At 70.6% G+C, this 48,774-nt stretch carries 43 protein-coding genes and 1 tRNA gene; 22 read left to right on the plus strand and 22 right to left on the minus strand.

Annotated features, from left to right (window positions below; genetic code table 11):
* Positions 1–702 precede the first annotated feature (702 nt).
* Positions 703–4,269 (minus strand): DNA polymerase III subunit alpha, encoded by a 3,567-nt coding sequence (gene dnaE, locus ABFX51_RS23870; protein ID WP_346054987.1) that lies wholly within the window; start codon positions 4,267–4,269, stop codon positions 703–705.
* Between the two features lie 116 nt (positions 4,270–4,385).
* On the opposite strand from dnaE, the gene ABFX51_RS23875 reads away from it, so the two are divergent.
* Positions 4,386–5,567, plus strand: coding sequence for an aminotransferase class V-fold PLP-dependent enzyme (locus ABFX51_RS23875; RefSeq protein WP_346054988.1), 1,182 nt, complete (start codon positions 4,386–4,388; stop codon positions 5,565–5,567).
* Here the strand turns inward: ABFX51_RS23875 and ABFX51_RS23880 are convergent.
* Positions 5,560–7,845, minus strand: coding sequence for a beta-xylosidase/alpha-l-arabinosidase (locus ABFX51_RS23880; RefSeq protein WP_346054989.1), 2,286 nt, complete (start codon positions 7,843–7,845; stop codon positions 5,560–5,562). The two genes, ABFX51_RS23875 and ABFX51_RS23880, sit on opposite strands and share 8 nt — an antisense overlap.
* Positions 7,842–8,855 carry a LacI family DNA-binding transcriptional regulator gene (locus ABFX51_RS23885; RefSeq protein WP_428832498.1) on the minus strand — a complete coding sequence of 338 codons (1,014 nt, stop codon included), beginning with the start codon at positions 8,853–8,855 and terminating at the stop codon, positions 7,842–7,844. The genes ABFX51_RS23880 and ABFX51_RS23885 overlap by 4 nt, the downstream gene beginning before the upstream one ends.
* A 187-nt stretch (positions 8,856–9,042) precedes the next feature.
* Here ABFX51_RS23885 and ABFX51_RS23890 point away from each other — a divergent pair, with 187 nt between their 5' ends.
* From ABFX51_RS23890 to ABFX51_RS23900, 3 genes are read left to right on the plus strand one after another with little or no spacing between them, the layout of a single operon-like run.
* Positions 9,043–10,338, plus strand: coding sequence for an extracellular solute-binding protein (locus ABFX51_RS23890; protein ID WP_346054991.1), 1,296 nt, complete (start codon positions 9,043–9,045; stop codon positions 10,336–10,338).
* Positions 10,338–11,282: a carbohydrate ABC transporter permease gene (locus ABFX51_RS23895; RefSeq protein WP_346054992.1), complete on the plus strand. Its 945-nt coding sequence runs from the start codon at positions 10,338–10,340 to the stop codon at positions 11,280–11,282. The genes ABFX51_RS23890 and ABFX51_RS23895 overlap by 1 nt, the downstream gene beginning before the upstream one ends.
* The gene (locus tag ABFX51_RS23900) at positions 11,282–12,103 is read left to right on the plus strand and encodes a carbohydrate ABC transporter permease (RefSeq protein WP_346054993.1); all 822 of its coding nucleotides are present in this window, start codon (positions 11,282–11,284) and stop codon (positions 12,101–12,103) included. The genes ABFX51_RS23895 and ABFX51_RS23900 overlap by 1 nt, the downstream gene beginning before the upstream one ends.
* Here the strand turns inward: ABFX51_RS23900 and ABFX51_RS23905 are convergent, their stop codons facing one another.
* The 3 genes from ABFX51_RS23905 to ABFX51_RS23915 form a co-directional block, all read right to left on the minus strand.
* Positions 12,104–12,871, minus strand: a complete 768-nt coding sequence (locus tag ABFX51_RS23905) for an IclR family transcriptional regulator (protein WP_346055017.1) — start codon at positions 12,869–12,871, stop codon at positions 12,104–12,106. It abuts the gene before it with no gap.
* Positions 12,872–13,063: 192 nt separating this feature from the next.
* The gene (locus ABFX51_RS23910) at positions 13,064–13,897 is read right to left on the minus strand and encodes an aldo/keto reductase (RefSeq protein WP_346054994.1); all 834 of its coding nucleotides are present in this window, start codon (positions 13,895–13,897) and stop codon (positions 13,064–13,066) included.
* A 40-nt stretch (positions 13,898–13,937) separates the two neighbouring features.
* Positions 13,938–14,564 carry a TIGR03085 family metal-binding protein gene (locus ABFX51_RS23915; protein WP_346054995.1) on the minus strand — a complete coding sequence of 209 codons (627 nt, stop codon included), beginning with the start codon at positions 14,562–14,564 and terminating at the stop codon, positions 13,938–13,940.
* Positions 14,565–14,629: 65 nt separating this feature from the next.
* On the opposite strand from ABFX51_RS23915, the gene ABFX51_RS23920 reads away from it, so the two are divergent.
* From ABFX51_RS23920 to ABFX51_RS23935, 4 genes are all read left to right on the plus strand, one after another.
* Positions 14,630–15,097 carry a DnaJ family domain-containing protein gene (locus ABFX51_RS23920; RefSeq protein ID WP_346054996.1) on the plus strand — a complete coding sequence of 156 codons (468 nt, stop codon included), beginning with the start codon at positions 14,630–14,632 and terminating at the stop codon, positions 15,095–15,097.
* A gap of 154 nt (positions 15,098–15,251) precedes the next feature.
* Positions 15,252–15,632: a hypothetical protein gene (locus ABFX51_RS23925; protein WP_346054997.1), complete on the plus strand. Its 381-nt coding sequence runs from the start codon at positions 15,252–15,254 to the stop codon at positions 15,630–15,632.
* A 13-nt stretch (positions 15,633–15,645) separates the two neighbouring features.
* A complete protein-coding gene (locus ABFX51_RS23930; RefSeq protein ID WP_346054998.1) occupies positions 15,646–16,812 on the plus strand; it encodes a sensor histidine kinase in 1,167 nt (388 codons plus the stop codon).
* On the plus strand, positions 16,809–17,426 hold the full coding sequence (locus ABFX51_RS23935; protein WP_346054999.1) for a response regulator: 618 nt from the start codon (positions 16,809–16,811) through the stop codon (positions 17,424–17,426). The genes ABFX51_RS23930 and ABFX51_RS23935 overlap by 4 nt, the downstream gene beginning before the upstream one ends.
* A gap of 16 nt (positions 17,427–17,442) precedes the next feature.
* Here ABFX51_RS23935 and ABFX51_RS23940 read toward each other — a convergent pair whose 3' ends face one another.
* The 5 genes from ABFX51_RS23940 to ABFX51_RS23960 all read right to left on the minus strand — a co-directional run bounded on the left by ABFX51_RS23940 (position 17,443) and on the right by ABFX51_RS23960 (position 21,033).
* Positions 17,443–17,889: a hypothetical protein gene (locus tag ABFX51_RS23940; protein ID WP_346055000.1), complete on the minus strand. Its 447-nt coding sequence runs from the start codon at positions 17,887–17,889 to the stop codon at positions 17,443–17,445.
* A complete protein-coding gene (locus ABFX51_RS23945; protein ID WP_346055001.1) occupies positions 17,883–19,442 on the minus strand; it encodes a hypothetical protein in 1,560 nt (519 codons plus the stop codon). The genes ABFX51_RS23940 and ABFX51_RS23945 overlap by 7 nt, the downstream gene beginning before the upstream one ends.
* Positions 19,443–19,979: 537 nt before the next feature.
* Positions 19,980–20,051: transfer RNA gene (locus ABFX51_RS23950), tRNA-Val, on the minus strand.
* A gap of 39 nt (positions 20,052–20,090) precedes the next feature.
* Positions 20,091–20,552 carry a peroxiredoxin gene (locus tag ABFX51_RS23955; protein WP_346055002.1) on the minus strand — a complete coding sequence of 154 codons (462 nt, stop codon included), beginning with the start codon at positions 20,550–20,552 and terminating at the stop codon, positions 20,091–20,093.
* A gap of 52 nt (positions 20,553–20,604) precedes the next feature.
* A complete protein-coding gene (locus tag ABFX51_RS23960) occupies positions 20,605–21,033 on the minus strand; it encodes a DUF3052 domain-containing protein (protein WP_091504422.1) in 429 nt (142 codons plus the stop codon).
* A gap of 381 nt (positions 21,034–21,414) precedes the next feature.
* Between ABFX51_RS23960 and aceE the strand changes: the two genes are divergently transcribed.
* Positions 21,415–24,219 (plus strand): pyruvate dehydrogenase (acetyl-transferring), homodimeric type, encoded by a 2,805-nt coding sequence (gene aceE / locus ABFX51_RS23965; protein ID WP_346055003.1) that lies wholly within the window; start codon positions 21,415–21,417, stop codon positions 24,217–24,219.
* Positions 24,220–24,280: 61 nt separating this feature from the next.
* Positions 24,281–25,492, plus strand: a complete 1,212-nt coding sequence (locus ABFX51_RS23970) for an alpha-hydroxy acid oxidase (RefSeq protein ID WP_346055004.1) — start codon at positions 24,281–24,283, stop codon at positions 25,490–25,492.
* Between the two features lie 38 nt (positions 25,493–25,530).
* Here ABFX51_RS23970 and ABFX51_RS23975 read toward each other — a convergent pair whose 3' ends face one another.
* Positions 25,531–25,956, minus strand: a complete 426-nt coding sequence (locus ABFX51_RS23975; RefSeq protein ID WP_346055005.1) for an Hsp20/alpha crystallin family protein — start codon at positions 25,954–25,956, stop codon at positions 25,531–25,533.
* Positions 25,957–26,177: 221 nt separating this feature from the next.
* Between ABFX51_RS23975 and ABFX51_RS23980 the strand changes: the two genes are divergently transcribed.
* The gene (locus ABFX51_RS23980; protein WP_346055006.1) at positions 26,178–27,791 is read left to right on the plus strand and encodes an L-lactate permease; all 1,614 of its coding nucleotides are present in this window, start codon (positions 26,178–26,180) and stop codon (positions 27,789–27,791) included.
* 37 nt (positions 27,792–27,828) lie between these two features.
* Positions 27,829–28,104, plus strand: coding sequence for a DUF1905 domain-containing protein (locus ABFX51_RS23985; RefSeq protein WP_091504427.1), 276 nt, complete (start codon positions 27,829–27,831; stop codon positions 28,102–28,104).
* On the opposite strand, the gene ABFX51_RS23990 is transcribed toward ABFX51_RS23985, so the two are convergent.
* Positions 28,085–28,717 carry a nicotinamide mononucleotide transporter family protein gene (locus tag ABFX51_RS23990; RefSeq protein WP_091504428.1) on the minus strand — a complete coding sequence of 211 codons (633 nt, stop codon included), beginning with the start codon at positions 28,715–28,717 and terminating at the stop codon, positions 28,085–28,087. The genes ABFX51_RS23985 and ABFX51_RS23990 overlap by 20 nt on opposite strands.
* Positions 28,718–29,051: 334 nt before the next feature.
* Positions 29,052–30,134, minus strand: coding sequence for an NAD-dependent epimerase/dehydratase family protein (locus ABFX51_RS23995; protein WP_346055007.1), 1,083 nt, complete (start codon positions 30,132–30,134; stop codon positions 29,052–29,054).
* Positions 30,135–30,247: 113 nt separating this feature from the next.
* Between ABFX51_RS23995 and ABFX51_RS24000 the strand changes: the two genes are divergently transcribed.
* From ABFX51_RS24000 to ABFX51_RS24020, 5 genes are all read left to right on the plus strand, one after another.
* Entirely contained in the window at positions 30,248–31,423 is a 1,176-nt protein-coding gene (locus ABFX51_RS24000) for a PucR family transcriptional regulator (protein WP_091504430.1), read from the plus strand.
* Positions 31,424–31,571: 148 nt separating this feature from the next.
* On the plus strand, positions 31,572–32,486 hold the full coding sequence (locus ABFX51_RS24005) for an ACP S-malonyltransferase (RefSeq protein ID WP_346055018.1): 915 nt from the start codon (positions 31,572–31,574) through the stop codon (positions 32,484–32,486).
* Complete coding sequence (locus ABFX51_RS24010; RefSeq protein WP_346055008.1) at positions 32,483–33,457, plus strand: beta-ketoacyl-ACP synthase III; 975 nt, start codon at positions 32,483–32,485, stop codon at positions 33,455–33,457. Before ABFX51_RS24005 ends, ABFX51_RS24010 begins: the two co-directional genes overlap by 4 nt.
* 74 nt (positions 33,458–33,531) lie before the next feature.
* On the plus strand, positions 33,532–33,777 hold the full coding sequence (locus ABFX51_RS24015) for an acyl carrier protein (protein ID WP_091504433.1): 246 nt from the start codon (positions 33,532–33,534) through the stop codon (positions 33,775–33,777).
* A 37-nt stretch (positions 33,778–33,814) separates the two neighbouring features.
* Positions 33,815–35,062: a beta-ketoacyl-[acyl-carrier-protein] synthase family protein gene (locus ABFX51_RS24020; protein WP_091504434.1), complete on the plus strand. Its 1,248-nt coding sequence runs from the start codon at positions 33,815–33,817 to the stop codon at positions 35,060–35,062.
* 47 nt (positions 35,063–35,109) lie between these two features.
* On the opposite strand, the gene ABFX51_RS24025 is transcribed toward ABFX51_RS24020, so the two are convergent.
* The 3 genes from ABFX51_RS24025 to ABFX51_RS24035 form a co-directional block, all read right to left on the minus strand.
* Positions 35,110–35,706, minus strand: a complete 597-nt coding sequence (locus ABFX51_RS24025) for a hypothetical protein (protein WP_346055009.1) — start codon at positions 35,704–35,706, stop codon at positions 35,110–35,112.
* Between the two features lie 246 nt (positions 35,707–35,952).
* Complete coding sequence (locus ABFX51_RS24030; RefSeq protein WP_346055010.1) at positions 35,953–36,456, minus strand: DUF3145 domain-containing protein; 504 nt, start codon at positions 36,454–36,456, stop codon at positions 35,953–35,955.
* Positions 36,457–36,650: 194 nt separating this feature from the next.
* On the minus strand, positions 36,651–38,099 hold the full coding sequence (locus ABFX51_RS24035) for a S8 family serine peptidase (protein ID WP_346055011.1): 1,449 nt from the start codon (positions 38,097–38,099) through the stop codon (positions 36,651–36,653).
* A gap of 178 nt (positions 38,100–38,277) precedes the next feature.
* Between ABFX51_RS24035 and ABFX51_RS24040 the strand changes: the two genes are divergently transcribed.
* Positions 38,278–40,359: a hypothetical protein gene (locus tag ABFX51_RS24040; protein ID WP_346055012.1), complete on the plus strand. Its 2,082-nt coding sequence runs from the start codon at positions 38,278–38,280 to the stop codon at positions 40,357–40,359.
* 153 nt (positions 40,360–40,512) lie between these two features.
* Here the strand turns inward: ABFX51_RS24040 and ABFX51_RS24045 are convergent, their stop codons facing one another.
* On the minus strand, positions 40,513–41,904 hold the full coding sequence (locus tag ABFX51_RS24045; protein WP_346055013.1) for a dihydrolipoyl dehydrogenase family protein: 1,392 nt from the start codon (positions 41,902–41,904) through the stop codon (positions 40,513–40,515).
* An 83-nt stretch (positions 41,905–41,987) separates the two neighbouring features.
* Between ABFX51_RS24045 and ABFX51_RS24050 the strand changes: the two genes are divergently transcribed.
* Positions 41,988–42,722: a histone-like nucleoid-structuring protein Lsr2 gene (locus ABFX51_RS24050; protein ID WP_177228542.1), complete on the plus strand. Its 735-nt coding sequence runs from the start codon at positions 41,988–41,990 to the stop codon at positions 42,720–42,722.
* A 3-nt stretch (positions 42,723–42,725) separates the two neighbouring features.
* Here the strand turns inward: ABFX51_RS24050 and ABFX51_RS24055 are convergent, their stop codons facing one another.
* From ABFX51_RS24055 to ABFX51_RS24070, 4 genes are all read right to left on the minus strand, one after another.
* A complete protein-coding gene (locus tag ABFX51_RS24055; RefSeq protein ID WP_091504439.1) occupies positions 42,726–44,108 on the minus strand; it encodes an NAD(P)(+) transhydrogenase (Re/Si-specific) subunit beta in 1,383 nt (460 codons plus the stop codon).
* Positions 44,101–44,397, minus strand: coding sequence for an NAD(P) transhydrogenase subunit alpha part 2 (locus ABFX51_RS24060; RefSeq protein WP_091504440.1), 297 nt, complete (start codon positions 44,395–44,397; stop codon positions 44,101–44,103). Before ABFX51_RS24060 ends, ABFX51_RS24055 begins: the two co-directional genes overlap by 8 nt.
* A complete protein-coding gene (locus tag ABFX51_RS24065) occupies positions 44,397–45,500 on the minus strand; it encodes an NAD(P) transhydrogenase subunit alpha (RefSeq protein WP_091504441.1) in 1,104 nt (367 codons plus the stop codon). The genes ABFX51_RS24060 and ABFX51_RS24065 overlap by 1 nt, the downstream gene beginning before the upstream one ends.
* A gap of 72 nt (positions 45,501–45,572) precedes the next feature.
* Positions 45,573–46,247: a TetR family transcriptional regulator gene (locus ABFX51_RS24070; RefSeq protein ID WP_091504819.1), complete on the minus strand. Its 675-nt coding sequence runs from the start codon at positions 46,245–46,247 to the stop codon at positions 45,573–45,575.
* Positions 46,248–46,284: 37 nt separating this feature from the next.
* Here ABFX51_RS24070 and ABFX51_RS24075 point away from each other — a divergent pair, with 37 nt between their 5' ends.
* The 3 genes from ABFX51_RS24075 to ABFX51_RS24085 are packed head-to-tail and all read left to right on the plus strand — an operon-like array spanning position 46,285 to position 48,619.
* Positions 46,285–47,277, plus strand: a complete 993-nt coding sequence (locus ABFX51_RS24075; RefSeq protein WP_346055014.1) for a ferredoxin reductase — start codon at positions 46,285–46,287, stop codon at positions 47,275–47,277.
* Between the two features lie 11 nt (positions 47,278–47,288).
* The gene (locus ABFX51_RS24080; protein ID WP_346055015.1) at positions 47,289–48,395 is read left to right on the plus strand and encodes a fatty acid desaturase family protein; all 1,107 of its coding nucleotides are present in this window, start codon (positions 47,289–47,291) and stop codon (positions 48,393–48,395) included.
* Between the two features lie 8 nt (positions 48,396–48,403).
* Complete coding sequence (locus ABFX51_RS24085; protein WP_346055016.1) at positions 48,404–48,619, plus strand: hypothetical protein; 216 nt, start codon at positions 48,404–48,406, stop codon at positions 48,617–48,619.
* Positions 48,620–48,774 lie beyond the last annotated feature (155 nt).

Consider the following 48,774-nt stretch of genomic DNA (forward strand, 5'->3'; position numbering starts at 1 on the left):
GATCAACAAGCACAACTTTCATCCAAGAAAACTGAGCCAGATTCTTGACGCGGGACAGTTGGGGCGCTGGGGGTGGGTGGCCGCTTCGGCTGGGGGCAGGAATCGGCATCGGTTGGCGGGCGGGCGCGGCGCGGCTTGGTCCCCGCGGGCGAGCGGGTGGGGGCGTGGCCCGGACCCCCCGGCAGGCGAGCGGACGAGGCGCTGCCCGGCCCTGGCTGGCAGCCGGGCGGGACGGGGCGCGGCCCTGACTGCGAGCGGGCGGGGCGGCCCGGCCCTGGCTGGCGGCGGGGCAGGGCGGGGCGCGCCACGGCACGGGCCCCGGCTGCCCCGGCTCGATCGCGGCTGGATCGCGGGGCTTGTTCTTGGTTTCGCTGGGCTTGCCTGGTCGCTGGTTCCGCCTTCTGTTCCTCGCCTTTTCCTTGGCTCGTGTGCCCGGGTACCGGGGTTCACCGGGCGCTGCGCGCCCTGCTTGAGCGGCCCCACCCCCGCCCCGATCCTTGAGTGTTCACGGCCGATCGAGGCGCGTAAAGAGCGCCTGCGGCGTCCCTTCGGGATGGGCTTCGCCCACTCTTGACCCGCCGGAGCGGCCGTAAGTGCGGCTGGGGATCGGGGCGGGGGTGGGTGTGGGCGGTGGGGCCGCTCGCTTCGCATCGCCCGGTGCGGTGTGTGGGTGGTGCTGCCTGGCGGCCCCAGCGCCAGCCGTTAGGTGCCTGCGGTGATGCCTGGGATGCCCTTCAACTCACCCATCAGCATGGAGCTGACCTTGACCGGGTAGTCGTACAGTGCGAAGACCGTCTCACGTTGGCGGCCGATCAGCTTGAGGCGCACGGGGGTTTCGCCTCGGTGGGCGAGCAGCGTGGACTTCAGCTCCCCCACCACGCTCTTGTCCAGCTTCTCCGCCGAGCAGTGCAGCATCAGCGGCGGCTCGTCCTCACCGTTGCCGACCTCCGACAGGTCCAGCGGCACGAGCCCGCCCCCGAAGACCGACATCTTGTCCTCGCGCCAGTTGACCCTGCCCTTCACCAGCACGGCGTTGTCCTCCACCAGATCCGCGGCGAACATGGCGTACGACTTGGGGAAGAACAGCACCTCCAGCGACGCGTCCATGTCCTCGACGGTGCAGATGGCCCAGGGCTCGCCCTTCTTGTTGACCCGCCGCTCCAGCGACGTGATCAACCCGGACACGACCAGCTCGCCTTCCTTCGGCGGGTTGTCCAGGATCGCGGCGATCGGGCGCGGCGCGTGCTTCCGCAGGATCCGCTCGGCGCCGTCCAGCGGGTGCGCCGACACGTACAGACCCAGCATCTCCCGCTCGTAGGCCAGCAGCTGCTTGCGCGGCCACTCCTCCTCGCTGAACTTCAGATGCGCCAGCGGCGACGACGACGGCGCCGCCTCACCCGCATCGTCCGCCGAGCCGAACAGGTCGAACTGGCCCATCGCCTCCTGGCGCTTCAACGGCACGACCGCGTCGACCGCGTCCTCGTGGACCTGGATCATCGACAGGCGCGTGTTGCCCAGCGAGTCGAACGCACCGGCCTTGATCAGCGATTCCAGCACGCGCTTGTTGCAGGCCACCAGCTCCGACTTGTCGAGGAAGTCGGTGAACGAGGAGTACTTCCCCTTCTCCTCACGCGTCTTGATGATCGAATCGACCACGTTCGCGCCGACGTTGCGGACCGCGCCCATCCCGAAGCGGATCGCGTCCCCGACCGCGGCGAAGCGCGGGCCGGATTCGTTGACGTCCGGCGGCAGCACCTTGATCCCGAGCCTGCGGCACTCGGACAGGTACACCGCGGACTTGTCCTTGTTGTCCCCGACCGACGTGAGCAGCGCGGCCATGTACTCCGCGGGGTAGTTCGCCTTGAGGTACGCCGTCCAGTACGACACCAGGCCGTACGCGGCCGCGTGGCTCTTGTTGAACGCGTACCCGGCGAACGGGAGGATCGTGTCCCACAGGGCCTTGATGGCCTCGTCGGAGAACCCGTTCTCCTTCATCCCGCTGTGGAAGCCCTCGAACTCCTTGTCGAGGACCTCCTTCTTCTTCTTCCCCATGGCGCGGCGCAGCACGTCCGCGCGCCCCATGGAGTACCCGGCCACCTTCTGGCCGATGTGCATGATCTGTTCCTGGTAGACGATCAGGCCGTACGTGTCGGCCAGGATCTCCTTCAGGGGCTCTTCGAGCTCGGGGTGGATCGGCTTGACCTGCTGGCGCCCGTTCTTGCGGTCCGCGTAGTCGTTGTGGGCGTTCATGCCCATCGGGCCGGGGCGGTACAGCGCGCCGACCGCGACGATGTCGTCGAACACCGTCGGCTGCATGCGGCGCAGCAGGTCCCGCATGGGGCCACCGTCCAGCTGGAACACGCCGAGCGTGTCACCGCGGGAAAGCAGCTTGTACGTCTCCGGGTCGTCGACGCCGAGCGTGTCGAGGTCGATGTCGATACCGCGGTTGGCCTTGATGTTGTCGATCGCGTCACCGATGACGGTGAGGTTCCGCAGGCCCAGGAAGTCCATCTTCAACAGGCCGATGGCCTCACAGGACGGGTAGTCCCAGCCCGTGATGATCGACCCGTCGTCCCGCTGCCACAGCGGGATCGCGTCCATCAGCGGCTCGCTGGACATGATGACCGCGCAGGCGTGCACGCCGGCGTTGCGGATCAGGCCCTCCAGGCCGCGGGCGGTCGTGAAGATCGTCGAGACCTCTTCGTCGGTCTCGATCAGCGTGCGAACCTCGGCGGCCTCGCCGTAGCGCTCGTGCTGCGGGTCGACGATGCCGGACAGCGGGATGTCCTTCGCCATGATCGGCGGCGGCAGCGCCTTGGAGATCTTGTCGGCGATCGCGTAGCCCGGCTGGCCGAAGTGCACGCGCGCCGAGTCCTTGATCGCGGCCTTCGTCTTGATGGTGCCGAAGGTGATGACCTGGGCGACCTTGTCCGCGCCGTACTTCTCGGTGGCGTAGCGGATCATCTCGCCGCGGCGGCGGTCGTCGAAGTCGATGTCGATGTCGGGCATCGAGACGCGCTCGGGGTTGAGGAACCGCTCGAACAGCAGCTTCTGCGGGATCGGGTCCAGGTTCGTGATACCGAGGACGTACGCGACCAGCGAACCCGCGGCGGAACCACGGCCGGGACCCACGCGGATGCCCACCTTGCGCGCGTGGTTGATGAGGTCAGCGACGACGAGGAAGTAGGCCGGGAAGCCCTTCCCGATGATGACGTCGAGCTCCATCTCGATGCGCTCGCGGTAGCCCTCCGGCGCGCCGTCGGGGAACCGCCACTTCAGGCCGCGCTCGACCTCCTCGCGCAGCCACGAGGCCTCGTTGTGCCCCTCGGGGACCGGGAACACCGGCATCCGGTCCTTGTGGGTGTAGACGTCCTCGTAGGACTCGACGCGCTCGGCGATCAGCAGCGTGGTGTCGGCGGCGCCGGGGACCTCGGAGTCCCAGTACTCGCGCATCTCCTGCGCCGACTTGAGGTAGTAGCCGTCCCCGTCGAACTTGAACCGGTTCGGGTCGTTGAGCGTCTTGCCCGACTGCACGCACAGCAGCGCCGAGTGCGAGTCGGCCTGGTCCTTGGTGACGTAGTGCGAGTCGTTGGTGGCCAGCGGTTTGAGGTCGAGCAGCTTGCCGATCTCCAGCAGGCCCTCGCGCACCGAGCGCTCGATGGGCAGGCCGTGGTCCATCAGCTCGAGGAAGAAGTTGTCCGCCCCGAAGATGTCCTTGTAGTCCGACGCCGCCTGGATGGCCTCCTGCTTCTGGCCCAGCCGCAGCCGCGTCTGCACCTCGCCGGACGGGCAGCCGGTGGTGGCGATGATGCCGCTCGCGTTCTCCGCGATCAGCTCGCGGTCCATGCGGGGCTTGCGGTAGTAGCCCTGGATCGACGCCAGCGACGACAGCTTGAACAGGTTGCGCAGGCCGGTCGCGTTCTGCGCCAGCATCGTCATGTGGGTGTACGCACCGCCACCGGAGACGTCACCGCCCTCGCCGAACTCGTCCGAGCCGCGCTGCGACGCCTGCCCCCAGAACACCGGCTTCTTCGTGAAGCGCGACTCGGGCGCGATGTAGGCCTCGATGCCGATGATCGGCTTGAGGCCCGCCTTCTTCGCCTCCTGGTAGAACTGGTCGGCCCCGTACATGTTGCCGTGGTCGGTCATGCCGACCGCGGGCATCTCCAGGCGTTTGGCCTCCGCGAACAGCGGAGCGATCTTCGCCGCACCGTCGAGCATCGAGTACTCGGTGTGCACGTGCAGGTGAACGAAGGAATCGTTCGACACCGGCGAAAACCTCCCCATAGCGGTACTGCGGGTCCCTGAGACGGCCAGCCTAGCTCCCGGCACCGACAGTTTCGCGAAGGCGTGCCGGACGCGGGGGCGGAGGTAGGGTCGCGATCATGCGCAACGAGGACGTGCTGCGGTACCGGGCGGAAACCCCTGGCTGCGCCGACGTCGTGCACTTCAACAACGCCGGTTCGGCGCTGCCGCCGGAGCCGGTCGTGGATGCGGTGGTCACGTACCTCCGCGACGAGGCGCGGCGTGGCGGGTACGAGCTCGCGGACGCGGAGGCCGACCGGGTCGAGGCCGTGTACGGCTCCGTCGCGCGGCTGCTGAACGCCCAGGCCGACGACATCGCGCTGACCGACAACGCGACGCGCTCGTGGCAGGCCGTCTTCTACGCGATGCGCTTCGAGCCGGGCGACCGCATCCTCACCTGCCGCTCCGAGTACGCGAGCAACGCCATCGCGTACCTCCAGGTCGCGCGGCACACCGGTGCGGTCGTCGAGGTCGTGGACGACGACGAGACTGGTCAGGTGGACGTCGCGGACCTGCGGCGCCGCCTCGACGAGCGGGTGAAGCTGATCTCGATCACCCACGTGCCCACGCAGGGCGGTCTGGTCAACCCCGCCGAAGAGATCGGGGAGGTCGCGGCGGAGGCGGACGTGCCGTTCCTGCTGGACGCGTGCCAGTCGGCCGGGCAGCTCGACCTCGACGTCCGGCGCCTGCGCTGCGACGCGCTCAGCGCGACCGGCCGCAAGTACCTGCGTGGCCCGCGCGGCACGGGTTTCCTCTACGTCTCCCCGCGCCTGCGCGACCGGCTGGAGCCCGCGATGCTCGACCTGCACTCCGCGACGTGGACCGCGCCGGGCGAGTACGAGGTCGAGAAGACGGCACGCAAGTTCGAGGTGTGGGAACGCAACTTCGGCCTCGTGCTGGGGCTCGGCGCGGCCGTGGACTACGCGCTCGAGGTGGGCCTGCCCGCGATCGAGGGGCGCGTCACCGCACTCGCCGCCACCCTGCGTGAGCAGCTGCGGGCCCTCGACGGCGTCACGGTGCACGACCAGGGCAAGCGGCAGTGCGGCATCGTCACGTTCAGCACCGACCGCCTCCCCGCGGCCGACGTCAAGGACCGCCTCGCGCTGGCGGGGATCAACACCTCGGTCAGCCGCCGGACGTCCGCGCAGTACGACTTCACCGGCCGGGACCTGCCGGACCTCGTCCGCGCGTCGGTGCACTACTACAACACCGAGGACGAGGTCCGGCAGCTGACCGGGGAGCTGGCGCGGTTGCTCAGCTGACGACGACGGGCGTCGTCAGCACGCGGTCCGGCCCCACTTCGCGGGCCGGACCGGTGATCTCGAACGAGCCGGTGCAGGGCAGGTCGGCCGCCGAACGCCCGACGAACACCTCGAACGCGCCCGGTTCCACGATCCGGCGCAGGTCGAGCCCGGTGAAGCTGGTGCGGTCGGCGTGCACCTCGAACGTCACGCGCCTGCTCTGCCCCGGCTCCAGCGGCACGCGGGCGAACCCGGTGAGCGCGAGCACCGGCCGGGTCACCTGCGCCTGCACGTCCCGCAGGTACAGCTGCACGGTCTCCTCGCCGGCGCGCTCGCCGGTGTTGCGCACGTCCACCGAGATCGACACCGTTCCGTCAGCCGGGATCTCCTGCGCGCTCACCGAAAGCCCGGAGTACTCGAACGCGGTGTAGGAGATGCCGTGGCCGAAGGGGAACAGCGGCGTGGGGTCGAGGTTGCTGATGCCCTCGCTGTTCCCGCCGAGCGGCGGGTGCAGGTAGGTGTTCGGCGAACCGCCCGCGACCCGCGGCACCTGCACGGGCAGCCGTCCCGAGGGGTTGACGCGCCCGGTCAGCACACCCGCGAGCGCCGGGCCGCCCTCCTCACCGGGCATGAACGCCTGCACGAGCGCGGCGGCGGAGGCGTGCCGCCCCAGCGCGTACGGCCGCCCGGACACGACCACCACGACGACCGGCTTCCCGGTCGCGAGCAACGCGCTCACCAGCTCGTCCTGCACACCGGGCAGGCTCAGGTCCTCGGCGTCGCAGCCCTCACCCGACGTGCCCTCGCCGAACAGGCCCGCCCGGTCGCCGACGACCGCGACGCACAGCTCGGCCTCCTCGGCGGCCGCGACCGCCGCCGCGATACCGGACCGGTCCTCGTCGCGGATCGGGCAGCCCTCGTGCAGCGAGATCTCCGCGTCCGGCAGCTCGCGCCGCAGGGAGTCCACAAAGGACGGAACGTCGACGCCGATGCCGAACTCGGGGAACCGCGGCAGCACGTGGTTGGGGTAGGAGTAGCAGCCGAGGAACGCCAGCGGGTCGTCGGCGCACGGGCCGACCACAGCGATCCGCCGGGCGTCCAGCGGCAGCACACCGTCGTTGGCCAGCAGCACGATCGACTTCTCGGCGATCTCCCTCGCCAGTTCCCGGTTGCGGGGCGAGTCGAGGTCGACCGCGGCCGCCTGCGGCTGCCAGTCCGCGTCGAGCAGACCCAGCTCGGCCTTCTGTCGCAGCAGCCGCTGCACCGAGCGGTCGACGAGCTCCTCGGACACCTCGCCCGAACGCACCAGCTCGATGAGTTCCTTGCCGTAGCACAGGGTGTCGGGCAGCTCGACGTCGATGCCGGCCGCGAGCGCGAGCGCTCCGGCGTGCCCGACGGTGTCGGCGACGCGGTGCATGCTCTTCAGGAACGCGATGGCCCAGTAGTCGGACACCACGACGCCCTCGAAACCCCACTCCTCGCGCAGGATCCCGGTCAGCAGCGGGGTGTGCGCGGCGACGGGCACGCCGTCGAGGTCCACGTAGGCGTTCATCACCGAGCGCGCCCCGCCTTCGCGGATGGCCATCTCGAACGGCGGCAGGATGACGTCACGCAGTTCGCGCGGGCCGATGGACACCGGCGCGTGGTTGCGCGCCGCGCGGGACGCGGAGTACCCGGCGAAGTGCTTGAGCGTGGCGACGATCCCCGTCTTCTCCAGCCCCCGCACGTACGCGGCGCCGAGCGTCCCGACGAGGTACGGGTCCTCGCCCATGGTCTCCTCGACGCGGCCCCACCGGTAGTCGCGCACGACGTCGAGCACCGGCGAAAGCCCCTGGTGCACGCCGCCCGCGCGCATGTCCTCGGCGATGGCGGTCGCCATGCGCTCGACCAGCCCGGGGTCGAACGTCGCGGCCCACGCGAGCGCGGCCGGGTAGACCGTCGCGCCGAGCGTGGTGAACCCCGTCAGGCACTCCTCGTGCACGATCGCGGGGATGCCGAGCCGCGTCTCCTCGACGATTTCCCTTTGCAGCGCGACAACCCGGGCGGCGCCCTCCTCGGCGGTGACCGGCGCGGTGCCGAACACCCGCGTCAGGTGCCCGATCCCGTCGGCGCGGACCTGCTCGAACGGCACCCCGCCGCGGGCGAACACGTCCTGCATCGGCGCGACGTTCCCGTTGAGCTGTTCGTTGCCGGGCCAGGCGCTGCCCAGCTGCGCCACCTTCTCCTCGAGCGTCATCTCGGCCCGGAGCGCCTCGGCGCGCTCGTCGGGGGAAAGCGACTTGTCCTGCCAGCGGGTCATCGTGCTCCTCGGTCGGCGATGGGGGCCGTCGAGCCGCGGACGACGAGGTTCGTCGCCAGCTCGACGTGGTGGGAGTCCAGGGTTTCGCCCGCGATCAGCCGCAGCAGGGTGCGCAACGCGACGCGGCCCATGTCGTGCAGCGGCTGGCGGACGGTGGTCAGCCCGGGCGTGGCCAGTTCGGCCAGCACGGTGTCGTCGAAGCCGACGACGCTGAGGTCCTCGGGGACCCGCATGCCCCGGCGGCGGGCGGCTTCCAGCACACCCAGCGCCGTGGCGTCGTTCGCGGCGAAGACCGCCGTCGGCGGCCGCGGCAGCGACAGCAGGCGGGTGCCCATCTCGAGGCCGGATTCGAACTGGAAGTCACCGTGCAGCACCAGTTCCGGGTCGGCGGGCACGCCCGCGTTCTCCAGCGCCGCGCGGTACCCGTGCAGCCGGGCCTGGCTGCACGACGCGGGCAGCGGGCCGCCGGCGAAGGCGATCCGGCGGTGGCCGAGGCTGAGCAGGTGCTCGGCGGCGGCGAGGCCACCCGACCAGTTCGTCGCGCCCACGCTGGTGACCTCGACGCGCGGCAGGTTCAGCGGGTCGATCACGACGAGCGGCAGCCCGGCGCGGGCGAACCCCTCGACCTGCGCGAGGCTCAGCTCCGAGGTGACGACGATCAGCCCCTGCCTGCCACTGCTCTTGAGCCGCTGCGCCCAGCTGTGCTCCGGTGCGAGCGGACCCGCCGGTTCCGCGGCGGGCACCTTGCCCACGACCACGTCGACACCGATCTCCGCGCCCGCTTCCGTGATGCCGCGCAGGATCTCCAGCGAGTACGGGCTGCGCAGGTCGTCGAACACGAGGTCCACCACGCGCGTCGGCACGGGCAGCCGTCTGCCGGTCTGCGGCACGTAGCCGAACTCGCGCAGCGCCTCCTCGACCCTGGCGCGCGTCGCGTCGGAGACGTCACCCCGCCCGTTGAGCACTTTCGAGGCCGTCGGCAGCGAGACACCCGCGGCCTCGGCCACCATGGCCAGGGTCGCCCGCTTGCCCGAACCAGCCGGCACCGCAACCTCCTATCGAAAAATTTCGGCTCACTGTAGCCCCAGTTTGACCGATCCACCAGGCCTTGACTAGGGCTGTACGCGGGCCTATCTTCCCTGCCACACCATAGTGTTTCCGAAAGTTTTCGGAACCTTCGATGGGGAAGGCACGACGATGACACTGGGCAAGCGCCGCACGGCGCTGATGGCGGCCGGCCTGGCCGCACTCCTCTCCTTCACGGCCGCGTGCGGCAGCAGCGGCCCGTCGGGCGCGGGCAGCGGAGGCGTCACGGCCTGGGGGCTGACCGGCGGCGACGAGCAGACCATGCGCAAGTCGTTCGAACAGGCGAAGATCGACGGCCAGTTCTTCGGCAACGACGCCTACAAGCAGAAGATCCGCTCCGCCGTGGGCGCCAACCAGGCCCCGACCCTGCTGTTCAGCTGGGGCAACGGCGGCATGCTCAAGTCCTGGGTGGACGCCGGCAAGGTCATGGACCTCACCCCCGAGGTGCAGAAGGACCCGACGCTGGCCAGCCGCTACCTGCCCTCGGTCGCCGAGACCGGCAAGATCGACGGCAAGACCTACGCGGTGCCCAACAACGGCATGCAGCCGGTCGTGATCTTCTACAACAAGGACCTCTTCAACCGGATCGGCGCGCAGCCGCCGAAGACCTGGGACGAGCTGATGGCGCTCGTGCCGCGGTTCAACCAGGCCGGCATCGCGCCGTTCTCCATCGGCGGGCAGAGCAAGTGGCCGCTGCTGATGTGGGAGGAGTACCTCGTCGACCGCATCGGCGGGCCCGAGGTGTTCAACGCGGTCGCGGCGAACAAGCCGAACGCGTGGTCCGACCCCGCGATCATCGAGGCCAACAGGAAGATCCAGGAACTCGTCAGCGCCAACGGGTTCATCAACGGCTTCAACTCCATCGCCACCGACTCCAACGCCGACACCGCGCTGCTCTACACCGGCCGCGCCGCGATGTACCTGATGGGTTCGTGGGCGTTCCCGACGATCAAGAAGGCCGACCCCGGCTTCATCACCGACGGCAAGCTCGGCTGGACCACCTTCCCCACCGTCGCCGGCGGCAAGGGCAACCCCGACGACATCGTCGGCAACCCGGCCAACTACTGGTCGATCTCGGCGAACGCCACGGACCAGCAGAAGCAGGCCGCGGTCGACTACCTGCGCACCGGCGTGATGAACGACAGCTACGTCGACAGCCTGCTGGCCAGCGGTTCGGTGCCGCCGGTCAACGGCATCGAGAGCAAGCTGGCCAAGACCGAGGACCCCGAGTACCTCTCCTACGTGTACGGGCTGGCGAGCAAGGCGCCGAACTTCCAGCTGTCCTGGGACCAGGCGCTCTCGCCCGGCCAGGCCGACGCCCTGCTCAACAACCTCGGCCAGCTGTTCCTCAAGCAGATCACGCCGGAACAGTTCTCCGCGAACATGAACGCCACGATCGGCAAGTGATGGACACTCCCACGATCGCCCCCGGTGCCACCGGGGTCGGGAAGACGGGCGTGACGGCTCCCGGTGCGCGGCGGTCCCCGCGCACCGGGCCGCCGGCCCTGATGGCCGTGCCGGCACTGGCGTTCTTCGCCGTGTTCGCGCTGCTGCCGCTGGGCGGGGTGGTGGTGCTCAGCCTGATGCACTGGGACGGTATCGGCGCGTTGTCGTGGGAGGGCGTCGGCAACTGGGCGGCCGCGCTGTCGGACCCGGCCACCTACCACGCGATCTGGCTGAGCGTGCAGGTGATGGTGGTCAGCTGGCTGTTCCAGACGCCGATCTCGCTGCTGCTGGGTGTGCTGGTGGCGGGGCGCGGGCGGTACCGCGCGGTGCTGGGCGTGCTGTACTTCCTGCCGCTGCTGCTGTCCGCGGCCGCGATCGCGATCGCGTTCAAGGCGCTGCTGGACCCGAACTTCGGACTGAGCAGGGCGTTCGGCGTGCAAGCGCTTTCCCAGGACTGGCTCGGCAGCCCGCACCTCGCGCTGTACGTGGTGATCTTCGTGATCGCCTGGCAGTTCGTCCCGTTCCACACGCTGCTGTACCAGGCGGGGGTGCGGCAGATCCCGCGGCAGCTGTACGAGGCCGCGGAGATCGACGGCGCGGGCCGCGTGCGGCAGTTCTTCTCGATCACGCTGCCGCAGCTGCGGTACACGATCATCACCTCGTCGACGCTGATGCTGGTGGGCTCGCTGACCTACTTCGACCTCGTGTTCGTGCTCACCGGCGGCGGTCCCGGCAACGCCACCCGCTTCCTGCCGCTGGACATGTACCTCAACGGTTTCTCGAACAACGACATGGGCCGCGCGAGCACGCTGGCCGTGCTGCTGGTGGTCGCGGGACTCGCCCTTTCGCTGGGGTTGTCCAGGCTCGCCGGGTTCCAGCGCGGCTCGCAGCTGGAGGGAGCCTGATGGCCCGCACCCGTCCCAACGTGCCCGGCGGCGTCGCCGGGTTCCTCTGGCTCGTCGTCGTGCTCGTGCCGGTGTACTACGTGGTCGTGACGAGCCTGCGCAACCAGCGCGGGTTCTTCGAGGCCAACCCGCTTTCGTTCCCCACGAGCCCGACGCTGGACAACTACGCGCTGGTGCTGCAGAACGACTTCCTGCGCTACTTCCTCAACAGCGCGATCGTCACGCTGGGCACCGTCGCGATCACGGTCGCGGTTTCGCTGATGGCGGCGTACTACGTCGTGCGCAGCCGGACGCGCTTCTCCGGCCTGACCTACCGGGCGTTCCTGCTGGGGCTGGCGATCCCGCTGCAGGCCACCATCATCCCGGTCTACTGGCTGATCACGCGGGCGCACCTGTACGACACGCTGCTGGCGGTGATCCTGCCGTCGGTCGCGTTCGCGATCCCGCTGTCGGTGGTGATACTGGCGAACTTCCTGCGTGACGTGCCGAACGAGCTGTTCGAGTCGATGCGCGTGGACGGCGCCGGGCACTGGCGGATGCTGGTGAGCCTGGTGCTGCCGCTGGTCCGGCCCGCGGTCGTCACGGTCGCGGTGTACGACGGGCTGAACGTGTGGAACGGCTTCCTGTTCCCGCTGATCCTCACGCAGAGCTCGGACCAGCGGGTGCTGCCGATGGCGTTGTGGGCCTTCCAGGGGCAGTTCGAGGTCAACATCCCCGCGGTGCTCGCGGCGGTGGTGCTCTCGACGTTGCCCGTGCTGGCGCTGTACATCCTGGGCAGGCGGCAGCTCGTCACCGGCCTGACCGCCGGTTTCGGGAAGTGATCAGCGGCCCACGACCGCTCCCGGGTTCCGGTGCGCCGAGGGAGCACCGAGAGCCCGGGAGATCGCCCGCGCGGTGGCGCTCATGACGGGCACCAGCGCGCGGGGTTCGTATTCGTCGACGTGCACGACCAGGCCCAGTGCGGCGACCACCTCGTCCGCCGCGCCGCGGATCGGCGTCGCGATCGCCACGCCTTCCAGGGTCAGCTGCTCCTCGGCGACGGCGATGCCGGTGTGCCGGACCTCCGCGAGGATCCGGCGCAGGGCTGTCGGGTCCGTGACGGTCTTCGCGGTGTACCGCTTGAGCGGGCCCACCAGGACGTCCTCCTGCACCTCGCGCGGCGCGTGGGCGAGCAGGACGAGGCCGGTGCCGGTGACGTGCAACGGCCAGCGTTGCCCGAGACGGCTGAGCACGGTGACCGCGCCGCGGGCGCGCAGCGTCTCGACGTACACCACCTCGGCCCCGTCGCGGACGGCGAGGTGCACGTGGGCGCGCGTGGAGTGGAACAGGTCCTCGAGGTAGGGCTGCGCGAGTTCCCGCAGCTCCAGGCCACGCGGGGCGAGCGCGGCGAGCTCCAGCAGGTGCAGCCCGATGCGGTAGCGGCCGTCGGCGTCGCGTTCCAGCGCACCCCAGTTCACCAGCTCCCCGGCGAGGCGGTGCGCCGTCGTGAGGGACAGCCCCGCGCGGCGGCTGATCTCGCTCAGCGTGAGCACGCTGCGACCGGGGGCGAACGCGTCGAGGACGGCGAGCAGTCGGCCGGCGGCGGTCATCGGGGTGGGGGCGTGCGAAACGGCCCTCTCCATGGCGGCTCCTCTGGTCTGCGCTGACCGGAACACCGCCAGGCTACGCGATTTGCGGGGGAAGCAGAACCTGTCCATTGTGGACTGCGACCGCCTGGTTTTTGATCACGGTTTTCAGGCGGACCGGGGAAATGATTCACGCTGGAGGCGCGGGCTGGCTGATCAGCTGCCGAAGGTGTCGGGATCAGGGCCGGTGCGGCGGTTCCGGTCCAGCCCGCCGATCGCGGTCATGTCCTCTTCGGACAGTTCGAAGTCGAAGACGTCGATGTTCTCCCGGATCCGCTCCGGCGAGGAGGACTTGGGGAACACGATGTTGCCCAGCTGGATGTGCCACCGCAGCACCACCTGCGCGGCCGACTTCCCGAGCCGCCCCGCGATGCGGGTCAGCACCTCGTCGTCCAGCACCTCGCTCTGCGCGATGGGGCTCCACGCCTCGGTCGCGATGCCGTGCGCGCGGTGGTACTCACGCAGTTCGGCCTGCTGCAGGTACGGGTGCAGCTCGATCTGGTTCACCGCCGGGGTGGTGCCGCTGTTCTCGGCGAGCGCGTCGAGGTGCGCCGGCTGGAAGTTCGACACGCCGATCGCCCGCGCCTTGCCGGCCTTGAGGATCTCCTCGAACGCCTGCCACGTCTCGACGTAGCGGTTGCGCGCCGGGAGCGGCCAGTGGATCAGGTAGAGGTCCACGTAGTCGGTGCCGAGGCGGCGGAGGCTGCCTTCGAGCGCGGTGATGGCGTTGTCGTGGCCGTGGGCGTCGTTGGCGAGTTTCGTGGTCACGAACACGTCCTCACGCGAGAGCCCGGACTGCCGGATGCCCTCGCCGACGCCCTCTTCGTTGCGGTACATCTGCGCCGTGTCGATGTGCCGGTACCCCGCCTCCAGCGCCACGCGGACCGCGTCGGCGGTGTCGGCCGGCGGGATCTGGAACACGCCGAACCCGAACTGCGGGATGACCACGCCGTTGCCGAGTTCGATGCCGGGTACGTCGGAAGTCGCCATGGCCCCGAGCTACCCGACGCCGCGCCGGGGCAAACGCCGGTCAGATCCCCCGGCCGAGTGCCTTCACGCGCTCGACGGCCGCGGCGTCGCCCTCGAACTCGACCCGCACCTCGTCCCGCCCGAACACGAACAGCAACAGCTCCACGGGCGCGCCGACGAGGGTCACGGTGTCGGGCCCGGACTTGACCTCCGCCTGCCGCCCGTCCGGGGTGCGCAGCACGATGCCGACGGGTGACTTGCGCAGCCCGAACTTCCCCATCCCGCGTGCCGCCCGCCACGCCGCCGCGTCCCGATCCGGGTCCGCCGGGCGGGGTTCCCACCCCGGTTGCGCGCGCCGGACGTCCTCGTGGTGGACGAGGAACTCGCTGCCGTTGGCCGCCTCGTCGATGCCGGGCAGGCGTGTGGGCCAGAACTTCGCGGGCCCGGACCGCACACGCGAGACGAGTTCGGCCCACGGCAGGTTCGCGTACCGGTCCTGCACCTTCTTCGTGTACCCGGCCAGCGCGGGCACGACGATCCCGGGAGCCGCGTCCGGCCGCCGCTCTCGAACCACGAGGTGCGCGGCGAGGTCCCGCGTCCGCCAGCCCTCGCACAGGGTCGGCGCGTCCGGCCCCACCTGGTCGAAAAGTGCGCTCAGCTCGCGGCGTTCGTCAGCGGCAACACCCATGCGACCGACACTACCCGGAAGTCGGCGTACCACCGGTGGTCGGCCTCGTTCGGCACACTGGAGCCATGACCGAACGCAAACCGCGCGGCATGGGTGCGGAGACGTGGGTCGAGCGGCAGATCCGGCAGGCGCAGGAACGGGGCGCCTTCGACAACCTGCCCGGCGCCGGGAAACCGTTGCCGAACCTGCACAAACCACGCGACGAGATGTGGTGGATCAAGCAGAAGCTGGACGAGGAGGGCCTGTCGGCGGACGTCCTGCTGCCGGAGCCGCTACGCCTGCGCAAGGAGGTCGAAGGGCTGCGCGAGGCGGTCCGGCCGCTGCCGGCGGAACGCCAGGTGCGGGACGCCGTGTCCCGGCTGAACCGCCGCATCGCCGAGTGGTTGCGCGCCCCGTCCGGCCCGCCGGTGCACGTGAGCCCCGTGGACGCCGACGAGGTGGTCCGGCAGTGGCGCGAGGACCGGCAACGGCGGGAGGACCGGCTCGCGGCGCCTGAGCCCGAGGTGAAGCGCCGCCGCTGGTGGCGGCGGTAGTTCACCCCGCTCAACCACGGCACACCGCACGAGCCACGGAACCACCCGCCGACCGCATCCACCGATCGGTCGATGCCGCGGTGGCCCGATCCGGCGGCCGATCCCGCCTTCGCGCACGATCCGACACCGCAGCGCCGGCCCGAATACTCGCCGTGTGACACGAACTCCCCTCGGCCGGCGAGCGTTCCGCACCCTGAAGTGGCTCGCCGGCGCCTACCTGTCGCTCGGTGTGCTCGCGCTCGCCGCCATCGTCCTCCTGCGCGGTGATCCGGCGCAGGTCAACGACGCGGTCTGGACCCGCGCCCTCATCGTGCTGATCACCGCCGTCGTCCTGGTCCTCCTGACCAACCGGGCGGCGCGTGGGTCGGCCGGGGCGCTGCGGCGGCTGCGGATCATCGCCGTCGTCGTGCCGGTGGCCATCGCGGTGCTCGTCGCGCTACCCGGGTTGTTCCCGCTGTGGATGCGGCTCGAACAGGGCCTGTGCGGGCTGGTGATGGTGGGTTACGCGATCGTGGTCCACGGCGGGCGGCGGTGAGATCATCGGTCCGGTGAGCATCGCCGACCCGTGGCAGGCCCGGCTCGACCGCATGCGGCGCATCGTGCCGCTGCCGCTGCTCGCCGTGTCCACCGCCGCGTCGTTCGCGGTGCCGGGCCCGTCCCGGTTCGCGCTGGAAGCGGTGTTCGTCGGCGCCGCCGCCGTGTGGTCGACGGTCGTCAGTGCCCGGCTGGCCGTGACGGCGCCGCGGTGGCAGCGGCTGGTCGCGTACGTCGTCCACACGGCGCTGGCGGCCGTGCTCGTGGGGATCAACCTCTGCTTCGGGATCTTCGCGTACTCGGGGTTCCTGTTCGCCTACCCGCTGGGCCGCCGTTGGCGCGTCGCGGGTTTCGCGGCCACCGCGCTGATCGTGTCCGCGTCGTTGTCCGGGGGCTACCCCACCGCGTTCGACGGGCACGGCCTCACCTACTTCGTCGTCGCCGCGGTGATGCTGGTGCTCGTGCTGAACTCGGCGAGCATCACCAACCACGCCGTGGCGCAGAACGAGGAACGCGGCCGGATCATCGCGGAGAACGCGCGCCTGCACGAGCAGTTGCTGACCCAGGCGCGGCACGCGGGGGTCGTCGAGGAACGGCAGCGCCTGGCCGGGGAAATCCACGACACGCTCGCGCAGGGGCTGACCGGGATCATCGCCCAGCTCGCGGCGGCCGAGCACGTCCGCCACGATCCGGCGCGGTTGTCCCGGCACCTGGAGCTGGCCCAGTCGCTTGCGCGCGCGAACCTCGCCGAAGCACGCCGGTCGGTGCGGGCGCTGCGCCCGGGGCAGCTCGAGCAGGCGAACCTCCCGGAAGCGCTGGCGGAACTGGTGCGCGAGTGGTCGGGACGTTCGGGGATCGCCGCGGAATTCCGCGAAACCGGTGGACCGTGCCGGGTGGCGGGTGAGGTGGAAACAGTTCTTTTCCGGGTGGCGCAGGAAGCGTTGTCGAACGTGGAAAAGCACTCCGGTGCGGGCAAGGCGAACGTCACGCTGACCTGTCTGGACGACGCGGTGCTGCTCGATGTGCACGACGACGGCACGGGTTTCGACCCGGGCGCGGAGTACGAGGGGTACGGCCTGCCGGGCATGCGGCGACGGCTGGCCGGGGTGGGAGGAACGTTGACGGTCGAATCCGCGGCGGGCTATGGCACGACGCTCAACGCCTCGGTGCCGTTGCGGTGAGCGCGATCCGGCTGCTGATCGTGGACGACCACCCGATCGTCCGCGATGGCCTGCGGAGCCTGTTCTCGGGTGATCCGGATTTCGTGGTGGTCGGTGAGGCGGGCGACGGCGCGGAGGCGGTCCGGCTCGCGCGGCGCACCGAGGTGGACGTGATCCTGATGGACCTGCGGATGCCGGGAATGGGCGGCGTTGAGGCGATCACGGCCTTGCGCGACCACCCAGCGCGCGTACTGGTGCTGACGACGTACGACACGGACCGCGACGTGCTGCCGGCCCTCGACGCGGGCGCCACGGGCTACCTGCTGAAGGACGCCCCGAGGGACGAACTGGTGCGCGCGGTGCGGGCGGCGCACGCCGGGCGTTCCGTCCTGGCGCCGTCGGTGGCGAGTGCGTTGATCGGCAGGGTGAGCGGTGGTCAGGAGATGCTGAGCCCGCGCGAACTGGAGGTGCTGCGCCTGGTCGCGGACGGCGCCACGAACCAGCTCGCGGCCCGCCGCCTCCTCATCAGCGAGACGACGATCAAGACGCACCTGCTGCACATCTACACGAAACTCGGGGTCCGGGACCGGGCGTCCGCCGTCGCGGTGGCGTACAAACGGGGACTGCTGGAGTGATGATTTCGCAAGCGTTTCACGCGGTCAACTGCGCTATCCGGTCAGTGGTCCAAGTCCGGATCTGGTTCACGACGTCGAGTTCCGGTCGTCCTTGCCGCGCAAGGTCGTGGGAGGTTCTGAATTCGTCCCACAACGCTCTGGCAGTCGCCGGCACAGCGCCGGGGTAAAGCACTTTTTCACAGGAAACCCTGACGCGGTCGATCGCACTCTGCCCGTCGTCCCAATCCGCCAGGCGCGCCGCCCGATCGTCGGGTTCGACGGAATAGCCGGTGGAAATCCGGTCGGTTTCGGCGCGGAGTTCCACAACCGCTTCGAGGCACACCCGCTTGCGTTCTCGTTCCTGGGCATCGCTGTCGATCCTGAGCGGAACCCAGACGCTGGCGACACCCACCACCACGGCCACGAGCAGATTGCTGACGCCCACGACGAAATCGCGTTTACCCGGCGCATTCCGGCTCAACATCGCCGTTCCACCTGGATGGTGGACGTACTGCGTTTGGTGCCGTTCTTCGTGACGACCGCGACCGTGCCGGCGAGCGAACCGGTTTCGCAAGGCAGTCGTGCGGCTTCAGCGTCGACAGTGGCGGTGAACATCAGGGACATCACAGCGTCGGGAGCGTAGGAGCCGACGTTGATCCCGTTCGCCGAGAGGTCGTCGCTCTCGATGGGGCGCCATTGGCCGTCGCTCGCGGAGTTGGCGATCTTCGTACTGCCCGGGACGTAGGCCAACCCTGCCGGTAGTTCACTCCTCACGGCCACGTCGTTCTGCTCAGTGGTACCGGTGTTCTGGTAACGGATCTTGAAATCGACCGCCTCGCCCTGGGCAGCGGTGGCGGAGGCAGACCAAGCCCCGCTGCCGGAAGGTGCAACCCATTGGTCGACGGTGAAGTTCGGTTGATCGGCGAAGAACCGGAAGGTCACGTAGCCCGCACAGCCGTCACCCCCGGGTAGCAGACCGTCAGGTTGCCCGCAGCCGATGGGGGTGCCCTGCATCGAGAAGAGTTCGTCGACGGGCAACGCGGTTCCGGTGGTCGCGTCGTCCCGGTACAGCCAGGCCGAGCCCGGCACGATACGGACCGCGACCCCGTCATCCGGTGAAGTCGCGAGGACGACCCCCTTCCACACCCGCGGTGGACTGGCGTTGGCCGAGGTGATGGTCGCGTTCAACCTCTCCCGCCCCATGACGGCGGAAGGCAGGGTCACCGCCATCCGGGTGTTCCGGCTCGCCGCCTCGGCCGACCGCGCGTCGTTGCGGAAGTAGATCCAGGCTTCGTACTCGGTCCTGGGCTGGATCTGGACGAGGCCGTACTCGGCCGCGGCGGGTTTTCCGGTGGGGCGCACCATCACAAAGCTGCGCTCGTCGCCGTGGCGCGGGTTGTCGACCACCGAGTTGAGGACCGCACCGGCCGGCCGCTCGGCTTCGGTGTACGTCGGCCTGTCAGGCCCCCACCCCGCCTCGGCGGAATTGAGGTCGACCCCGTGGCCCGCCTCCGTCCCGCAGGCGGAAACCATGGTCACCACGGCGGCAAGCAGGCACACCACGAGCCGGGAACGCACCATCCCGCCTCGGCTCACAGAGTGGAAGATCGGCTTCAGGGGCCCGGCTGTTACGAGCAGCCGACGCTGTCCGGCGTGAACCTGTCGGAGACGGTGTACGTGTCGCTTGAAGTGTCCATCACCGCGAGGCACACCAGCGTCAGCGCGCAGGTGATGCGGCAGAACCTCTTGTCGCCCCCCTTTCCTGAGGTCCTCGTCCGTGACGTCTCCCGGTTCTCGCAAGGCGGGATCGATCGGATAGTCCTCGACGAGGGCGAACACTTCCCTGAGCGCACGCGAGAACTCAGCGTCCAGCAAGTCCTCCTGCCCGAGCCACGCGCGGCGCGCCACCAGCCAAAGGCATTGATGAGCCGGATCTTCTCGGCCAAACCGTTCCGCCACTTCGAGCAAGCTCGGATACAGCTGCCCCAGTATCCGCGCGTCACGGCGGAAGCGGAGACGAGTGTGGTCGACGTCCACCGGAATCGCGGCGGCGAGGAACTCCGCCGTCCCGCCAGGAGCGCATACGGCTCCCCCGTGATCAGCAGCGCCCCGCTCAGCCCCGGTACGACGAGCAAGGTCCCACCGCGCGGACACAGGGTGCGCAGGTCCATCTGGTCGACATCGACCACGTCCGGAAGTTCCTCGTCAGCCCCGGACCCGCGTCGCCGTCCTCGCCGGAGAAGCACTGTCCGAACAGGACTCCGAGATGCCCCCTGCGCCCCCGCGGGACGACACAACCGGCCTTCACCGCTGATCATTCGCTCGGGAAGGAGCCGGCACCCCTGTCGCGATCCCGACGAAGGCGCGTGTAGCGCCGACCCCACCTCGACGGCACTCGCCACGGTCGCCACCACCGCTCCCGTCAGCGTTGCCGGGATCGAATCGGGATGTGGTGGCTCGATCCGCATGCCGTCGAGCCTCACACGCCGGCCGCTTGGCCGCATGCCACCGAACGGAGCAACCGATCATGCCCGCGAGGCGTGGTCAGGCACCCCTGAGCCGCAAAACCCTGGGTGGGCGCAGCTGGGTTCGAACCAGCGACCCCTTGCTTGTAAGGCAAGTGCTCTTCCGCTGAGCTATGCGCCCTCGCCCGGTGGCGCCCCGCTGGGCACCACCGGGACGAGATCAGGCAGGCAGTTCCGAGACCGCCTTCTTCCAGGCCGACTGGTCGCGCGCCTCGCCGGGCTGGTTGACCTCCGCGAACCGCACCACGCCGTCCTTGTCGATGAGGAACGTGCCGCGCAGCGCCATGCCCGACTGCTCGTTGAACACGCCGTACGCCTTCGCCACCTCGCCGTGCGGCCAGAAGTCCGACAGCAGCGGGAACTGGTAGCCCTCCTGCTCGGCCCACGCCTTGAGCGAGAACGGCGTGTCGACGGACACACCGAGGACCTGCACGCGGCCGTCGTAGTCGTCGAACTCGTCGCGCAGCTGGCACAGCTCGCCGGTGCAGATCCCGCTGAAGGCGAACGGGTAGAACACCAGCAGCACCGGCTTCTCACCGCGCAACGACGACAGGCTGACCTGCTGCTTGTTGTAGTCACTGAGCGTGAAGTCCGGGGCCTGGGAACCGACCTCTACCGCCATGCTGGCACACCTCTCCCGTCTCGCCTGAAGCTTCGCGCCCCAACCTTACCTGTCAGCGCTTCGACTTCGATTTGGGCGAGACCAGTTTGGTGCCCGCCCAGTTCGCGCCCACGCTGATGTTGGACGTCTGGGCGAGCCCGACCGTCGGCACGGCCTCGGCGATCTCGCTGGGCTCGACGTGCCCCGGCTGCCCCGTCTTCGGCGTCAGGACCCAGATCACGCCGTTCTCGTCCAGCGGACCCCTGGCGTCCATGATCGCGTCGACCAGGTCGCCGTCGTCCTCCCGCCACCACAGCAACACGACGTCGATGACCTCGTCGGCGTCCTCGTCGAGGAGCTCGCCGCCGATATGTTCTTCGATGGCGGCACGCAGGTCGTCGTCGACGTCCTCGTCCCAGCCGATCTCCTGAACCACCATGTCCGGCTTGATGCCGAGCCTTTCGGCGACGCTGCTGTAGTCAGCGTCTCCAGCGGCGACCACTGCTTTCACTCCTCCAACTACGACGGGTGACCGGCTGGTCCGGGCACTCGGATACACGGATGGGGCTAGCGAACACGTCCGCGGCCCGCGGCGCAACCGTCCACACCGGATCTCTCCCAAGTCGTTTCCCACGGTAGGAGCCTTCGAACCCTCCCGGCACCCCCTTTGACCCGGCATTTCACCACGCGCGGAGAGCGTGACCTAGGGTGGAGAGGTCTCGCGCGCGTGCGCGCGTCTGCAGTATGCGAATCCGATCGCGGGACAGGCAAACGTTACCGCCGAGTAGCGATGACGGAGGCCCTGAAAAAGACGACGATGTCAGCAGGAACCCGCCGCCAAGCGGGTTCCTGGACGAGAAGTGACAACTGGCGAGGAGATCCCTTGGCCCCCCGAAACGACCAGGCCGCAAGCCCTGGTGCCCAGCCGGCACCGGCACGGGTACGCGTCATCCGCGACGGATTGGCCGCGCACCTGCCCGACATCGACCCGGAGGAGACCGCCGAATGGCTGGACTCCTTCGACGAGGCGCTCGCCCGTGGCGGACAGCAGCGGGCCCGTTACCTGATGTTGCGGATCCTGGAACGTGCCCGTGAGCGCAACGTCGGCGTGCCGCCGCTCACGGCCACCGACTACGTGAACACCATCCCCACCGAGAACGAGCCCTGGTTCCCCGGCGACGAGGAGATCGAGCGCCGCTACCGGGCCTACATCCGGTGGAACGCCGCGATCATGGTGCACCGCGCGCAGCGGCCGGGCGTCGGTGTCGGTGGCCACATCTCCACGTACGCCTCGTCGGCCGCCCTGTACGAGGTCGGCTTCAACCACTTCTTCCGCGGCAAGGACCACTCCGGCGGCGGCGACCAGATCTTCATCCAGGGGCACGCCTCCCCCGGCATCTACGCGCGCGCCTTCCTCGAGGGCCGCCTCACCGAGCAGCAGCTCGACGGGTTCCGCCAGGAGCTGTCCCACGCCGGCGAGGGCGGCGGCCTGCCGTCGTACCCGCACCCGCGCCTGATGCCGGACTTCTGGGAGTACCCGACCGTGTCCATGGGCCTCGGCCCGATGAACGCGATCTACCAGGCGCGGTTCAACCGCTACCTGCGCGACCGCGGCATCAAGGACACCTCCGACCAGCACGTGTGGGCGTTCCTGGGCGACGGCGAGATGGACGAGGCGGAGTCCCGCGGCCTGATCCACGTCGCCGCGGGCGAAGGCCTCGACAACCTGACCTTCGTCATCAACTGCAACCTGCAGCGGCTCGACGGCCCGGTGCGCGGCAACGGCAAGATCATCCAGGAGCTCGAGGCCTACTTCCGCGGCGCGGGCTGGAACGTGATCAAGGTCATCTGGGGCCGCGAGTGGGACGCGCTGCTGTCGGCCGACCGCGACGGCGCGCTGGTCAACGTCATGAACACCACGCCCGACGGTGACTACCAGACGTACAAGGCGAACGACGGCGCGTACGTCCGCGAGCACTTCTTCGGCCGCGACCCGCGCACGAAGGAGCTGGTCAAGGACCTGTCCGACGCCGACATCTGGAACCTCAAGCGCGGCGGCCACGACTACCGGAAGGTGTACGCGGCCTACAAGGCGGCGATGGAGCACCACGGCCAGCCGACGGTGATCCTGGCGCACACCATCAAGGGTTACGGGCTGGGTCCCTCGTTCGAGGGCCGCAACGCCACGCACCAGATGAAGAAGCTCACGCTCGACGACCTCAAGCTGTTCCGCGACGCGCAGCGGATCCCGATCAGCGACGAGGAGCTGGAGCGCGACCCGAAGCTGCCGCCGTACTACCACCCCGGCAAGAACTCGCCGGAGATCGAGTACATGATCGGCCGCAGGCGCGCGCTGGGCGGGTACCTGCCGGAGCGGCGCGGCAACCGCGCCAAGGCGCTCGTGCTGCCGGGTGACAAGGTGTACGAGGCCGTCCGCAAGGGCTCGGGCAAGCAGGAGGTCGCCACCACGATGGCGTTCGTCCGGCTGGTCCGCGAGCTGGCCAAGGACGCCGAGATCGGCAACCGGATCGTGCCGATCATCCCGGACGAGGCCCGCACGTTCGGCCTCGACTCGATGTTCCCGACCGCCAAGATCTACAACCCGCACGGCCAGACGTACACGTCGGTCGACGCGAACCTGATGCTGGCGTACAAGGAATCCGAGCACGGGCAGCTGCTGCACGAGGGCATCAACGAGGCCGGCTCGACGGCGTCGTTCACCGCCGTCGGCACGTCGTACGCCACGCACGGCGAGCCGATGATCCCGATCTACATCTTCTACTCGATGTTCGGGTTCCAGCGGACCGGTGACGGGCTGTACGCGGCGGCCGACCAGATGGCGCGCGGCTTCGTGCTCGGCGCCACGGCGGGCCGCACTACGCTGACGGGTGAGGGCCTGCAGCACGCCGACGGGCACTCGCTGCTGCTGGCGCACACCAACCCGGCCGTGGTGTCGTACGACCCGGCGTGGTCGTTCGAGATCGCGCACATCGTCAAGGACGGCCTGCGCCGCATGTACGGCGAGACCGGCCCGGACCGCAACGGCGAGAACGTCTTCTACTACCTGACGGTCTACAACGAGCCGTACCAGCAGCCGGCCGAGCCGGAGAACCTCGACGTGGACGGCCTGCTCAAGGGCCTGTACCGGTACGCCGAGGCGCCGCGGGGCGACGGGCCGCAGGCCCAGATCCTGGTGTCCGGCGTGACGATGCCCGACGCGCTCAAGGCGCAGCGGATGCTCGCCGACGAGTGGGGCGTGCGGGCCGCGGTGTGGTCGGCGACGTCGTGGTCGGAGCTGCGCCGCGAGGCCGTCGAGGTGGACCGCGAGAACCTGCTGCACCCGGAGGACGAGCCCCGCGTGCCGTACGTGACGCGGAAGCTGCAGGGCGAGCAGGGCCCGGTCGTGGCGGTGTCCGACTGGATGCGGGCCGTGCCGGACCTGATCCGGCCGTGGGTGCCGGGCGACATGATCACCCTGGGCACCGACGGGTTCGGCTTCTCCGACACCCGGCCGGCGGCGCGGCGCCACTTCCTGGTGGACGCCGAGTCGATCGTGGTCGCGACGCTGACCGGGCTGGCCCGGCGCGGCGAGGTCGACAAGGCGCAGGTCGTGGAGGCGACGCGGAAGTACCGCCTTGACGACGTGTCCGCGGCGGGCCCGCAGCTGTCCGACTCCGGCAACGCGTGATCGAAGGCGGGCGGGGCACCCGGCGGGGTGCCCCGCCCGTCCGTTTTCCCGAGGAGAGGTCTTGACGAAAAGGCGGCTGCCGAGGCCCGCGGAGCTGCGGGAGATCCTGCGGCCGAAGCCGTTCGTGGCGGACCCGACCGAGCGGCGGCTCACCGGGGCGCACACGATCGCCGATCTCCGCGCGATCGCACGCAGGCGGACGCCCCGTGCGGTGTTCGACTACGCCGACGGTGCCGCCGAGCTGGAGGACAGCCTGCGCCGCGCGCGGCAGGCGTTCCGCAGGGTCGAATTCCACCCGAACGTGCTGCGCGGGGTCGCCGACGTGGACACGAGCACGACGGTGCTCGGAAAGCGGTCGGCGTTGCCGTTCGCCTTCGCGCCCACCGGTTTCACCCGCTTGATGCACCACGAGGGTGAGCGCGCGGTCGCGCACGTGGCGCAGCGCGAGCGCATCCCGTTCTCGCTGTCGACGATGGGCACGACGTCGATCGAGGACGTCGCGGCCGCCGCTCCCGAGGCCCGCAAGTGGTTCCAGCTGTACGTGTGGCGCGATCGCGGCGCCGGGCTGGAGCTGATGCGCCGGGCACACGAGTCGGGCTACGACACGCTCCTGCTGACCGTGGACACGCCGGTCGCGGGTGCGCGCATGCGGGACGTCCGCAACGGCCTGACGATCCCGCCCACGCTGACGCCGCGCACGTTCCTCGACGGCGCGACGCACCCGGCGTGGTGGTTCAACCTGCTCACCACCGAACCGCTGAAGTTCGCGTCGCTGTCGGCGTGGGGCGGGACGGTAGCGGAGCTGATCAACAAGCTGTTCGACCCGACGCTGAACTTCGACGACCTGGCCTGGGTGCGCGAAAACTGGCCGGGCAAGCTCGTCGTGAAGGGCATCCAGAACTCCGACGACGCGCGGGACGTCGTGAAGCACGGCGCGGACGCGGTGGTGCTGTCCAACCACGGCGGCCGCCAGCTCGACCGCGCGCCGACGCCGCTGGAGCTGCTGCCCGCGACGCTGGACGCGCTGGGCGGGGACACCGAGGTGTGGCTCGACACGGGCATCCTTTCGGGCGGCGACATCGTGGCGGCGGTCGCGCAGGGCGCGAGCACGTGCCTCGTCGGGCGGGCGTTCCTGTACGGCCTGATGGCCGGTGGCGAGCGCGGCGTGCAGCGGTGCGTGGAGATCCTGCGCGCGGAGATCGTGCGCACCATGCAGCTGCTGGGTGTCCGCACGATCGACGCGCTGCGGCCGACGCACGCGACACTGCGCTGAAAAAAGGGCCCGGGCTGTTCGCCCGGGCCCTGCGTGCGTCAGTTGGTCAGCTGCTTGCGCTGCTCACCGCCGCTGATCTCGATCCGCCGCGGCTTCGCGTGCTCCGCCACCGGGATGCGCACCGTCAGCACCCCCGCCTCGTACGCGGCCTGGATGCGCTCGGCGTCCAGCGCCTCGCCCAGGTACAGCCGCCGCTCGAACGTGCCGTACGGGCGCTCGGCCACCTGGCGCTCGGCCGTGTCGGGGCGCTGCCGCTCCGCCTTGACGGTCAGCACGTCGCGGTCGACGCTGAGGTCGATCGCCGACGGGGCGACACCCGGCAGGTCGATCTGGACCAGGTACTCGTCGCCGGACCGGTACACGTCCAGCGGCATCCCCAGCGTGCCGGCGGTACCACTCCAGCTCCCCAGCACCTGCTGGGCCAGCCGCTCGAAACCGGTGAACGGATCCGTCCGCATCAGCATCGATACCACCTCCTGGAACTTCCTCTGAGCGGGTTCCCCGCACTCTTGACAACGACCGGCTCAACTTCTGTGTTCCCACCCTGCGCAAGTATGCGGCGAAAATCGCTCCTGGCCGCCCATCTCGGTGAGCGGAACGTCCGGCTTGACCCGGGACGCGAAGCTCCTCATCCTGCCCTAGCCCGTACGGAAAGCGGCTTCCGCATCGTGGAATCGAGGTCGGCATGTTCGTGCAGGAGCTCGCCCCGCTCGCCGGTTCGCTCGCGCTGTCCGCGCTCGTCGCGGTCCTGCCGCTCGCGACGGTGCTCGTCCTGCTGGGCGGGGTGCGCATGCGGGCACACCACGCGGCGCTGCTGGGGTTGCTGGTCGCGCTGGTCGTCGCCGTCGTGGTCTACCGGATGCCCGTCGTGCAGGCGGTCTCCAGCGGGCTGCAGGGCGCCGCGTTCGGCCTCTTCCCCATCATGTGGATCGTCGTGAACGCGTTGTGGATCTACCGGATCACGGTGCGCACCGGTCACTTCGACGTGCTCCGCCGCTCGTTCGGCCGGGTTTCCGACGACCCGCGCATCCAGGCCCTGCTGATCGCGTTCTGCTTCGGCGCGCTCATGGAGGCGCTCGCCGGCTTCGGCGCGCCCGTCGCGATCAGCTCGGTGATGCTCGTCGCGCTCGGCTTCACGCCCGTGCGCGCCGCCGTCCTCGCCCTCGTCGCGAACACCGCCCCGGTCGCGTTCGGCGCGATGGGCACCCCGGTCGTGACGCTCGCGCAGGTCACCGGCATCCCGCTGGACACCGTGTCCTCGATCGTCGGCCGCCAGACCCCGCTGCTGGCCCTGTTCGTGCCCCTGCTGCTGGTGATCATCGTCGACGGCAGGCGCGGGCTGCGGGAGACGTGGCTGCCCGCACTCGTCTGCGGCATCGCGTTCGGCGCCGTGCAGTTCGCCGCGTCGAACTACGTTTCCGCGCAGCTGGCCGACATCGGCGCCGCGCTCGCCGGGGCGGCGGCGCTCGTCGCGCTGCCCGCCACGCGCAAACCCGCCCGCGAGGAGGTGCGGGCCGCCGTGCTCACCGGCGTGGCAACAGAAACGCTGGACCGGCCCGAGGACCGCGGCGAGATCGTGCGCGCCTACCTGCCGTACGCGCTGATCATCGTGATCTTCTCGCTGGGGCAGGTGCCGCCGGTCAAGCGGCTGCTGGACTCGGTGACGTGGAAGTTCCACTGGCCGGGCCTGAACGTGGTGGGCAGCAACGGAAAACCGGTCTCGGGCAACACGTTCTCCCTGCCGTTCCTGAACACCGGCGGGACGCTGGTGCTGATCGCGGGGATCCTCACGGTCGTCGCGCTGCGCGTCGCCGCGCGGGACGCGGTGCGGGAGTGGGGCGCGACGGTGCACGAACTGCGGTTCGCGATCCTCACCGTCATGGGCGTGCTCGCGCTCGCGTACGTGATGAACCTGTCCGGCCAGACGACGACCATCGGGCACCTGATCGCCGGAGCCGGTGCGGCGCTCGCGTTCCTCTCGCCCGTGCTGGGCTGGTTCGGCGTCGCGGTTTCGGGCTCGGACACGTCGGCGAACGCGTTGTTCGGCGCACTGCAGGTGACCGCCGCGCACCAGGCCGGGCTGTCACCGGAGCTGCTGGCGGCGGCGAACAGCTCCGGTGGCGTGCTCGGCAAGATGATCTCCCCGCAGAACCTCAGCATCGCGTGTGCCGCCGCGATGCTGCCCGGCGAGGAGGGGACACTGTTGCGGAAGGTGCTGCCGTGGAGCCTGGGGCTGCTGGCGGTGATGTGCCTGATCGTCGTGGGCCAGAGCACGGTGCTCAGCGGAATGCTGCCCTGAGCGACGAGTTTCCGGCGCTCGCGCGGTCTGCACCGGCATGAGCGACCTGGACGAACGATTCACCGCGGAGTTGCGCAAGAGCCCGGCCAAGGGCGGCTGGACCTACGTCGTGCTCCCGGGTTCCGCCGAGCTGTTCGGCACGCGCGGCCTGGTGAAGGTGCGCGGCACCATCGACGGGCTGCCGTTCCGCGGCTCGTTCATGGCGCTGGGCGACGGCACGCACAAGCTGCCGGTCAAGGCGGACCTCCGGCGCGCGCTCGGCAAGGAGGCCGGCGCGCGCGTGGAGGTCCACCTCACCGAACGGCTGGGCTGACCCGCGCCTTCGCGCGCGTGGCGGAGCGGTTCCAGCTCCACCAGCCGTGGATCACCAGCGCCGCGAACACCACGTAGATCGCCGCGGAGAAGTACAGCCCGGAGGCGATCTGCAGCGGCACGCCGACCGCGTCGACGGCCAGCCACACCAGCCAGAACTCGACCAGCCCCAGCCCCTGCGCGGCGAACGCGACGAGGGTGCCGACGAAGATCGCGGCGTCCGGCCACGGCGCCCAGGACGCGTTGAGCGCGTCCAGGAGCAACGCCATCCCGACCGTGCCGGCGACGAAGACACCCACCATGCTCAGCCGTTCGGCGAGCCTGCCGCGGCGCACCACCACGCCGTACACCGGGTCCTTCCGGCGCGTCCACGCCCACCAGCCGTACAGCGAGATCAGCAGGATCGCCACCTGCCGCGACGCCAGCCCGCCCAGGTGGGCACTGGTGTAGACCGCGAACAGCAGCACGGTCGCGCCGACCTGCACCGGCCACGTCCAGAGCGTCCGCCGCTCGGCGAGGAACACCACAGCCAGGGCGCAGATCTGCCCGACCAGCTCGGCGATCGAGATCCACTGCCCGAAAACCGTCACCCCGTGCTCCAGCAAGAAGTTCACGTGGTCGTCAACCCCGGGAGCCCGGCCGGGATTCCCCGTCCGGGTCCGTCTCACGTCCTGGACGCCGCACGATCGGGTGAGCAGGGTAGCGGTGAAAGATCCACAAGGTCCATAGTGGACCTACCGGTGGGGACCGGGGAGATGAGGCCGCCCGGCGCAGCGCAAACCGCAAGCGCCGGGCGGCCTCGCATTTCCGCCTGTTCGCGCTTTCGCGCTCCCGAGCGGCGCGAGTCCGCGTATCACCCGGGGGCCGAGCCCCCGGACCCCCACGGTGCGAGCTCCTCCCGACCCGGCGTGGTGTTGTTGGTGAATTACCAGCATGCGATTTGGGGTTCTACTGGGCGTGGCCTCCGGAGAGGTTTGCGAAGACGCCGGTGTTGCCTTCGGCGGCGGGGATGAAGTCGTCCGCACCCGTGGGCTGTGCTTTCGCGGCGCCCACGCAGGCGCGGTAGTCGTAGGCGGGTTCGTAGCCCAGGTACTTCCGCGCCGCCTCGATGCTGATCTCCAGGTTCCACGTCAGGGGCAGCCGCACGGTCAGCGCCGGCACGCCGAAGACCTCCGAGACCGCCGCCGCGCCGTCGACCGACGACGTGGGTTCCGCCGCGGCGATGTTGAAGGCCCGGCCCACCGCTCCCGGCTCGGTGAGCGCCAGCCGGGCGCCCTGGGCGGCGTCACGCACGTCCACCATGCTCAGCGTCCACGGCCCGTCCGGGCCGACGAGGCTGACCGCGGTGTCCTCCGGGGCGTCACCGACCTGTTCGTCGAAGAGCTCGACCAGCTTCGGCTGCCCCTCGAAAAGCGGCCACAGGGTGTTCTTCCTGCCCCTCTCCTGCTGGAACCGCAGCCAGCCACGGCGATATCCCAGGCGATAAAGGGTGGCGGCTTCATCGGGACTGAGCACGGTGCCGAACCGCACTGTCGAAAACGGTATTTGAAACTGCTCGGCCCGGTTCCGCAGGATGATCTCGCCCAGCAGTTTGCTGGTGCCGTAGTAGTCGGCGGGCTCCTGCGGCAGATCTTCGGTGAGCGGGGTCGCCGGCGGCCTGCCGGGCCGGTACGTCGAGTCGGTGCTCGCCAGCACGAACCGCTCGAAATCCGGGGACTCGTGCAGCACTCCTTCGAGCAGGCGGAGGGTGCCGAGCGTGTTGACGTCGTAGAAGTCGTCGATGGGCAGGTCGCCGACCACCATGCGGGCCGCGAGGTGCACCACGTGCGTCACGCCCCGGCAAGCCTTGCTCACCGAGCGCTGATCACGCAGGTCCGCCTCGACCACCTCGGCTTCCGCGACCGAGGCGAGCTTCGCGGCGTGCGTGCTGCCGGGCGTCACCATCGCCCTGACCTCCCAGCCGGACGAAACCAGTTGCTTCGTCAGGTTCGCGCCCACCCGTCCAGCCGCACCGGTGACGAGAACTTTCATGCGGAGACCCTCTTTCGGACGAAGAATTCCGTCGTCAATTCCGGATCGGCCGTGCCACCCGCCGCGGCGCTGTTCAACGAGCTGATTATCGCCGCACGTACGATCGGGGCACCATGACGCAGTCTGCGAAGCACCACGGGCTTTCCGACAAGACGTTGCGGCGGTTGGACCGCGCGTCGGGGCGGTTGGCGTCCGCCAGTGTCGCCGCGATGGAGCGGCGCCTGCCGTGGTTCACGCGCCTGCCCGCGGACCAGCGTGCGAGCGTGCTGATGATCACCCAGACCGGCGCGGCGGGCTTCGTCGACTGGCTGCGCGACTCCCAGGAAGCCCTCAAGCTCACCAGCGACGCCTTCCGCAGCGCCCCGCAGGAACTGTCCCGCTGGATCAGCCTCCGCCAGGCCGTCGGGCTCGTCCGCATGGCCATCGAGGTCTTCGAGGACGAACTGCCCGCGTTCGCCGCCAACGACGCCGAGCGCGCGGCCCTCATCGAGGGCATCCTCCGCTACGGCCGCGAGATCGCCTTCGCCACCGCCAACTCCTACGCCGCCGCCGCCGAAGCCCGCGGCGCCTGGGACGCCCGCCTCGAAGCGCTCGTCGTCGACGGGATCGTCCGCGGCGACGCCGAGGAATCCGTGCTCTCCCGTGCCGCGGCGCTGGGCTGGGACCCGGCCACGGCCGCGACCGTGCTGGTCGGCAGCCCCTCCTCCGACGACCCGCCCGCCGTCGTGTTCGAGGTGCGCAGGCTGGCCGCCCGGCTGTCCCGGCCCGTGCTGCTCAGCGTGCAGGGCTCCCGGCTCATCGTCGTCGCGGGCGGGCCCGAGGAGGACCTGGGCAAGCTCGCCGTCGTGTTCGGCGAAGGACCGGTCGTCGCCGGGCCGACCGTCGCCGACCTCGGCGAAGCCCACCGCAGCGCCGCCGAGGCGCTCTCCGGGCTGCGCGCCGTCGTCGGCTGGCCGGGTGCCCCGCGACCCGTCCGCTCGGCCGACCTCCTGCCCGAGCGCGCGCTGTCCGGCGACGCCGAGGCCGAACGCCTGCTCATCGAGGAGATCGCCCAGCCGCTGGAGGACGCCGGCCCGAACGTCCTGCAGACCGTCGAGGCGTACCTGGAGTCCGGCGGGGTGCTGGAGACCTGCGCGAAAACCCTGTTCGTGCACCCGAACACCGTGCGCTACCGGCTGCGGCGGGCCACCGAGCTCACCGGCCGCAACCCGCTCGACCCGCGCGACGCGCTCGTGCTCCGCGTTGCACTGATGGTCGGCAGGCTTGCCCGTGCCCGCGGTCTCTGGTGACAGAACTCACGCGCCGCACTGCCCGAACCATACAAGACATTTCCCCCGCGACGGGCTGTGAGAGCTGGATCTTTGGAGGGTTCCTCCAAAAACGCGGCACGGACTTGGTGACCCCCGGCATCCCGGTCACGGCGAGCGGACGTGTTCCCTGGACACCGTGACAGCTCTCCTCGCCCCCGGACAGGGCTCCCAGGCCCCCGGTATGTTCACCCCCTGGCTCGAACTCGACGGCACGCGCGAGCAGCTGCGGCGCTGGTCGGAGCGCGCCGGCCTCGACCTCGTGCACCTGGGCACCGAGGCCGACGCCGAGACGATCCAGGACACGGCGATCACGCAGCCGCTGATCGTGGCGCTGTCGCTGCTGGCTTCCGAGCAGCTGTCCGACCTCCCCGCCGACGCGCCCGTCGCCGGGCACTCCGTGGGCGAGCTGGCCGCCGCCGCCATCGCGGGCGTGCTCTCCGCCGAAGACGCCGTCGCGCTCGCGGCCGTCCGCGGCGCCGAGATGGCCAAGGCCTGCGCGGCCGAGCCGACCAGCATGGCCGCCGTCATGCTCGGCGACCCGGACGAGGTCGTCGCCTGGCTGGAGGGTCACGGCCTCACCGCCGCCAACCGCAACGGGGCCGGGCAGATCGTGGCCTCCGGTGCCGCGGACGCGATCGAGCGCATCGTCGCCGAGCCCCTGGAGGGCACCAAGGTCCGCCAGCTCAAGGTCGCCGGCGCCTTCCACACCGCCTACATGGCTCCCGCGGAGGAGGCGCTGCGCGCGCACGCCGCGAACATCACCGTCTCCGACCCGGTGCGCCCCCTGCTGTCGAACGCCGACGGCCAGGTCGTCACCAGCGGCGCCGAGTACCTGGACCGCCTCGTCAAGCAGGTCACGCGCCCCGTGCGCTGGGACCTGACGATGGACGGCCTCGTCGGGCTCGGCGTCACCGAGACCGTGGAGCTGCCGCCCGCCGGCACCCTCACCGGGCTGGTCAAGCGCCAGCTCAAGGGCACCGTGACCACGACGGTCGCGCTGAAGACCCCGGCCGACCTCCCGGCCGTGAAGGAGGTCCTGTGACCAGGTTGCAGCTCAAGCAAGGCCCGGCCGCCACGCGCGTCCTCGGCGTCGGCAGCTACCAGCCGGACCGGATCGTCACCAACGACGACCTCTCCCAGCTCATGGACACCAACGACCAGTGGATCCGCGACCGCGTCGGCATCATCGAGCGCCGGTTCGCCGAGAAGGACGAGCTGCTGGTCGACATGGCCGTCACCGCGGGCCGCAACGCGCTCGCCGACGCCGGGGTGGACGTGTCCGAAGTGGACACCGTGATCGTGCCGAACTGCACCATGCCGGCCCCGATCCCCAACGCCGCGGCCCAGGTGGCCGACCGCATCGGGATCAAGGCCCCCGGCGCGTTCGACCTCAACGCCGCGTGCGCGGGCTTCTGCTACGGCCTCGGCGTCGCCTCCGACCTGATCCGGTCCGGCTCGGCGGGCAAGGTGCTGGTGATCGGCGCCGAGAAACTCACCGACGTGGTGGACCCGGTCGACCGCGCGAACGCGATCATCTTCGCCGACGGCGCGGGTGCGGCCGTGGTCGGCCCGTCCGACGAGCCGGGCATCGGGCCGGTGGCGTGGGGCAGCGCGGGTGACCTCGTCGACACCATCTACATGCGCGACCACCGCTACATCTATCAGGAGGGCCAGTCGGTCTTCCGCTGGGCGACCACGCAGATCGCGCCGATCGCCTTGCGGGCGCTCGAACTGGCCGGGCTCGAACCGTCCGATGTGGACGTGCTGATCCCGCACCAGGCGAACCTGCGCATCGTCGAGGCCATCGCCAAGCGGCTGCGCGCCAAGGGCGCCCGCGAGGACATGGTCGTGGCCGACGACATCCGCTACTCGGGCAACACCTCGTCGGCGTCGATCCCGATGGCGCTGGACCACATGCGCAAGGCGGGCACCGTGAAGAGCGGGGACGTCGTGCTCATGGTCGGTTTCGGCGCCGGACTGTCCTACGCCGGACAGGTCGTCATCTGCCCGTGATACCACTTACCCCGGCGGGCGCCCGCCCGCACGGGGTGATCGAAGCCCGGACAACCAGGAAAGGGAAACCAACAGTGGCGGACAAAGAAGAGATCCTCGCCGGCCTCGCCGAGATCGTCGAAGAGGTCGCCGGTGTCGCTCAGGACGACGTGAGCTCCGAGAAGTCGTTCGTGGACGACCTGGACATCGACTCGCTGTCGATGGTGGAGATCGCGGTGCAGGCCGAGGACAAGTTCGGGGTCAAGATCCCGGACGACGAGCTGGCCAACCTCAAGACCGTCGGCGACGCCGTGAACTACGTCGCGGCGAACGCCAAGTAAGCATTTCCTGAACTCGATTCCTCGGGGAGAGGTCCACATGAGCAACATCGACGTCGTGATCACCGGGCTGGGTGCCACCACGCCGCTCGGCGGGGACGTCGCGTCCACGTGGGACGGCCTGCTCGCCGGCCGCAGCGGCATCCGGCGCATCGAGGCCGACTGGGTCGAGCGGTTCGACCTGCCGGTGAAGATCGGTGCGACTCTCGCCGAGGAACCGACGGAGACGCTTCCGCGCGTGCAGGCACGCAGGCTCGACCGGTGTGAGCAGATCGCGATCATCGCCGCGCGGCAGGCGTGGGCGGACGCCGGGTTCACCGAGCCGACGGACGAGCACAGCGACGTCGAGCCCGAGCGGCTCGGCGTGTCCATCGGCACCGGCATCGGCGGCCCGGTCACCCTGCTGAACCAGGACGACCTGCTGGAGGAGCACGGCATCCGCAAGGTGTCGCCGCTGACCGTGCCCATGCTGATGCCCAACGGCCCCGCGGCTCACGTCAGCATCGAGCTGAAGGCCCGCGCCGGAGTGCACGCGCCCGCGTCGGCGTGCGCCTCCGGTGCGGAGGGCATCGCCAACGGGTACCAGATGATCCAGAACGGCCGCGCCGACGTGGTGGTGGCCGGGGGCGCGGAGTCCTGCATCCACCCCATCACCATCGCCGGTTTCGCCCAGGCCCGCACGGTTTCCACGAACAACGACGACCCCGAGCACGCGTCGCGCCCGTTCGACGCCGCGCGCGACGGGTTCGTCCTCGGCGAGGGCGCCGGTGTCGTGGTCCTCGAGCGCGAGGACCACGCGCGCGCCCGCGGGGCGAAGATCTACGGCAGGCTCGCGGGCTACGGGATCACCTCGGACGCCTACCACATCACCGGCAACCACCCGGAGGGCATCGGCCAGGTCGCGGCCATGACCAACGCCATCCGGATGGCGGGGCTGACCGCGGAGGACGTCCAGCACGTCAACGCGCACGCCACCGCCACCGTCGTCGGCGACATCGGCGAGGCGAACGCGATCCGCAAGGCCATCGGCTCGCACCCCGTGGTGACGGCGCCGAAGGGCGCGCTCGGCCACCTCGTCGGCGGCGCCGGCGCGGTCGAGGGCATCGCGACGCTGCTCGCGATCTACCACGGCATCGTCCCCGCGACGCTGAACCTGGAGAACCAGGACCCGAAGGTCGACCTGGACGTGGTGTCCGGTGAGCCCCGCAAGGGCGACTTCACCGCGGCCGTCAGCAACTCGTTCGGCTTCGGCGGCCACAACACGGCGCTGCTGTTCACCGCCGCGTAGTTGGTTCTCGAGAAAGGCCGGTTCCCCACGGGGGGAGCCGGCCTTTCTCAGCAGCGGGACATCTCGGGGGTCGTGTACCCGGCGACGGCGTCCACGCGCCAGTGGCCCTGCTCCAGTGCCACGGGCAGGCCGAGCTTCCAGTGCACGCAGGTCGCGTCGGGCAGCTCGGCGGGCGCGGCCGTCGGGTCCTGGATGCTCGTGAAGCCCACCAGCACGCGCAGGTCCGTGGCCGTGACGGCGTCGATCCGGTACACGAGGATGCTGCCGTCCTTCGTCGAGTCGTAGTCCTCCAGCCAGCTCGCGCGCGGTTTCGCCTGGATGCGGGCCCTGGTGACCGTGGTCTTCCACTGGTCGTAGTCGCGGCTGTTGATCGCGTCGAAGTAGGTCTGCAGCAGCTGGGAGATCACCGCGTGCTGCGGGTGCGCGGCGGCGTCGGGCGTGAGCTCCACCGTGCCGGGGCCGGGCTGTTCCGCCGCCGGGCGCGCGGTGGAACTGGGCAGCGCGATCACGGCGTCCGGCGTCGACTCGGGGAGGCGGTAGACCTCCCTCGCGAGCAGACCACCGCCGACCATCAGCGAGACGACCACGACCAGGACGGGCAGCAGCCAGCGCTGGGAACTCGGCGGTACCGGCACGGCTGACACAACGGCAGCGTAGTGGTTAACGCCGTACTACGCGCGCGCCTCTCCCCACTTCGGGCCTGTCGGGCAGCCGCTCGCGGTGGGACGGGCCGGTCCCGGGGGTCCCGCCGCGGCGAACGGGGCACGTCGCCCGTGCGTCGGCGATGAACTCCTCGATGTCCTCGGGAGCGACGAAGACCCGGACGCGCTTCGCGCGGCTACCCCACCCGTCGCCCGGCCACCGCCCCCGGCGGACGCGCTTCGCGCGGCTCAGCCCACCCGGTGCAGCCAAGTCACCGGGGCGCCGTCGCCGGCGTGCCGGAACGGTTCCAGCGCCTCGTCCCAGTTGGTGGCCAGCAACTCGTCCACCTTGTGCGCGAACGCTTCACCCGCGCGGGCCTGGCTCACGAGGGCGCGCAACTGGTCCTCACCGACCACGATGTCGCCGTTGGCGCTGGTGCGGCCGTGCCACAGGCCGAGGCCGGGCGCGTAGCAGTAGCGCTCGCCGTCGACGCCGGGGCTCGGGTCCTCCGTGACCTCGAAGCGCAGCATCGGCCACGCCTTGAGCCCGGCGGCGAGCTTCGCCGCCGTGCCCGCGGGCGCGCTCCAGTTGCACTCGGCCCGGAGCTGCCCCGGAGCGGCGGGCTGCGCCGTCCACTGCAGATCCACTCGGGTCCCTAGGGTGCCCGAAATCGCCCACTCGACGTGCGGGCACACCGCAGACGGCGACGAGTGGACGTACACCACACCACGGGTGTTTCCACGGGTGCTCACTGCTGACCTCCGCTACTCGACGAGGGGCGTCTTCCCCTACGACCTCGCGAGCCTCGGGAGCCGGCAAATCCATGGCGTGGCTTGAGCACATTGTGCACTGCGATCACCCATTTGGCCACACGAACCTCAGGCGTCGCACACGCCACTTCCCGCGGAGGGCACTGCCGCGCCCGCGGCAGTGCCCTCGCGGACAGCTACCCGGCGGCGCCGAGCGACCGGGCGGCGGCCACGGTGTCGACCAGTCCGGCGCCCTTGTCGTACGCCGCAGTGTAGGGGCCGACGGGCTCGTACGGGGCCCCATCGGAGTACTTGTACGCGGTCGATTTGAGGGCGTTCTCGATGTCGGCTGGCGTCGCGGTGGGGTTCGCCTGGAACAGCTGCGCGACGATCCCGGTGATCTGCGGCGCGGCCATGGAGGTCCCGCTGATCACGTTGTAGGTCCCCAGATCGAGCGGACCGGGGCCGTTCTCGGGCTGCAGGCCCTGCGCGCAGATCACGAGGTACGGGCGGCAGGCGGACAGGATGTTCTCGCCCGGCGCGGAGATGTCGGGCCAGGTGGCGGAGTCGCTCGCCAGGCCGCGCGAGGAGTAGTCCGAGACCGTGCCGTCGCGGGTGCCGGTGCCTTGATCGTTGAAGGAGGCCACGGACAGCACGCCGGGCGTCGGGTCCTGGCCGGGCGGGTTGGACAGGTTCTGGCTGCCGTCACCGCCGTCGTTTCCGTTGGCCCACACCGTGACCACGCCTTCCGCGGCCAGTGCGCGCTGCAGCTGGACCGTGGCGGAGTTCGGGTCGAAGCTGCCGCCGCCGCTCGGCCCGTAGGAGTTGTTGATCACCTTGATGGGCGGGCAGACGCTCGCGGGCACGCCCGCGCCACACGGTGCTGCGTGGTTCTCCAGCACCCAGTTCAGCGCGGAGTCCGTGCCCAGCACGAGGATCGCGAGCCCGGTCGAGAGCGCGACGATCTTGGCCCCCGGCGCAGAACCCCCCACGCGGGTGCCGTCCGGCAGGGTGAAGGCGGCCCCGGCGGCGATGCCGGTGACGTGGGTGCCGTGGCCGCCGAGCGAGGTGGTGTCCGTGTCGAGGTTCGTCGGCACGTCGACGATGCACGACGTGGCCGTGCCGCTCGTGCACAGGCTCTTGAGGTTGCGCACGACGCGTCCCTGGAACGCCGGGTGCGTCGGGTCGACGCCGGTGTCGATGATCGCGACCGAGACCCCGGTGCCGTCGAGTGCGGTGCCGTTCGCGCCGGTGAGGGTGGTGCGGGCTTCGGCGCTGCGCGTCGCGGTGGTACCGGTGCTGCCGTAGGCGACGAGGGGGTCGTTGTTCTCGACGTAGGTGACGCCCGGGATCTGGCGGACGGCCCGGACCTGGGCGGCCGAGCCCCGCGCGGCGACGACGCCGATCTTGGCGAACCGCGTGATCTCCGTCAGCCCCGCCTGGCGGACCGCGCGTTCGGCGGTGGTCACGTCCGTCGCGTGGACGAGCGTGGTGAGCGTCGTGGTCGTGGACAGCAGGGGCGCCAGGGTGGCGGAGACGGGGGCGAGGGGTGCCGCCGAGGCGGGCGGAGCGAGGGCGACGAGGGGCAGTGCGAGCGCGGCGGCGAGCACCGGCAAGCGTTTGCGGGGACTGGGGCTACGGCGCATACGGCTTCTCCTCAGCTCGGATGGCCGTACTAACGAGTAGCACACGGTCGAGTGACGACGGTCACGCTGTGCTGAGACAGTCGCGCAGAGTGCACGGGATTTTCACACTGCTGGTCCATTCGGCCGTCACCGCGCGCTAGCGTAGGCAGCCAGCAGCCACCGTCAGGGGGAGGTTCAGGTGCGGCTCGTCCGCCTCGGGCAACAGCCGTCGCGCGTCGCCGACGACATCCGCGCGGCGCTCGCGTCGCTCGGCCGGGGCGCGACCGTCGTCGGCGGGGTCGCACTCGTCGGGGCGCGGCCGATCCCCTCGGTGCGCAGCGTCGACGCGATCGTCGTGCTGCCGCGGGGTGTGCTGATCGTGCTGGGGGTCGACCTGCCCGAACCGGCGATGAAACTCGAGGCGCCGCTGGCGGGGCCGTGGCGCGCGGACGGCTGGGCGGTGGCGGCGCCGGAGCGGGCGGTGAACCCGGCCGCGCCGAAGCTCGAACTCGCGGAGGCGATCGCGAAGCACCTGCGGCCGAAGGTGCCGGAGGCGCTGCCGATCGGGACGATCCTCGCGGTGGGGCCGTACGTGGACCAGGTCGACCAGCCGCCGGCGGATGCGGCGGGCGCGGTCCGGGTCCTGCACCCGACGGGGAAGCACATGCTCGCGGCGGCGGTTTCGCTGGCCGCCGCGCCGGAGCCGTGCTCGCTGGCGCAGGCACGCGCCCTGCTGAAGGCACTGGCCCCAGAAGCCCCACCCATCTCGGACGACGCGTTGCGGGCGGAGGGTTTCGGCGCGGGCCTGGGAGAAGAGCCCGAGCGGACGACGAAGCTGGACACCCCAGAGGCAACGGAGAAGCTCGACGGCCCGGGGGTCGGCGCGCGGGTTGGCGCGGCGGGGAAGGCCGGACGGGCTGGTGGGGCCGGGGCGGCTGGGGTGGCGCCTGGCTTGGCCGGGGCAGGCGCGGTCGGGCCGGGGGCGGCCGGGGCGGCGGGAGCGGGGGTTCCCGGGGTGGCTGGCGCATCGCCCGGCTTGGCCGGGGCAGGGGCGCCCGGCTCGGCCGGGAAGGCCAGCGCCGCGGCGATGGCCGAGGGCGCGACAGGCTCGGCCGGAGCAGGCGCGCCCGGCTCAGCGGAGAAGGCTGCGTCCGCGGCGAAGGCCGAGGGCGCGGCAGGCACGCCCGCCGGAACGGCGGGCAACTCACCCGCACCGAACGGCCCCGCACAGCCCGGAAACTCTCCCGCGCCAGGCGGCCCTGCGCAGCCGGGGAAGCCGGTCGCCTCGGGAGTCGGTGCGCCGGTCGGAGCCGCCGCGTCCGTTGCCCAGCCCGGAAACCCAGCCGCACCAAGCGGAACCGCGCCCGCCAACGCGGCACACCTACTCGGAGCCGCACCCGCCAAGCCGGGAACCGGGCACCAACCCGGAGCCGCCAAGCCCAGCGAGCCGGGGAATCCCGCCGCACTCGGTACTGCCGAGCACCCGCCCGCCAAACGCAGCGCACCCGGGAACCCCGCCACGCACGGCACCACCGCGCCCCCGGCCGCCGCGCCCGGTGAACCGGGAAACCTCGCCTCCTCCGAAGTCACCGAAAAGATGGCCCCACCGCCGCGGCCGCCGGTGAAGGTGCGGGCCGACGTGCCACCACCGCGGCCGATCGAGGTCACCACGCCCGTCCCCCGCATCACCGCCGCCGTGCCCGTGCGCGCGGCGGTTCCCGAAAAGTCGCGCACCGTGCGGTGGTTGCCGTTCGGCGCGATCGGGTTGCTCGCGGTGCTCCTCGTGGCAGCCATCGTGCTCGCGACGACCAGCGGGGCCGACGACACGCCCGCCCAGCCGGCACAGGTGGTCAACGGCATCCCGCTCACCCAGCGCGCCGCCGCCCGGGACGTGCAGTGCGCGGCCCACGCCGTCGGCGATCTGCAGGTGAGCCTCCAGCGCAGCGGCTGCGTGGACCTCCGCCGCGCGAGCTTCGAGGCCACCGTGGACGGCAAACCCGCCGCGGTTTCCGTGGCGGTGGTGGCGTTTCCCGACTCCGCCAAGGCGACGGCCTTCAAGAAGGCGGCGGACACGCCGGGCGGCGGCAGCGTCACCGACCTCGCCGCGGAGACCGGCAAGTGGCCCCGCACCCCGCACTTCGACGCGGCCGCCTACGTCAGCGCCACGGACGGCACCGCGGTGCGGCTGGTCCTCGCCGCGTGGTTCGACCAGCCCTCCACCGCCGACGACCCCGCCCTCCTCCGCGCCGCCGACGCCGCCCTCACCGCCCGCGTGCCCTGACGCTCACCGCCCGGCACACCTGAAGGCCCGCGCGACCCCGACCTGCTCCCCGCCGTCCGCATGCCCTGACGCTGACAGCCGGGCGCACCTGAAGGCCCGCGCGACCCCGCGCCACCGACGCCGCGCTCACCGCACGCGTGCCGGAACCGCCACCTAAAGCCCGTACGTCTCCAGCAGGCGCAGCCACACCTCGCTGATCGTCGGGAACGCGGGGACCGCGTGCCACAGGCGGCGCAACGGCACCTCGCCCACGATGGCGATCGTCGCGGCGTGGAGGAGGTCCGAGACGTCCTGGCCCACGAACGTGACGCCCACCAGCACCTCGCGCTCGGTGTCCACCACCATCCGCGCCTTGCCCGTGTACCCGTCGGCGTGCAGCGAGGAACCCGCCACCGCGATGTCGATGTCCACCACCCGGTGCGGCTTGCCCTCCTCCGGCCCGGCCAGCCCGACGGAGGCCACCTCCGGATCCGTGAACACCACCTGCGGCACGGCGTGGTGATCGGCCGTGCTCGTGTACTGGCTCCACGGCTCCACCACGACCTCGCCCGCGGCGCGCGCGGCGATCACGTCCCCGACCGCGCGGGCCGCGTACTTGCCCTGGTGCGTCAGCGGCGCCCGGCCCGTCACGTCACCCGCGGCGTACAGCCAGCCTCCCTCCACTTCGGACACCAGCCCCGTGTCGTCCACCGCCAGCGTGCTGCCCGGCTTCAGCCCGACCGCCTCCAGCCCGATGTCGTCCGTCGTGGGACGACGGCCCGTCGCGACGAGCAGCTTGTCCGCCGTCAGCGTCTCGCCGCCCTTCAGCTCCAGCTTCGCCGCTCCGTCCACTTCGGAGGCCCTGACCAGCCCCGAGTCCAGGTGCACCCGCACGCCGTCCGCCCGCAGCCCCTCGACCACGAGGTCCCCCGCGAACTCCGGGTACCTCGGCAGCGGCCGCGGCCCGCTCACGATCAGGTCGACCTGCGCCCCCAGCCGCGCCCACGCCTGCGCCATCTCCACGCCGACCACGCCACCGCCGAGCACCGCGAGCCGGGCCGGCACCTCGCTCGCCGACGTCGCCTCGCGCGAGCCCCACACGGGTACCTCGTCGAGCCCCGGGATGTCCGGCGTCCTCGGCACACTGCCCGTGCACACCACGACCGCGTGGTTCGCCCGCAGCACGCGGTCAGCGTCCACTGTGACCTCTCGCTCACCGGTGATCCGCGCGTGCCCGCGCACGACCTCGATGCCGGCGCCCCGCGCCCACTCGACCTGTCCCGAGTCGTCACCGCGCGAGGTGAAGTAGTCGCGGCGCTCGAACACCTTCGCCGGATCGAGTGCACCTCCCACCGGCACGCCCGGCAGCCTGCGGGCCGCGGCGAGCGCGTTTCCCGGGCGCAACAAGGCTTTGCTCGGGATGCAGGCCCAGTACGAGCACTCGCCCCCGAACCGTTCGTGTTCCACCAGCGCCGTCTTCAGCCCACCCCGCACCGCCCGGTCGGCCGCGTTCTCCCCCACCGGCCCCGCGCCGATGACCACCACGTCGAAAGTCTCTTCGGTCATGCGCCCAGCGCACACCAGGCAAGCGCCGGGCGCAAGCCCGAGAAGGTATTCTCAGCGGAGCATTTCGAGTACGGGAGGTTTCGGTGGCCAAGAACACCGCGGTGCAGTTACTGGACGACCTGAACGGCGAGCCGGCCCAGGAGCAGGTCCGGTTCGGCCTGGACGGTGTCGACTACGACATCGACCTCTCGGACGAGAACGCGGGGAACCTGCGCGAGATCCTGGCCCGCTACGTCGAGCACGGCCGCCGCACCGGTGGCCGCAAGCGCCAGCCGCGGCGGCTCGCGCCGCCCACGCGCGGTCGCAGGAAGCCCGCCGCTTCCCGTACCACGACGGCGAAAACGGCCGAACCCGCCACCCGCAAGCGGAGCACGGCCAAGTCGGCGGCGGCCGCCAAGCCGGCGCCGGCGAAGAGCACCGCGAGCAAGGCCAAGCCGGCCGCCGCGAAGAAGGCGGCTCCCGCGAAGAAGGCGGCCGCGACCAAGAAGGCCGCCCCCGCGAAAACGGCGGCGAAGGCCCCGGCCAAAACGGCGGCCAAGAGCACCGCCAAGAACACGGCCACGAAATCGCGTGCGAAGACCGCCGCCACGAAGTCGACGACGACGAAAGCCGCCGCGAAATCGACGAGCACCCGCTCCGCGGCCGCGAAGACCACCGCGAAATCGAGCGGCACCCGGTCCACGGCCGCGAAATCGACCGGCACCAGGGCCACCGCGAAGAAGCCCGCGGCGGCCAAGAAAGCCGCGTCCACGGAAAAGGCCCCGCGCCGCGCCACCCGCAAGGCGCCGCCGGTGGTGTTCTCCAGCGCGGGCGCCTGAGCTCTACAGGTTCTTCAGCTCTTCGACGATCTCCCCGACGGAGGTCTTGGCGTCGCCGAAGAGCATGGTGGTCCGTGGTTCGTAGAACAGGTCGTTGTCGATTCCCGCGAAACCGGAACTCATCGAGCGTTTCAGCACGATGACCGAGCGGCTCGCGCTGACGTCGAGGATCGGCATTCCGTAAATGGGTGAGCCGGGGTCGTTGCGGGCGGCGGGATTCGTCACGTCGTTCGCACCGATCACGAGTGCGACGTCGGTCTGCGGGAATTCGGAATTGACCTCGTCCATTTCCTTGAGCTGCTCGTAGGGCACGTCGGCCTCGGCGAGCAGCACGTTCATGTGGCCGGGCATGCGCCCGGCGACGGGGTGGATGGCGTAGGTGACGGAAATGCCCTTGGCTTCCAGCAGCTGCGCCATTTCCCGGACGGCGTGCTGGGCCTGGGCGACGGCCATGCCGTACCCGGGCACGACCACGACCTTGCTCGCGTAGGCGAGCTGGATCGCGGTGTCGGCGGCGGTGGTGCTGCGGACCGGACGGACCTCTCCGGAACCGGCCGTCACCGCCGTCGTCCCGCCGAACCCACCCGCCACGATCGCGGGAATCGAGCGGTTCATCGCCTTGGCCATGAGGTTCGTCAGGATCGAGCCCGACGCCCCGACGATCATGCCGGCCACGATGAGCGCGGTGTTCTCCAGCGCCAGCCCCATCGCCGCGGCCGAAAGCCCGGTGAAGGCGTTGAGCAGCGAGATGACCACGGGCATGTCGGCGCCGCCGATCGGCAGCACCACCATCACGCCGAGCACGGCCGCGGCGAGCAGCAGCACGATCATCAGCGGTTCCGCGTGCGCACCCGCGACCACCGCTGCCCCGCAGCCGACCGCACCCAGCAGCAGAACGATGTTCAGCGGCTGTTGCAGTGAGCGCAGGGTGATCGGCCTGCCCGGCAGGATCTCCTGCAGTTTCCCGAACGCGATGAGCGAACCCCAGAACGACACCGAACCGATGAGCGCGGCGAACAACGACGCGATGGCTACGTAGCGGGGTTCGTCCGAATACCCGTCCGTGGTGCGGAACTCGACCCACGCGATGAGCGCCACCGCCCCGCCGCCGACGCCGTTGAACAACGCGACCATCTGCGGCATCGCCGTCATCTTCACGCGCCGCGCGGCCGGCACGCCGACGAGCGCGCCGAGCAAGACGCCGAGCGCGATCAGGACCCAGTTGCTCATCCCCGGCGTGAGCAGGGTGGCGACCACCGCGACGACCATGCCCGCGGCGGCGATCCAGTTGCCGCGCACCGCGGTGCGCGGGCCGGTGAGCCCCATCAGGCCGTAGATGAACAACGCGAACGCGATGATGTAGAGGACGCCGATGAGATCAGTCATCGGCCTCGTCCTTCTTGTGCCCCTTGAACATCCCGAGCATCCGGTCGGTGACGAGGAACCCGCCGACGACGTTGATGGTGCCGAACGCGATCGCGATCACGAGCAGAACCTTGTTCAACACCCCGTCGGCGCCGAGCCCGAGCACGACGAGCCCGCCGAGCAGCACGATGCCGTGGATGGCGTTCGTACCGGACATCAGCGGGGTGTGCAGGGTGTTGGGCACCTTGGAGATCACGGTGAAACCCACGAATCCGGCGAGCACGAGCACCGCCAGGCTTTCCACCAGCATCAGGCCGCTCCCCTTTCCCGTCCGGCGACGCACGCACCGGCGACGATCTCGTCGGCGAAGTCGATCGCGAGCCCGCCGTCGCCGTCCACCAGCAGTTCGACCAGTTCGGTCAGGTTCCGCGCGTACAGTTCGCTGGCGTGGCCCGGCATTTCCGCGGGCAGGTTCAGCGGGGAGCAGATGGTGACGTCGTGCACGACGACGTCCTTGCCCGGCTCGGTCAGTTCGCAGTTGCCGCCGGACTCCCCGGCGAGGTCCACGACGACGGCGCCCGCCGGCATGCCGCGCACCGCTTCCTCCGTGACGAGCGTCGGCGCCTTGCGGCCGGGGACGAGCGCCGTGGTGATCACGACGTCGAACCGCGTGATGGCTTCGGTGAGCCTCCGTTGCTGTTCGGCGCGTTCCTCCTCGGTGAGTTCGCGCGCATAGCCGCCTTCGCCGACCGCTTCGATGCCGAGGTCGAGCCAGTTCGCGCCGACCGAGCGGACCTGGTCGGCCACCTCGGGCCGCACGTCGTAGCCGGTGGGGCGGGAGCCGAGCCGTTTCGCCGTCGCGAGCGCCTGGAGCCCCGCGACGCCCGCGCCGAGCACGAGCACGTTGGCAGGCGGCACGGTCCCGGCCGCGGTGGTGAGCATGGGGAAGAAGCGGATGAGCCGGTCGGCGGCCAGGAGTACGGCCCGGTACCCGGCGACGCTGCTCTGCGAGGACAGGGCGTCCATCGCCTGGGCGCGCGTGATGCGCGGGATGGATTCGACCGCGAACGCGGTCACCCCGGCGCGGTCGAGCGCGGCGATGCCGTCCACATCGGACAGCGGTTTCAGGAAGCCGATCAGGACGGCGCCGCGTTTCAGCCTGGCCACCTCGTCCGCGGTGGGCGGCGCGACCTTGAGCACTATGCCGGCCTGCCACGCGTCCCCGATCTCGGCACCGGCCTGCTCGAACACGGAGTCGGCGAGCAGCACGCCCGCACCGGCACCGGGTTCGACGACGACGCGCAACCCGCGCCGGACCAGCCGGTCGACCAGCCGGGGGACGAGTGCGACCCGCCGCTCCCCCGGTAACGACTCGCGGACGACACCCACCGTCAGAGGTGCGGATCCGACCACGCTGAACCACCTCCTGACGGAGCCGGGCGATCAACCCAAGTGGTAACAGCAAAGGGGGTCCCGCGAACGGGGTCAAGTCCTGCTGCGCCAGGCGGGCACCCCGAGCGTGATGAGTTTCAGACGCTTTTCGGCTGTCCGGACGATGCGTTCGTCCGCGCCGGGACGGGCTTCGAGCAGGTCGAGCACGGTCGCCTGCATCGCGGTGACGATCAGCTCGGCCATCATGTGCAGGTCCTCGTTCGACCATTCCCGCAGGTATTGGAACCGCGCGAGGTCGACGGCCAGCTCGCTGGAGAACAGCCGCAGCTCGGTCGCGACCGCGCGGGACACCGCGCCCGATCCGCCGTACCGCTCGCGCACGAGGAAGCGGAAGTGGTCCTCGTGGGCCCGGACCTGCTGGTGGAGGGTCTGCACCGAAGCGCGGATGATGTCGCTGGACGCCCGCCGGTCGGCGCGGGCCGAGCGGATCATGTCGCGCAGCGTGCGCATCGACTCCTCGACGAGCGCGACGCCCAGCTCGTCCATCGAGGCGAAATGCCGGTAGAACGCGGTCGGCACGATGCCCGCCCGCTTGGTGACCTCGCGCAGGCTCAGGCTGCCGAAACCACGGTCGGCCAGCAGGCCCAGTGCCGCGTCGAGCAGTGCCCGCCGAGTGCGTTCCTTGCGCTCGTGGCGCGTCGCCGGTTCCGCCGTCACGCTGATCACCTTACGACCCCCGGCCTTGCTCGTTCCGGCGCTGTCCGCCATCATTGGGTGTACAGGTGTTCACTGAAGGAGGTGCGGCATGGGCAGACTCGCATCGCTCGCCGAAGCGCTGCTCACCCCGCACGGCGTGGACCGCTACCTCGAACTGGTCGACCCGATGCTGGTCCGGCACGAGATCCGGGGTGAAGTGACGAGCGTGCGCCGAACGGCCCGCGCGGTGACGTTGCGAGTGCGGCCCAGCCGGGCGTGGCGGGGGTTCACCGCCGGGCAGCACGTGCGGGTCACGGTCGAGATCGACGGGGTGCGGCGCACGCGGTGCTACTCGCCGGCCAACTCGCAGTACTCGGACGCGCTGGAGTTCACGACCGCGCTGGACGGTCTGGTTTCGCAGTACCTGTACCGCAACGCGAAGCCAGGCATGGTACTGGGACTGTCCGAACCGGACGGACGGTTCACGCTACCGCGGTCCCGGCCGGAGCGGTTGTTGCTGATCAGCGGTGGCAGCGGGATCACGCCGGTGCTGTCGATGCTGCGCACCCTCGTCGACGAGGGGCACCGGGGCGAGGTGGTGTTCCTGCACTACGGGCGGGACGTGGCCTACGACCTTTCCACGCTGGAGCGGGAGAACGTGCACGTCGTGGACGGGCACGCCCTCGGCGGCCGGTTCTCCGCCGCCCACGTCGAGGCGGTCGCGCCGTGGTACGGCGAGGCGGAGACGTACGCGTGCGGTCCGGCGCGCCTGCTGGACGCCGTACGCGCGATGTTCGGTGAACAGGTGCACACCGAGCAGTTCAAGCTCGCGGTGGAGGCCGGGGACGCGACGGGGCGCGTGCGGTTCGCCCGCAGCGGGGTCGAGGTCGGCAACTCCGGGCAGGCGCTGCTGGAGCAGGCCGAGGCCGCGGGCCTGCGCCCGGAGCACGGCTGCCGCATGGGCATCTGCTTCTCGTGCACGCAGGTCAAGACCCGTGGCACCGTGCGGGACGCCCGGTCCGGCGAACTGTCCGCCGAGGAGGACGAGGAGATCCAGTTGTGCGTGTCCGTGCCCGTCGGTGACGTCGAAATCAACTGTTAGGAGCAGCCCTCATGACCGGTTTGCAGGACAGGCTGACGCCGGCGCAGGTCGAGGAGTTCGGCAGGGAGCTGGACGCGATCCGGCAGCGGATCGTCGAGGACCTCGGCCAGGCCGACGTCGACTACATCCAGAACGTGATCAAGACGCAGCGGGCGCTGGAGGTCACCGGCCGCGCGCTGATGTACTTCCCGCCCGCGTGGCTCGGCGGGGTCGCGGCGCTTTCGGTGGCGAAGATCCTCGACAACATGGAGATCGGCCACAACGTCATGCACGGCCAGTACGACTGGACGCGCGACCCGGCGCTGAGCTCCCAGCAGTTCGAATGGGACACGGTCGCGCCGGCGGCGAACTGGCGGCACTCGCACAACTACATCCACCACACGTTCACGAACATCCTCGACAAGGACCGTGACATCGGCTACGGCATCCTGCGGATGGACCCGGCGCAGAAGTGGCACCCGTACTACCTGGGCAACCCGGTGTACGCGGCGTTGCTGGCGGTGTTGTTCCAGTGGGGCGTGATGCTGCACGATCTCGAGGTCGACCGGGTGCTGCGCGGGGAGCGCACGTGGGCCGAGAACCTGCCGGTGCTGCGGCGGATCCTGCGGAAGGCGTCGCGGCAGATCGGGAAGGACTACGTGTTGTTCCCGCTGCTGACGGGCCCGCTCGCGCCGCTGACGTTCGCGGGGAACGCGTCGGCGAACCTGGTGCGCAACCTGTGGGCGTTCGCGATCATCTTCTGCGGTCACTTCCCGGCGGACGTGGAAAGCTTCACCGAGGAGGAGACCGAGAACGAGACGCGGGGGCAGTGGTACCTGCGGCAGATCCTCGGCTCGGCGAACATCACCGGCGGGAAGCTGTTCCACATCCTCACCGGGAACCTGTCGCACCAGATCGAGCACCACCTGTTCCCGGACATCCCGGCGCGGCGCTACCCGCAGATCGCCGACGAGGTGCGGGGCATCTGCGAGAAGTACGGCCTGCCGTACAACACCGGCCCGTTGCGGCGGCAACTGTGGAGCGTGGCGAAGAAGATCGTGCGGCTGGCGTTGCCCGTTTCGGGGCAGCAGGAGCCGGAGCAGGCCACTACGCTGGAGCCGGAACTCCGGGCAGCCTAGGGGAGAACATGGTGGGACAGTTCGAGCGCGGTAAGGACACGGTGCAGGTGCTGACCGAAAGCGCGGCCACCCACGTGGGCCGCATAGCCACGATCGTCACCGGCGCCGTCCGCGACGTCGCCAGGGAAGCCGGAGAGTGGCTGACCGAGGTGATCGAGATGCGCGAGGCAGCACAACGAGCCCGGAGGGACGAGGAGCGAGGGTCGTCAGACCCGACCACCTAGAGTTGGGTGATCATCCCGTCGCCTGATACCGGTGGATCACTTTGGGCCAGGGCCGCAACATGCGCCGGGTCCGGCGGCCGACTGATCAAGCTTGCGGCTCTGGGTCAAAGTGATATGCACAAACCGCAGGCGACGGGATGATCACTCAACTCGAC

Source organism: Amycolatopsis dongchuanensis (assembly GCF_039542405.1).
Classification (GTDB): Bacteria; Actinomycetota; Actinomycetes; order Mycobacteriales; family Pseudonocardiaceae; genus Amycolatopsis_E; species Amycolatopsis_E sacchari.

Bases quoted from the DNA above. Each gene is read 5' to 3' on its own strand.
- ABFX51_RS23875 (WP_346054988.1), top strand. From the start codon at position 4,386: ATGCGCAACGAGGACGTGCTGCGGTACCGGGCGGAAACCCCTGGCTGC.
- ABFX51_RS23880 (WP_346054989.1), bottom strand. From the start codon at position 7,845: ATGACCCGCTGGCAGGACAAGTCGCTTTCCCCCGACGAGCGCGCCGAG.
- ABFX51_RS23885 (WP_428832498.1), bottom strand. From the start codon at position 8,855: ATGGTGGCCGAGGCCGCGGGTGTCTCGCTGCCGACGGCCTCGAAAGTG.
- ABFX51_RS23890 (WP_346054991.1), top strand. From the start codon at position 9,043: ATGACACTGGGCAAGCGCCGCACGGCGCTGATGGCGGCCGGCCTGGCC.
- ABFX51_RS23895 (WP_346054992.1), top strand. From the start codon at position 10,338: ATGGACACTCCCACGATCGCCCCCGGTGCCACCGGGGTCGGGAAGACG.
- ABFX51_RS23900 (WP_346054993.1), top strand. From the start codon at position 11,282: ATGGCCCGCACCCGTCCCAACGTGCCCGGCGGCGTCGCCGGGTTCCTC.
- ABFX51_RS23905 (WP_346055017.1), bottom strand. From the start codon at position 12,871: ATGACCGCCGCCGGCCGACTGCTCGCCGTCCTCGACGCGTTCGCCCCC.
- ABFX51_RS23910 (WP_346054994.1), bottom strand. From the start codon at position 13,897: ATGGCGACTTCCGACGTACCCGGCATCGAACTCGGCAACGGCGTGGTC.
- ABFX51_RS23915 (WP_346054995.1), bottom strand. From the start codon at position 14,564: ATGGGTGTTGCCGCTGACGAACGCCGCGAGCTGAGCGCACTTTTCGAC.
- ABFX51_RS23920 (WP_346054996.1), top strand. From the start codon at position 14,630: ATGACCGAACGCAAACCGCGCGGCATGGGTGCGGAGACGTGGGTCGAG.
- ABFX51_RS23940 (WP_346055000.1), bottom strand. From the start codon at position 17,889: ATGTTGAGCCGGAATGCGCCGGGTAAACGCGATTTCGTCGTGGGCGTC.
- ABFX51_RS23955 (WP_346055002.1), bottom strand. From the start codon at position 20,552: ATGGCGGTAGAGGTCGGTTCCCAGGCCCCGGACTTCACGCTCAGTGAC.
- ABFX51_RS23975 (WP_346055005.1), bottom strand. From the start codon at position 25,956: ATGCTGATGCGGACGGATCCGTTCACCGGTTTCGAGCGGCTGGCCCAG.
- ABFX51_RS23980 (WP_346055006.1), top strand. From the start codon at position 26,178: ATGTTCGTGCAGGAGCTCGCCCCGCTCGCCGGTTCGCTCGCGCTGTCC.
- ABFX51_RS23985 (WP_091504427.1), top strand. From the start codon at position 27,829: ATGAGCGACCTGGACGAACGATTCACCGCGGAGTTGCGCAAGAGCCCG.
- ABFX51_RS23995 (WP_346055007.1), bottom strand. From the start codon at position 30,134: ATGAAAGTTCTCGTCACCGGTGCGGCTGGACGGGTGGGCGCGAACCTG.
- ABFX51_RS24000 (WP_091504430.1), top strand. From the start codon at position 30,248: ATGACGCAGTCTGCGAAGCACCACGGGCTTTCCGACAAGACGTTGCGG.
- ABFX51_RS24020 (WP_091504434.1), top strand. From the start codon at position 33,815: ATGAGCAACATCGACGTCGTGATCACCGGGCTGGGTGCCACCACGCCG.
- ABFX51_RS24035 (WP_346055011.1), bottom strand. From the start codon at position 38,099: ATGCGCCGTAGCCCCAGTCCCCGCAAACGCTTGCCGGTGCTCGCCGCC.
- ABFX51_RS24045 (WP_346055013.1), bottom strand. From the start codon at position 41,904: ATGACCGAAGAGACTTTCGACGTGGTGGTCATCGGCGCGGGGCCGGTG.
- ABFX51_RS24055 (WP_091504439.1), bottom strand. From the start codon at position 44,108: ATGACTGATCTCATCGGCGTCCTCTACATCATCGCGTTCGCGTTGTTC.
- ABFX51_RS24060 (WP_091504440.1), bottom strand. From the start codon at position 44,397: ATGCTGGTGGAAAGCCTGGCGGTGCTCGTGCTCGCCGGATTCGTGGGT.
- ABFX51_RS24070 (WP_091504819.1), bottom strand. From the start codon at position 46,247: ATGGCGGACAGCGCCGGAACGAGCAAGGCCGGGGGTCGTAAGGTGATC.
- ABFX51_RS24075 (WP_346055014.1), top strand. From the start codon at position 46,285: ATGGGCAGACTCGCATCGCTCGCCGAAGCGCTGCTCACCCCGCACGGC.
- ABFX51_RS24080 (WP_346055015.1), top strand. From the start codon at position 47,289: ATGACCGGTTTGCAGGACAGGCTGACGCCGGCGCAGGTCGAGGAGTTC.
- ABFX51_RS24085 (WP_346055016.1), top strand. From the start codon at position 48,404: ATGGTGGGACAGTTCGAGCGCGGTAAGGACACGGTGCAGGTGCTGACC.